The organism is Pseudomonas sp. B611 (assembly GCF_055407965.1).
The window spans coordinates 1-56,879 of the sequence record NZ_JBUZST010000004.1; the positions used below are offsets into that span (position 1 = coordinate 1).

The 56,879-nt window shown below is 62.8% G+C and carries 50 protein-coding genes and 1 pseudogene (1 of these 51 running past the window's edge); 29 read left to right on the forward strand and 22 right to left on the reverse strand.

Features of this window, described 5'->3' with window-relative positions:
* Nucleotides 1-191: pseudogene (locus tag ACZRMO_RS10835) on the forward strand (hypothetical protein); the annotation flags it as partial.
* Nucleotides 192-384: 193 nt separating this feature from the next.
* Here the strand turns inward: ACZRMO_RS10835 and ACZRMO_RS10840 are convergent.
* Both ACZRMO_RS10840 and aptA read right to left on the reverse strand, forming a co-directional pair.
* Complete coding sequence (locus tag ACZRMO_RS10840; RefSeq protein ID WP_124528143.1) at nt 385-1,878, reverse strand: CoA-acylating methylmalonate-semialdehyde dehydrogenase; 1,494 nt, start codon at nt 1,876-1,878, stop codon at nt 385-387.
* A gap of 39 nt (nt 1,879-1,917) precedes the next feature.
* On the reverse strand, nt 1,918-3,267 hold the full coding sequence (gene aptA, locus ACZRMO_RS10845) for an omega-aminotransferase AptA (RefSeq protein WP_124528144.1): 1,350 nt from the start codon (nt 3,265-3,267) through the stop codon (nt 1,918-1,920).
* Nucleotides 3,268-3,392: 125 nt separating this feature from the next.
* Between aptA and ACZRMO_RS10850 the strand changes: the two genes are divergently transcribed.
* From ACZRMO_RS10850 to ACZRMO_RS10875, 6 genes are all read left to right on the forward strand, one after another.
* Entirely contained in the window at nt 3,393-4,313 is a 921-nt protein-coding gene (locus ACZRMO_RS10850) for a LysR family transcriptional regulator (RefSeq protein ID WP_124528145.1), read from the forward strand.
* 79 nt (nt 4,314-4,392) lie between these two features.
* Nucleotides 4,393-5,784, forward strand: coding sequence for a uracil-xanthine permease family protein (locus ACZRMO_RS10855; protein ID WP_124528146.1), 1,392 nt, complete (start codon nt 4,393-4,395; stop codon nt 5,782-5,784).
* A gap of 87 nt (nt 5,785-5,871) precedes the next feature.
* On the forward strand, nt 5,872-6,531 hold the full coding sequence (locus tag ACZRMO_RS10860) for a TetR/AcrR family transcriptional regulator (protein WP_463972849.1): 660 nt from the start codon (nt 5,872-5,874) through the stop codon (nt 6,529-6,531).
* Nucleotides 6,532-6,543: 12 nt separating this feature from the next.
* Nucleotides 6,544-7,125 carry an IMPACT family protein gene (locus ACZRMO_RS10865; RefSeq protein WP_463972850.1) on the forward strand — a complete coding sequence of 194 codons (582 nt, stop codon included), beginning with the start codon at nt 6,544-6,546 and terminating at the stop codon, nt 7,123-7,125.
* Between the two features lie 34 nt (nt 7,126-7,159).
* Nucleotides 7,160-7,846, forward strand: a complete 687-nt coding sequence (locus ACZRMO_RS10870; RefSeq protein ID WP_017735263.1) for an SDR family oxidoreductase — start codon at nt 7,160-7,162, stop codon at nt 7,844-7,846.
* Nucleotides 7,847-7,991: 145 nt separating this feature from the next.
* Nucleotides 7,992-9,350, forward strand: coding sequence for an 8-oxoguanine deaminase (locus ACZRMO_RS10875; RefSeq protein WP_463972851.1), 1,359 nt, complete (start codon nt 7,992-7,994; stop codon nt 9,348-9,350).
* A 137-nt stretch (nt 9,351-9,487) separates the two neighbouring features.
* Here ACZRMO_RS10875 and ACZRMO_RS10880 read toward each other — a convergent pair whose 3' ends face one another.
* Nucleotides 9,488-10,573 (reverse strand): calcium:cation antiporter, encoded by a 1,086-nt coding sequence (locus ACZRMO_RS10880; protein WP_463972852.1) that lies wholly within the window; start codon nt 10,571-10,573, stop codon nt 9,488-9,490.
* Between the two features lie 194 nt (nt 10,574-10,767).
* Between ACZRMO_RS10880 and ACZRMO_RS10885 the strand changes: the two genes are divergently transcribed.
* A complete protein-coding gene (locus ACZRMO_RS10885; protein WP_017735266.1) occupies nt 10,768-11,721 on the forward strand; it encodes an adenosine deaminase in 954 nt (317 codons plus the stop codon).
* A 169-nt stretch (nt 11,722-11,890) separates the two neighbouring features.
* Here ACZRMO_RS10885 and ACZRMO_RS10890 read toward each other — a convergent pair whose 3' ends face one another.
* From ACZRMO_RS10890 to ACZRMO_RS10900, 3 genes are all read right to left on the reverse strand, one after another.
* Nucleotides 11,891-13,261, reverse strand: a complete 1,371-nt coding sequence (locus ACZRMO_RS10890) for an MFS transporter (protein WP_463972853.1) — start codon at nt 13,259-13,261, stop codon at nt 11,891-11,893.
* Between the two features lie 105 nt (nt 13,262-13,366).
* Nucleotides 13,367-14,062 (reverse strand): ArsR/SmtB family transcription factor, encoded by a 696-nt coding sequence (locus tag ACZRMO_RS10895; protein WP_463972854.1) that lies wholly within the window; start codon nt 14,060-14,062, stop codon nt 13,367-13,369.
* A 134-nt stretch (nt 14,063-14,196) separates the two neighbouring features.
* Nucleotides 14,197-15,126, reverse strand: coding sequence for a LysR family transcriptional regulator (locus tag ACZRMO_RS10900; protein ID WP_463972855.1), 930 nt, complete (start codon nt 15,124-15,126; stop codon nt 14,197-14,199).
* A gap of 109 nt (nt 15,127-15,235) precedes the next feature.
* Between ACZRMO_RS10900 and ACZRMO_RS10905 the strand changes: the two genes are divergently transcribed.
* Nucleotides 15,236-16,249, forward strand: coding sequence for a zinc-binding alcohol dehydrogenase family protein (locus tag ACZRMO_RS10905; RefSeq protein WP_463972856.1), 1,014 nt, complete (start codon nt 15,236-15,238; stop codon nt 16,247-16,249).
* Nucleotides 16,250-16,394: 145 nt separating this feature from the next.
* Nucleotides 16,395-16,568 carry a hypothetical protein gene (locus ACZRMO_RS10910; RefSeq protein ID WP_177414118.1) on the forward strand — a complete coding sequence of 58 codons (174 nt, stop codon included), beginning with the start codon at nt 16,395-16,397 and terminating at the stop codon, nt 16,566-16,568.
* Nucleotides 16,569-16,576: 8 nt separating this feature from the next.
* Here ACZRMO_RS10910 and ACZRMO_RS10915 read toward each other — a convergent pair whose 3' ends face one another.
* Together ACZRMO_RS10915 and ACZRMO_RS10920 are read right to left on the reverse strand one after the other, a co-directional pair.
* Nucleotides 16,577-17,770, reverse strand: coding sequence for a multidrug effflux MFS transporter (locus tag ACZRMO_RS10915; protein ID WP_017735272.1), 1,194 nt, complete (start codon nt 17,768-17,770; stop codon nt 16,577-16,579).
* Nucleotides 17,771-17,857: 87 nt separating this feature from the next.
* Entirely contained in the window at nt 17,858-18,055 is a 198-nt protein-coding gene (locus ACZRMO_RS10920; protein ID WP_017735273.1) for a heavy-metal-associated domain-containing protein, read from the reverse strand.
* Nucleotides 18,056-18,202: 147 nt separating this feature from the next.
* Between ACZRMO_RS10920 and ACZRMO_RS10925 the strand changes: the two genes are divergently transcribed.
* The 3 genes from ACZRMO_RS10925 (at nt 18,203) to cueR (ending at nt 21,312) form a co-directional block, all read left to right on the forward strand.
* Nucleotides 18,203-18,583 carry a hypothetical protein gene (locus tag ACZRMO_RS10925; protein ID WP_463972857.1) on the forward strand — a complete coding sequence of 127 codons (381 nt, stop codon included), beginning with the start codon at nt 18,203-18,205 and terminating at the stop codon, nt 18,581-18,583.
* 126 nt (nt 18,584-18,709) lie between these two features.
* Entirely contained in the window at nt 18,710-20,911 is a 2,202-nt protein-coding gene (locus tag ACZRMO_RS10930; protein ID WP_463972858.1) for a heavy metal translocating P-type ATPase, read from the forward strand.
* Nucleotides 20,908-21,312 (forward strand): Cu(I)-responsive transcriptional regulator, encoded by a 405-nt coding sequence (gene cueR / locus ACZRMO_RS10935; RefSeq protein WP_463972859.1) that lies wholly within the window; start codon nt 20,908-20,910, stop codon nt 21,310-21,312. The genes ACZRMO_RS10930 and cueR overlap by 4 nt, the downstream gene beginning before the upstream one ends.
* Before the next feature lie 112 nt (nt 21,313-21,424).
* On the opposite strand, the gene ACZRMO_RS10940 is transcribed toward cueR, so the two are convergent.
* Together ACZRMO_RS10940 and ACZRMO_RS10945 are read right to left on the reverse strand one after the other, a co-directional pair.
* Nucleotides 21,425-22,324, reverse strand: coding sequence for a PA4780 family RIO1-like protein kinase (locus tag ACZRMO_RS10940; protein ID WP_017735277.1), 900 nt, complete (start codon nt 22,322-22,324; stop codon nt 21,425-21,427).
* Nucleotides 22,325-22,448: 124 nt separating this feature from the next.
* Entirely contained in the window at nt 22,449-23,726 is a 1,278-nt protein-coding gene (locus ACZRMO_RS10945) for an acetyl-CoA C-acetyltransferase (protein ID WP_463972860.1), read from the reverse strand.
* Nucleotides 23,727-23,839: 113 nt separating this feature from the next.
* Between ACZRMO_RS10945 and ACZRMO_RS10950 the strand changes: the two genes are divergently transcribed.
* The 4 genes from ACZRMO_RS10950 to ACZRMO_RS10965 all read left to right on the forward strand — a co-directional run bounded on the left by ACZRMO_RS10950 (nt 23,840) and on the right by ACZRMO_RS10965 (nt 29,893).
* Entirely contained in the window at nt 23,840-25,183 is a 1,344-nt protein-coding gene (locus ACZRMO_RS10950) for a 3-oxoacyl-ACP reductase (RefSeq protein WP_463972861.1), read from the forward strand.
* Nucleotides 25,184-25,185: 2 nt separating this feature from the next.
* On the forward strand, nt 25,186-26,034 hold the full coding sequence (locus ACZRMO_RS10955) for a MaoC family dehydratase (protein ID WP_463972862.1): 849 nt from the start codon (nt 25,186-25,188) through the stop codon (nt 26,032-26,034).
* A 301-nt stretch (nt 26,035-26,335) separates the two neighbouring features.
* On the forward strand, nt 26,336-28,033 hold the full coding sequence (locus tag ACZRMO_RS10960; RefSeq protein ID WP_463972863.1) for a collagen-like triple helix repeat-containing protein: 1,698 nt from the start codon (nt 26,336-26,338) through the stop codon (nt 28,031-28,033).
* A gap of 174 nt (nt 28,034-28,207) precedes the next feature.
* Nucleotides 28,208-29,893, forward strand: coding sequence for a ShlB/FhaC/HecB family hemolysin secretion/activation protein (locus ACZRMO_RS10965; protein WP_463972864.1), 1,686 nt, complete (start codon nt 28,208-28,210; stop codon nt 29,891-29,893).
* A 483-nt stretch (nt 29,894-30,376) separates the two neighbouring features.
* On the opposite strand, the gene ACZRMO_RS10970 is transcribed toward ACZRMO_RS10965, so the two are convergent.
* The 3 genes from ACZRMO_RS10970 to ACZRMO_RS10980 are packed head-to-tail and all read right to left on the reverse strand — an operon-like array spanning nt 30,377 to nt 31,271.
* Nucleotides 30,377-30,784: a response regulator gene (locus tag ACZRMO_RS10970; protein ID WP_207043724.1), complete on the reverse strand. Its 408-nt coding sequence runs from the start codon at nt 30,782-30,784 to the stop codon at nt 30,377-30,379.
* 55 nt (nt 30,785-30,839) lie between these two features.
* Nucleotides 30,840-31,037, reverse strand: a complete 198-nt coding sequence (locus ACZRMO_RS10975; RefSeq protein WP_463972865.1) for a Flp family type IVb pilin — start codon at nt 31,035-31,037, stop codon at nt 30,840-30,842.
* Between the two features lie 42 nt (nt 31,038-31,079).
* Complete coding sequence (locus ACZRMO_RS10980) at nt 31,080-31,271, reverse strand: Flp family type IVb pilin (protein ID WP_257781327.1); 192 nt, start codon at nt 31,269-31,271, stop codon at nt 31,080-31,082.
* 315 nt (nt 31,272-31,586) lie between these two features.
* On the opposite strand from ACZRMO_RS10980, the gene cpaB reads away from it, so the two are divergent.
* The 8 genes from cpaB to ACZRMO_RS11020 are packed head-to-tail and all read left to right on the forward strand — an operon-like array spanning nt 31,587 to nt 39,003.
* Complete coding sequence (cpaB, locus tag ACZRMO_RS10985; protein ID WP_463972866.1) at nt 31,587-32,531, forward strand: Flp pilus assembly protein CpaB; 945 nt, start codon at nt 31,587-31,589, stop codon at nt 32,529-32,531.
* Nucleotides 32,532-32,551: 20 nt separating this feature from the next.
* The gene (locus tag ACZRMO_RS10990; protein WP_463972867.1) at nt 32,552-33,769 is read left to right on the forward strand and encodes a type II and III secretion system protein family protein; all 1,218 of its coding nucleotides are present in this window, start codon (nt 32,552-32,554) and stop codon (nt 33,767-33,769) included.
* Nucleotides 33,766-34,956 carry a pilus assembly protein gene (locus ACZRMO_RS10995; RefSeq protein ID WP_463972868.1) on the forward strand — a complete coding sequence of 397 codons (1,191 nt, stop codon included), beginning with the start codon at nt 33,766-33,768 and terminating at the stop codon, nt 34,954-34,956. Before ACZRMO_RS10990 ends, ACZRMO_RS10995 begins: the two co-directional genes overlap by 4 nt.
* A complete protein-coding gene (locus ACZRMO_RS11000; RefSeq protein WP_463972869.1) occupies nt 34,953-36,233 on the forward strand; it encodes a CpaF family protein in 1,281 nt (426 codons plus the stop codon). The genes ACZRMO_RS10995 and ACZRMO_RS11000 overlap by 4 nt, the downstream gene beginning before the upstream one ends.
* A 12-nt stretch (nt 36,234-36,245) precedes the next feature.
* On the forward strand, nt 36,246-37,130 hold the full coding sequence (locus ACZRMO_RS11005) for a type II secretion system F family protein (RefSeq protein WP_463972870.1): 885 nt from the start codon (nt 36,246-36,248) through the stop codon (nt 37,128-37,130).
* Nucleotide 37,131: 1 nt separating this feature from the next.
* Nucleotides 37,132-38,016, forward strand: a complete 885-nt coding sequence (locus ACZRMO_RS11010; protein WP_463972871.1) for a type II secretion system F family protein — start codon at nt 37,132-37,134, stop codon at nt 38,014-38,016.
* An 11-nt stretch (nt 38,017-38,027) separates the two neighbouring features.
* Nucleotides 38,028-38,717, forward strand: coding sequence for a tetratricopeptide repeat protein (locus ACZRMO_RS11015; protein ID WP_463972872.1), 690 nt, complete (start codon nt 38,028-38,030; stop codon nt 38,715-38,717).
* Nucleotides 38,718-38,730: 13 nt separating this feature from the next.
* On the forward strand, nt 38,731-39,003 hold the full coding sequence (locus ACZRMO_RS11020; RefSeq protein WP_463972873.1) for a DUF3613 domain-containing protein: 273 nt from the start codon (nt 38,731-38,733) through the stop codon (nt 39,001-39,003).
* Here the strand turns inward: ACZRMO_RS11020 and ACZRMO_RS11025 are convergent.
* Both ACZRMO_RS11025 and ACZRMO_RS11030 read right to left on the reverse strand, forming a co-directional pair.
* Entirely contained in the window at nt 39,000-39,785 is a 786-nt protein-coding gene (locus ACZRMO_RS11025) for a response regulator (protein ID WP_463972874.1), read from the reverse strand. The two genes, ACZRMO_RS11020 and ACZRMO_RS11025, sit on opposite strands and share 4 nt — an antisense overlap.
* 116 nt (nt 39,786-39,901) lie before the next feature.
* Nucleotides 39,902-40,387, reverse strand: a complete 486-nt coding sequence (locus ACZRMO_RS11030; RefSeq protein WP_463972875.1) for a prepilin peptidase — start codon at nt 40,385-40,387, stop codon at nt 39,902-39,904.
* Nucleotides 40,388-40,459: 72 nt separating this feature from the next.
* Between ACZRMO_RS11030 and ACZRMO_RS11035 the strand changes: the two genes are divergently transcribed.
* A complete protein-coding gene (locus tag ACZRMO_RS11035; protein ID WP_124525643.1) occupies nt 40,460-40,897 on the forward strand; it encodes a TadE/TadG family type IV pilus assembly protein in 438 nt (145 codons plus the stop codon).
* Nucleotides 40,894-43,626 (forward strand): PAS domain-containing sensor histidine kinase, encoded by a 2,733-nt coding sequence (locus ACZRMO_RS11040; RefSeq protein WP_463972876.1) that lies wholly within the window; start codon nt 40,894-40,896, stop codon nt 43,624-43,626. Before ACZRMO_RS11035 ends, ACZRMO_RS11040 begins: the two co-directional genes overlap by 4 nt.
* Here the strand turns inward: ACZRMO_RS11040 and ACZRMO_RS11045 are convergent.
* The 6 genes from ACZRMO_RS11045 to pbpC all read right to left on the reverse strand — a co-directional run bounded on the left by ACZRMO_RS11045 (nt 43,623) and on the right by pbpC (nt 50,542).
* Entirely contained in the window at nt 43,623-45,632 is a 2,010-nt protein-coding gene (locus ACZRMO_RS11045; protein WP_463972877.1) for a pilus assembly protein TadG-related protein, read from the reverse strand. The two genes, ACZRMO_RS11040 and ACZRMO_RS11045, sit on opposite strands and share 4 nt — an antisense overlap.
* A 154-nt stretch (nt 45,633-45,786) precedes the next feature.
* Nucleotides 45,787-46,344, reverse strand: coding sequence for a DUF4136 domain-containing protein (locus ACZRMO_RS11050; RefSeq protein ID WP_305432522.1), 558 nt, complete (start codon nt 46,342-46,344; stop codon nt 45,787-45,789).
* 45 nt (nt 46,345-46,389) lie between these two features.
* Nucleotides 46,390-46,992, reverse strand: a complete 603-nt coding sequence (locus ACZRMO_RS11055; RefSeq protein ID WP_463972878.1) for a DUF4136 domain-containing protein — start codon at nt 46,990-46,992, stop codon at nt 46,390-46,392.
* Between the two features lie 24 nt (nt 46,993-47,016).
* Entirely contained in the window at nt 47,017-47,766 is a 750-nt protein-coding gene (locus ACZRMO_RS11060; protein ID WP_124525638.1) for a methyltransferase, read from the reverse strand.
* Nucleotides 47,759-48,067, reverse strand: coding sequence for a MazG-like family protein (locus ACZRMO_RS11065; RefSeq protein ID WP_105695251.1), 309 nt, complete (start codon nt 48,065-48,067; stop codon nt 47,759-47,761). Before ACZRMO_RS11065 ends, ACZRMO_RS11060 begins: the two co-directional genes overlap by 8 nt.
* Nucleotides 48,068-48,229: 162 nt before the next feature.
* Complete coding sequence (gene pbpC / locus ACZRMO_RS11070) at nt 48,230-50,542, reverse strand: peptidoglycan glycosyltransferase PbpC (RefSeq protein ID WP_463973080.1); 2,313 nt, start codon at nt 50,540-50,542, stop codon at nt 48,230-48,232.
* 224 nt (nt 50,543-50,766) lie between these two features.
* Here pbpC and ACZRMO_RS11075 point away from each other — a divergent pair, with 224 nt between their 5' ends.
* Nucleotides 50,767-51,060: a hypothetical protein gene (locus tag ACZRMO_RS11075; protein ID WP_448186989.1), complete on the forward strand. Its 294-nt coding sequence runs from the start codon at nt 50,767-50,769 to the stop codon at nt 51,058-51,060.
* A gap of 154 nt (nt 51,061-51,214) precedes the next feature.
* On the opposite strand, the gene ACZRMO_RS11080 is transcribed toward ACZRMO_RS11075, so the two are convergent.
* The gene (locus tag ACZRMO_RS11080; RefSeq protein ID WP_463972879.1) at nt 51,215-56,113 is read right to left on the reverse strand and encodes an alpha-2-macroglobulin family protein; all 4,899 of its coding nucleotides are present in this window, start codon (nt 56,111-56,113) and stop codon (nt 51,215-51,217) included.
* A gap of 227 nt (nt 56,114-56,340) precedes the next feature.
* On the opposite strand from ACZRMO_RS11080, the gene ACZRMO_RS11085 reads away from it, so the two are divergent.
* Nucleotides 56,341-56,879 carry the 5' end (the start) of an MATE family efflux transporter gene (locus ACZRMO_RS11085; protein WP_463972880.1) on the forward strand. The gene runs 799 nt beyond the window's last position, so the window shows 539 of its 1,338 coding nt (coding positions 1-539); its start codon is at nt 56,341-56,343; its stop codon lies beyond the right edge, outside the window.

Sequence of the window (56,879 nt, forward strand, 5' to 3'; positions counted from 1 at the left end):
CAACCGAGGCGCGCATTCTACAGCAGCCTCATTTGCTGTCAAGTGATTATTTTCAGAAGCTTTCGAAGAATTCTTCAACAACTTCAACCACTTGCGCTTACGATCTCTCGTTAGCGGGAGGCGAATTCTACAGCGTTACACGCTGCTGTCAACACCTCTTTTTCAACTTCCTTCGCGCTTCGATGAACTGAAGCAACCTGCTGCCGAAACTTACATAACTCATTGTTTACCAAGGAGTTTTCCGTTTCGACTGCGCCGGAAGTGGGGCGAATTATAGACATCCAGAATCTGCCGTCAATGCCTTTCTTCATATTTCTGTCATATAAGTCAGAAAAGCCCCAAAAACGCGAAAGCCGGCCCCAAGGGGCCGGCTTTCAGCCGTCGTTACAAGCTAGGGAAAGCAAACTGCGACGCTTCATGGCTGGCCCGTTGCGGCCAACGCTGAGTAATTGCCTTGCGACGGGTATAGAAACGCACGCCATCCGGCCCATAGGCATGCAAGTCGCCAAACAGTGAGCGCTTCCAGCCACCAAAGCTGTGATACGCCACTGGCACCGGCAGAGGAACGTTAACCCCCACCATACCCACTTCAATCTCATCACAGAACAGGCGCGCCGCTTCGCCATCACGGGTAAAGATGCAGGTGCCGTTGCCATATTCGTGATCGTTGATCAGCTGCATCGCCGCTTCCAGGCTATTCACCCGCACCACGCACAGCACTGGCCCGAAGATCTCTTCCTTATAGATGCGCATTTCAGGCGTCACGCGATCAAACAGGCTCCCCCCCAGGAAGAAGCCTTCTTCATGCCCGGCAATGCTCAAACCACGGCCATCGACCACCAGTTCAGCACCCGCCGCAACACCGTCTTCTATATAGCCACTGACCTTGTCCCGCGCCTGCCCCGTCACCAGCGGCCCCATATCCAGGCCGCACGACGTGCCCGCGCCAATCTTCAGCGCCTTGACCTGCGGCACCAGCTTGGCGATCAACGCATCGGCCACCTGGTCGCCCACGCACACGGCCACCGAGATCGCCATGCAACGCTCACCGCACGAACCGTACGCCGCGCCCATCAAGGCACTGACCGCGTTATCCAGATCGGCATCCGGCATCAGCACCGCATGGTTCTTCGCCCCGCCCAGCGCCTGCACGCGTTTACCGCGCTTGGTCGCTTCGGAATAGATGTATTCGGCAATCGGCGTCGAGCCCACAAAACTCAGCGCCTTCACTTCCGGCGCTTCGATCAGCGCATCCACCGCGCCTTTGTCACCGTGCACCACGCTCAGCACACCTTTAGGCAGGCCGGCTTCCTGCAACAGTTGGGCAATCAGCAGCGTCGAACTTGGATCGCGCTCCGAAGGCTTCAGGATGAAACAGTTACCGCAAACGATCGCCAGCGGATACATCCACAGCGGCACCATCGCCGGGAAGTTGAACGGCGTAATACCGGCCACCACACCCAACGGCTGGAAATCCGACCAGGCATCAATGTTCGGTCCTACGTTACGGCTGTACTCGCCCTTCAGAATTTCCGGCGCCGAGCACGCGTACTCCACGTTCTCAATCCCACGCTTCAATTCACCCGCCGCGTCTTCCAGCGTCTTGCCATGCTCTTCGCTGATCAACTGCGAGATACGCGCTTCGTTCTGCTCCAGCAATTGCTTGAAACGAAACATCACCTGGGCACGCTTGGCTGGCGGCGTATTGCGCCAGGCCGGGAATGCGGCCTTGGCCGAGTCGATCGCCTGTTGAATGGTTTCACGACTGGCCAACGGCACCTGGTGGATCACCTGGCCAGTGGACGGGTTATACACGTCGGCACTACGGCCGCTGTCATTGACCAACTCACCGTTGATCAAATGCTGGATAAGGCTCATGCGGGGCTCCTGAAAAATTGTTCTATATAGAAGGAGAAATCAGTCGATCTTGTTCAGCACTTCGCCGACCGCATCGAACAGGCGATCCAGGTCCTGCGGCTTGCTGTTGAAGGTTGGCCCGAACTGCAGGGTGTCACCGCCAAAGCGCACGTAGAAACCGGCTTTCCACAAAGCCATGCCGGCCTCGAATGGACGCACGATGGCATCACCGTCACGCGGGGCAATCTGGATCGCGCCGGCCAGGCCGTAGTTGCGGATGTCGATCACGTTCTTGCTGCCCTTCAGACCATGCAGCGCATTCTCAAAGTGCGGCGCGACTTCGGCTACGCTCTGCACCAGGTTTTCCTTCTGCAGCAGGTCCAACGCCGCCAGGCCAGCGGCGCATGCGACCGGGTGAGCCGAGTAGGTGTAGCCGTGGGGGAATTCCACCGCGTACTCCGGCGTCGCCTGGTTCATGAAGGTCTGGTAGATCTCGCTGCTGGCAATCACCGCGCCCATCGGGATCGCGCCGTTGGTGACTTGCTTGGCGATGCACATCAGGTCCGGGGTCACGCCGAAGCTGTCGGCACCAAACATCGAGCCGGTGCGGCCGAAACCGGTGATCACTTCATCGAACACCAGCAGGATATTGTGTTGGTCGCAGATCTCACGCAGACGCTTGAGATAACCCTGTGGCGGCACCAGCACACCCGCAGAACCGGCCATCGGCTCGACGAACACCGCGGCGATGTTCGACGCATCGTGCAACTCGATCAACTTGAGCAACTCATCGGCCAGCGCAATGCCACCCAGCTCCGGCATACCACGGGAGAAGGCATTGCTCGCCAGCAAGGTGTGCGGCAGATGGTCAACATCCATCATTGCCTGACCAAAAATCTTACGGTTGCCGTTCACACCGCCCAAGCTGGTACCGGCGATGTTCACACCGTGATAACCACGGGCGCGGCCAATCATCTTGGTCTTGGTGGCCTGGCCCTTCAGGCGCCAGTACCCACGCACCATCTTCACCGCGGTATCGGCGCACTCGGAGCCGGAGTCAGTAAAGAACACGTGGTTCAGGTTGCCTGGGGTCAGGTCGGTAATCTTTTCTGCCAACTGGAAGGACAACGGATGACCGTATTGGAAGCCCGGCGAGTAGTCCAAGGTGCCCAGTTGCTTGGCCACCGCTTCCTGGATTTCCTTGCGCGTATGCCCAGCGCCACAGGTCCACAGGCCCGACAACGAGTCGTAGACCTTTCGCCCCTTGTCATCGATCAGCCAGCTACCTTCCGCGCCCACGATCAAGCGCGGATCACGCTGGAAATTACGGTTGGCGGTGTACGGCATCCAGTGCGCGTCCAGCTTCAATTGGCTGGCCAGGGACGATGGGGCGTTTTCGGGCATGTTCATCAGCAAAACCTCGCAGGGCAAAAGGCAGCGTCGGGATTGAAAAGCGTTGTTGCAGCTAAATTGCCACGGCGATAAAGTCGGTGAAATCCAACTCTTCTAACCTTCAGTCAGGCCTTCACTAAACTATGAGCAGCCGTCGCCCCGATCCCCTGGCCCAAGTCAGCGACTTCGATATCCGCCTGTTGCGCATCTTTCGCAGCGTGGTCGAATGCGGCGGCTTCTCGGCGGCAGAGACCGTGCTAGGTATCGGCCGCTCCGCCATCAGCCAGCAAATGAGCGATCTTGAGCAACGCCTCGGGTTAAGACTGTGCCAACGCGGCCGCGCCGGTTTCTCCCTGACTGAAGAAGGCCGCGAGGTCTACCAATCGGCGCTGCAACTCTTGAGCGCCCTGGAAAGTTTCCGCACCGAGGTCAACGGCCTGCACCAGCATCTGCGCGGCGAGTTGATCATCGGCCTCACCGACAACCTCGTCACCCTGCCCCATATGCGCATCACCCACGCCCTGGCGCAGTTGAAGGAACGTGGCCCAGATGTGCAGATCCAGATCCGCATGATCGCCCCCAACGAAGTCGAGCAAGGCGTACTCGACGGCCGCCTGCACGTCGGCGTGGTGCCCCAGGCCAGTGCCTTGTCGGGGCTGGAATACCAGCCGCTGTACAGCGAACGCTCGCTGCTTTATTGCGCCGTCGGCCACCCACTGTTCTATGCCGACAACAAACAACTGGATGACGCACGCATCGACAGCCAGGACGCCATCGCCCCGACCTTCCGCTTGCCCGCCGATATCCAGGCCCACTACCAGGCACTCAACTGCACCGCCAGCGCCTCGGACCGCGAAGGCATGGCCTTCCTGATCCTCACCGGCCGCTACATCGGCTACTTGCCCGACCACTACGCCAGCCTGTGGGTGCAACAAGGCCGACTACGTGCGCTGAAACCGGCTACACGTTTTTACGATTTAAGCCTGGCATCGGTCACGCGCAAAGGTCGTCGCCCTCATTTGGTGCTGGAAAGCTTCCTGGAAAGCCTGGCCGCCACCCGTTAACTCGGGCAAAAACGAAAAGCTGAGCAGTTGGACAGCTTTTTGCAAGAACCAGAGGACATAGACCCTGAGCTTGCCCGCCATGCCACCAGAATCCTCCAGCAGCGACCTGATCTACGGCCTCAACGACCGCCCGAAACCCGCTCCGGCCTTCCTCGCCGCACTGCAACATGTGCTGGCCGCGTTCGTCGGCATCATTACCCCGCCACTGATCATCGGCTCCACCCTGGGCCTGACCGCGCATTTGCCCTACCTGATCAGCATGGCGTTGATGGTCTCGGGCGTCGGCACCTTCATCCAGGCACGTCGGCCGTTTGGCATCGGCGCAGGGATGATCTGCCTGCAAGGCACCAGCTTTGCGTTTCTCGGTGCGGTGCTGTCGGCGGGCTTTTTGGTGAAACAACGCGGCGGCAGCCCGGAAGACATCATGGCGATGATCTTCGGCGTGTGCTTTTTCGGTGCCGTGGTGCAGATCGTGCTGAGCCGTTTTATCGGCCAACTGCGCCGAGTGATCACGCCCTTGGTAACGGGGATTGTCATCACCCTGATCGGCATCAGCTTGATCAAGGTCGGCATCACCGACCTGGGCGGCGGTTTCAACGCCGCCGACTTCGGCGCCCCCACCAACCTGGCACTGGGCGTGTTCGTCGTGTTGACGATCATCCTGCTCAACCGCTCCAACACGCCATGGGTGCGACTCTCGGCCATCATCATCGGCCTCGCCCTCGGCAGTCTCGCGGCCTGGTTCAGTGGCAAGCTTGTACCCCAAGCGCTGCCCGATTTGCCTCTGGTCAGCCTGCCGATCCCATTTCGCTTCGGATTCAACTTCGACTGGAGCGCGTTCCTACCCATCGCGCTGATTTACCTGATCAGCAGCATCGAAACCGTCGGCGACCTCACCGCCAACTGCATGATTGCCCGCCAGCCCATCAGCGGCCCTTCTTATATAAGCCGGCTCAAGGGCGGCGTCCTTGGTGATGGCGTCAGCTGCATGATCGCCGCCACCTTCAGCGCCTTCCCCAACACCACGTTCGCGCAGAACAACGGCGTGATCCAACTCACCGGCGTGGCCAGTCGTTACGTCGGCTTATACATCGGCGTGGTGCTGTTTTGCCTCGGCTTGTTTCCGCTGATCGGCGCGGTACTCCAGCAAATCCCCAAACCGGTGCTGGGCGGCGCAACCCTGGTGATGTTCGGCAGCGTGGCCGCCGCCGGTGTGCGCATCCTTGCGCAGGCGCCGCTGGACCGGCGCAGCATGCTGATCATCGCCACCTCGTTCGGCGTCGGCCTGGGTATCGCTGCCCAACCGAACCTGCTGCACCTGATGCCGACCCTGGTGCAGAACCTGTTCGACTCGGCCATCACCAGCGGCGGCCTGACCGCCATTGTGTTGTGCCTGTTATTACCGGAGGCCAAGGCCGGCAACCGTGCCGCAAACCACGCGCCGGAAAGCGACACTGTGGAATCGCACTGACGGTTTTATTGCATCAGGACTTGTCTGAGGCTTGAGGGTGGGTTATCTGTGCACACGTCGTCTCTATCGATCTGCACGGAAACCTCCATGAGCCTCGAAGTTCCTGCCCACAGCAACCCCGCCGGAAAACCCGCCAGCCGCATTCGGCAAAAGAACGAACAAGCAATTCTGCAGGCAGCTGAAGACGAATTCGCGCGCCATGGCTACAAAGGCACCAGCATGAACACCATTGCTGCCAGTGCCGGGCTGCCCAAGGCCAACTTGCACTACTACTTCACCAACAAGCTGGGCCTGTATATCGCGGTGCTCAGCAATATCCTCGAACTGTGGGACAGCACCTTCAATACGCTGACCGCCGAGGATGACCCGGCCGTGGCCCTGAGCCACTACATCCGCACCAAGATGGAGTTCTCGCGCCGCCAACCCCAGGCCTCGCGGATCTTCGCCATGGAGATCATCAGCGGTGGCGAATGCCTCACCGAATATTTCAGCCAGGACTACCGCGCCTGGTTCAGCGGCCGCGCCGCCGTATTCCAGGCCTGGATCGACGCCGGCAAGATGGACCCGGTAGACCCCGTTCACCTGATCTTCCTGCTGTGGGGCAGCACCCAGCACTACGCCGACTTCGCCACGCAGATCTGCCGCGTCACCGGTCGCACCAAGCTGACCAAGCAAGACATGGAAGACGCCGGCACCAACCTGATCCACATCATTCTCAAAGGCTGTGGCGTCAAGCCCGCCCTATAAACGAAGCGACTTATGCCTTTCACGCTCACCGGCTTTTGCGAATTTCATGAAGAAATCCGCAAAAGCCGCTTTATCACCCTCGCCGCGCCGATCACCAGCCCGCAGGACGCCCAGGCGTTTTTCGCGCAACACAGCGACTTGAACGCCACGCACAACTGCTGGGCCTGGAAGCTTGGCGATCAATACCGCAGCAATGACGATGGCGAACCCGGTGGCACCGCTGGCCGGCCGATCCTGGCCGCTATCGAAGCACAGGGTTTCGATCAGGTCGCGGTGTTGGTGATCCGCTGGTACGGCGGCATCCAGCTGGGCACCGGTGGCCTCGCCCGCGCGTATGGCGGCGGGGCGAACAAATGCCTGCAAAGCGCCGAGCGCATTGAACTGATCAGCCGCGTGCCGCTGAGCTGCGCCTGCGGGTTCGCGGAATTAAACCTGGTGAAACTGCGCGTCGCCGAACTGGGCGGGCTGGTCGTGGAAGAATCCTTCACCGCCAACGGCGTCGAACTACAACTCGCCGTGGGCGAAGCCCATATCGATACCCTGCAAATTCAACTCGCCGACCTCAGCCGTGGGCGTATCCTGCTCCAACGCTGAACTCCCTGAACCGCGACTCCAAAGGAAGCTTTTCATGTCTACGCCAAAAACCGCACTGATCATCGGCGCCTCGCGCGGGCTGGGCCTTGGCCTGGTCAAGCAACTGCTCCAGGACGGCTGGGACGTGACCGCCACCGTGCGTGATCCAAGCAAGGCCGACGCACTCAAGGCCGTGGGCCCGGTGCAGATCGAGAAACTCGACATGGACGATCAGCAAGCCGTGATCGCCCTGAGCCAGCGCCTCAAGGACCGCACCTTTGACCTGCTGTTCGTCAACGCCGGTGTCAAAGGCCCCGCCAACCAGGAGCCTGGCCACGCCACCCTGGCGGAAGTCGGCCAGTTGTTCTTCACCAATGCCGTGGCACCGATCAACCTGGCCCAGCGCTTTGTCGGGCAGATCCGCAAAGACAGCGGCGTGCTGGCCTTCATGAGTTCGGTGCTGGGCAGCGTTACCATCCCCGACGGCTCCGACCTGGCGCTGTATAAGGCCAGCAAGGCCGCGCTCAATTCCATGACCAACAGCTTCGTCACCCAACTGGGCGGGCAAAAACTCACCGTGCTGTCACTGCACCCGGGCTGGGTGAAGACCGACATGGGCGGCGAAAACGCCCACATCGATGTCGACACCAGCGTGCGCGGCCTGGTGGATCAGGTAAATGCCTACACCGGGAAAGGCGGCCATCACTTCATCGACTACAAAGGCGACACCATCGCCTGGTAAGCGACAAAGGGTCGTTATCGACCGATTGCCGTCGATAACGATCCACGGGTAGACTGCCCCCTCGCCTTCACCGGCGACCCTGGATCAGCAGACAGGGCAACACTGAGCTGGCAAACCTGAACCCATCATTCAGAGGAGCCGGCCAATGCCTGCGACCCGTATCTGGTTAAAAAACCCCCTCGCGATTTTCACTGCCAATGGCCTCGACGCCCGTGGCGGCCTGGTGCTGCAAGACGGTGTGATCAGCGAGGTGCTGGCCCTGGGCCAAACACCCGCCCAGCCCTGCACACAAACCTTCGATGCCCGTGAACATGTGATCCTGCCGGGCCTGATCAACACCCACCACCATTTCTATCAAACCCTGACCCGCGCCTGGGCGCCGGTGGTCAACCAGCCATTGTTCCCGTGGCTGAAAACCCTGTACCCGGTCTGGGCCCGGCTCACCCCGGAAAAACTCGCCCTCGCCACCAAAGTTGCGCTGGCCGAACTGCTGCTGTCGGGCTGCACCACGGCGGCCGACCACCACTACCTGTTCCCCGACGGCCTGGAAAACGCCATCGACGTGCAAGTGCAAAGCGTGCGCGAACTGGGCATGCGCGCCATGCTCACCCGCGGTTCCATGAGTTTGGGCGAAGCCGATGGCGGCCTGCCGCCGCAGCAAACAGTGCAACAAGGCCAAGTGATCCTCGACGACAGCCAGCGCCTGATCCGCGAGTACCACCAGCGCGACGACGGCGCGCAAATCCAGATCGCCCTGGCACCGTGCTCGCCGTTTTCCGTCACCCCGGAAATCATGCGCGCCAGCGCCGAATTGGCTGACAGCCTCGACGTGCGCCTACATACGCACCTGGCGGAAACCCTCGACGAAGAAGACTTCTGCCTACAACGTTTTGGCCTGCGCACCGTGGACTACCTCGACAGCGTCGGCTGGCTCGGCCCGCGTACCTGGCTGGCCCACGGCATTCACTTCAACCCGGATGAAATCGAACGCCTCGGCGCTGCCGGCACCGGCATCTGCCATTGCCCAAGCTCGAACATGCGCCTGGCGTCCGGCATCTGCCCGACCCTCGACCTGCTCGCCGCCGGCGCACCGATCGGCCTGGGCGTGGACGGCTCGGCCTCCAACGATGCGTCCAACATGATCCTCGAAGCGCGCCAGGCCCTGTACATCCAGCGCCTGCGCTACGGTGCGGAAAAGATCACCCCTGAAGGCGTGCTGGGTTGGGCGACCAAAGGGTCGGCGCAGTTGCTGGGGCGTACGGATATTGGTGAGTTGGCCGTAGGCAAACAGGCCGACCTGGCGCTGTTCAAGCTCGATGAGCTGCGTTTCTCCGGCAGCCATGATCCGATTTCGGCGCTGTTGTTGTGCGGCGCGGATCGGGCGGACCGGGTGATGGTGGCGGGTAAGTGGCGAGTGATTGATGGTCAAGTGGAAGGCCTGGATCTGAAGGGCTTGATCGCCGATCACAGCCAAGCTGCTCGCCAGCTAATCGCCGGAACCTGATCCAGACGCCGAACCAAATGTGGGAGCTGGCTTGCCTGCGATAGCGGTCCAACAGTCAACACTGGAGTGACTGGACCACCGCTATCGCGGGCAAGCCCGCTCCCACATAAGCTAACTCCCACAGAAGTTTGCGGTGTTTAAAGGCCCAACAGCGACAACATGATAAACGTCGCAAACAACACAAAATGCGTCATCCCCTCAATGGCATTGGTCTCACCATCGTTGAGGTTGATCGCACTGACAATCAACGTGATAAACACCATTACCGTCTGCACCGGCGTCATCGCCATCTGGAAAGGCTGCCCGGTGTAAAGGGCCATCGCCTCCATCACCGGCACCGTCAGGATCACCGTCGACAGGGAGGCGCCCAACGCGATGTTGACCACCGACTGCATACGGTTGGCCAAGGCTGCGCGCAACGCCGTCAAGATCTCCGGCGCCGCCGAAATCGCCGCCACCACAATCGCCGTGATCACCGGCGGCGCGCCCGTGCCTTCCAGGCCCAGGTCCAGGGTTTTCGACATCACTTCGGCCAACGCGCCAATCACAATCACGCCAAACACCAAGGTGCCGATGGAAAACGCCAGGTTGATCGACGGCGCTTCTTCCGACGGTTTCTTACCGCGTTTCTCCGGGTAGTTGTAGCTGAAGAAATAACTGTGCGGCCCCACCTGCATGCGCAGGAACAGGGTGTAGAGCACCACCATCGCGCCAATGGTGAAGGCCGAGTAAATTTTCCAGTCGGCCTCGGGGATAAATTCCGGCACCACCATCGACACGCCCATGGCAGTGAGGATCATCACGCTGTAGCTGCGTGCCGAGTCGTCGTTGTAGGACTGTTCGCCATGCTTGATGCCGCCCATCAGCGCGGCCAGGCCGAGGATGCCGTTGATGTCGAGCATCACGGCGGAATAAATCGTGTCACGCACCAAGGTTGGCGACGGCTCGTTACTCATCATGATCGCCAGGATCACCACTTCCACCAGCACGGCGGCGAGGGTCAGGATCATGGTGCCGTAAGGGTCGCCGACCTTTTCCGCGAGCTGTTCGGCGTGGTGCGCCACGCGCATCGAGGCGATCACGATAAACACGATCAGCACCACCCCGCCGAGCAACGCCACGCCCTGGCCGCTGTTGAGCATCCAGTGCTCCAACGGGTAGGCGGCGATGGCGGCAAACAGCGCCAGCAGCATGAATTTTTCTTGCTTGAGGGATGTGAACATTGCGGGCCTTTTTGTACGGCAAATCAGTCATTGATGGGGTACAGACTACGGCAGGCTGCTAACGTTTCGTTACACCTTAGTTCACGCGGCCCTTGCGCGAATGCAACAAAAACAATCCTGCTGGTCAGGTTTTGCCAATTATTTCAGCCATGGCCTGTAGAATGCCGCCATTGCACCTGATGAGAATTTAGAAAATGTACGATTGGCTCAACGCCCTGCCCAAGGCTGAACTGCACCTGCACCTGGAGGGTTCGCTGGAGCCTGAGCTGCTGTTTGCCCTGGCCGAGCGCAACAAGATTGCGCTGCCGTGGAACGACGTCGAAACCCTGCGCAAGGCCTACGCCTTCAACAACCTGCAAGAGTTTCTCGACCTGTACTACAAGGGCGCCGATGTGCTGCGCACGTCCCAGGATTTCTACGACCTGACCTGGGCCTACCTGCTGCGCTGCAAAGAACAGAACGTGATCCACACCGAACCGTTCTTCGACCCGCAAACCCACACCGACCGTGGCATCCCGTTCGAAGTGGTGCTCAATGGCATCGCCGCTGCACTCAAAGATGGCGAACAGCAACTGGGTATCACCAGCGGTTTGATCCTCAGCTTCCTGCGCCACCTGAGCGAAGCCGAAGCCGAGAAAACCCTCGACATGGCCCTGCCGTTCCGTGACGCGTTCGTGGCCGTGGGCCTGGACAGCTCGGAAATGGGTCACCCGCCAAGCAAGTTCCAGCGCGTGTTCGACCGGGCCCGTCACGAAGGCTTCCTCACCGTCGCTCACGCTGGCGAAGAAGGCCCGCCCGAGTACATCTGGGAAGCCCTCGACCTGCTGAAAATCCAGCGTATCGACCATGGCGTGCGTGCCATCGAAGACGAGCGCCTGATGCAGCGCATCATCGACGAGCAGATCCCGTTGACCGTGTGCCCACTGTCCAACACCAAGCTGTGTGTGTTCGACGACATGGCCCAGCACAACATCCTCGACATGCTTGAGCGTGGCGTGAAGGTCACGGTGAACTCCGATGACCCGGCGTACTTCGGTGGTTATGTCACCGAGAACTTCCACGCGCTGCACACCTCGCTGGGCATGACCCAGGACCAGGCCAAACGCCTGGCGCAGAACAGCCTGGATGCGCGGTTGGTCAAGCCGTAACCCGCATTCACTGGATGAATGCAGGCTAAATGTGGGAGCGGGCTTGTGTGGGAGCGGGCTTGCTCGCGAAGGCAGTGTGTCAGCAACGAATGAGTTGCCTGATACACCCTCTTCGCGAGCAAGCCCGCTCCCACACAAGCCCACTCCCACATGGGTTTTGTGTTGCTGGTTAGATTTCGCTCAGCTCTTCAAGAGTCTTCCCCTTCGTCTCCATCCCAAACACCCACACCACCAGCGCCGCCACCGCAAAACATAGTGCGCCCAAGGCAAACACACCGCCCTGCCCCGTAATCGGAAACACCAACCCGGTCACCATCGGCCCCAGCAACGAACCCACCCGGCCAATCGCCGAGGCAAACCCGGACCCGGTCGCCCGCGCCGACGTGGGATACAGCTCCGGCGTGTAGGTGTACAGCACCGCCCACATGCCAAACAAAAAGAACTGCATCAACAAGCCCGATGTAATCAGCAAGCCCACATTGCCGCCAAACACCGCGCTTTGCCCATACAGAAACGCCATCACCCCGCCGCCCAGCAGTGTCACCACGCACACCGGTTTACGCCCCCAGCGCTCCACCAGCCAGGCCGCCATCAGGAAGCCGGGAATCCCGCCGAGGGAAATGATCACCGTGTAGTACACCGACTGGGTCACCGCAAAACCCGACTGCTGCAACAGCGCACTCAACCACGACGTCAGCCCGTAAAAGCCGAGCAAGGCAAAGAACCACACGCTCCAGATCATCATCGTGCGCTGGCGATACTGCGCCGACCACAGCTGCTGAAACGCCGAGAAGAACGTGCCCGGCGTGCTCTCTACCCGTGGCAGGCGGATCGGCTCCGGCAGTTGCGCGCTGCCCAGGGAGTCGCGCACTTTCTGCTCGATGCCCAGCAGCACCTTGTCCGCCGCATCATGCCGGCCGGCTTGTTCCAGCCAGCGTGGCGACTCCGGAATAAAGAACCGGATCGCCAGCACAAACACCGCCGGCACCGCCAACACCAGGAAGATGTCGCGCCAGCCAATCACCGGCAGCAAGAAGTACGACAGCACACCGGCCGCCACAAAACCCAGCGGCCAGAAACCGTCCATCAAGGCGATGTAACGCCCACGCCGCTTGGCCGGAATCAACTCCGAGAGCATCGATTGCGCGATGGGAAACTCCATGCCCATGCCAATGCCCAGCAGGATGCGAAACAGCGTCAGCGTCTCCACCGTCTGCGCCGTGGAGCATAAGTAACTGGCGACGCCCCACAACACGATGCTCCACTGGAACACCGGCTTGCGCCCGAAGCGGTCGGCGAGCATCCCGGACAACGACGCCCCCACCACCATGCCGAAAAAACTCGAACTGGCCAGCAGCCCTGCCTGGGCCGTGCTCAGGCCAAACTCGGCTTTGATCGAGCCTAAAAGGAAGGTCATCATCGCCAGGTCCATGGAGTCGAAGAAAAACGCCAGGGCGATGATGATGAAAATAACTCGGTGGTAGCCACTGATGGGCAACCGTTCCAGCCGTTCCGCTGCGCTATAGCCTTGAATACCCATGCCGCACCCCCTGTGTGAAAGTCCCCGCGGTGAGTGTGCGGCATGGTTTTGCGGGGTTATTGCTGGATGCGACCTGACTGAAACTCTGAACGACGCCACCCGTGGCTAAGGGTGTTCGGGGGCGGCCAATCGGTTGATTTCTGCCGTCCCACTGGCGTTGACCTGCAGCGCCTGCGACTCTTTGACCAGGCTGACCCAGTTCGATTGCAAGAACAATTGCAGCAACCCCGCGCCCAACGCCCCGCCCAAATGCGGCAGCTGCTGGCTCCAATCGAAGCAGTCGCACACCACTGGCGATGCCAGCGCCTGAATATAAATGCCCAGGCCCGCCAAGTGCTGCGCGCCCTTTAGCGTGACATCGGTGCGTTGTTCATGGCGCTCAATCCAGCCTGCGGCCAACATCCGCTGATACAACCCCGCCGCCAGCTCGCCGCCGAGGTGGCCATTGCACAACCGTGCATGGCGTAACGGCAGGGGCGCGATCAATACCGACGGCGAGGCATCCGGCCGACAGCGCGTGGCGCTGGCCATGGTGGTGTTGGCCAACGCATCAATGGCAACGCTGACATCAGCAGCCGCCACGCGAAACAAGCGCTGGCCGCGACGGTTCTCGCAGCGCAACAGGCCACCACCGGTCAGCCGCGCCAGGTGCGCAACGGCCGAGGCGGTCGACAGCCCGGCCAGCGCCGCCAACTCCTGCGAAGACTTCGCCGAACCGTCCATCAACGCCCAGAGCATAGCGGTGCGTTTGGGCTCGGCGAGCAGGCTGGCAATGTGACTGATGCAAGGTGCTGCTTCCATGAATTCACTCCCTGTTGAACCACTTTTGTGCTGTGCTGGGCATGAAAGTATAGGGGCGCAGGCAGTCAGCTCCGCGCCGTCTGACAGCGCGAATAGGGACAGGATTTGAGTGAAGCTTCCTCGCTTTCTGGAGGTTATTGCCTAGAGACCAATCGCTCCGGCCATTGCGCGGTCAACGTCGCACAGCGCGCCACGAGCATTTCGCGCAGCAGGTTGACGGGTTTGCTCAGTTGGGCGCGGTGGGCACAGAGCAGATTCAGCGGCGTTCGCTCGCCACGCAGCTCCGGCAGGATGACCCGCAGGCGGCCGGCCAACACGTCGGTGCTTACATCCAGCCAGGACTTGTAGGCAATCCCCACACCCGCCACCGCCCAGCGCCGCACCACATCGGCATCGTCACTGAAACGGTCACCGCTCACCGTCAGGCTGATGTCGCGCTTGCCGTCGTGAAAACTCCAATGGTCATGCACGCGACTGCCCAGCATATACAGCAGGCAATTGTGCTGGGCCAACTGCTCCAGGTGCCGGGGTTCACCGTGCTGCGCGAGGTAGCTGGGCGAGGCGCACAGCACACGCACATTCTGCGGCGCTACCGGCAGCGCAATCAGGCTGGAGTCTTCGGGCTCGCCGTAGCGCAGGGCGATGTCCACCGGTTGGCGAAACAGGTCGGCAATGCGGTCGCCCAGCAACAGGCGCACGGTCAATTGCGGGTGCTCACGCTGGAATTCATCCAGCCACGCCAACAGATGGTTGCGGCCGAAGTCCGACGGCGCCGACAGTTGCAGCACGCCGCTGACATGATCCTGGCCACTGGCCAATAGCCGGCGCCCCTCGTCCAGAGAACCCAAGGCGGCGCGGGCATATTCCAGGAAGCCCTCGCCTTCAGCGGTCAGGCGCAGGCTGCGGGTGGAACGGGCCAGCAAGCGCGCGCCCAGTTGTTGCTCGATACGTTTCAACGCGGCGCTGGCAACCGCAGGTGACAGGTCCATCACCCGCGCCGCCGCCGACAGGCTGCCCAAGTCCGCCGCGCGCACAAACAACTGCAAATCATCAAAACGCAGCATGAGCCCCGCCAATTATCAAAATTATATTGAAACAGACCTCTGTTTTAGCCGCTTTTATCTCGTTGGGAAATAGCCAATCATCTGCCCATCCCATCTACCGGAGCTTCCCATGAAAGCCATTGCCTACTACGCCTCGCTGCCGATCAACGATCCCCTGTCCCTGCAAGACATCGAACTGCCCGAGCCCGTCGTCGGCCCGCGTGACCTGCTGGTGGAAGTCAAAGCCATCTCGGTCAACCCGGTGGACACCAAGGTGCGCCAGAACGTCGCCCCGGAAAACGGCGCCGCCAAGGTGCTGGGTTGGGACGTGGCCGGTGTGGTCAAGGCCGTGGGCAGTGACGTCACGCTGTTCAAGGCCGGCGACAAGGTGTTCTACGCCGGCTCCCTGGTACGCCCGGGCGGCAACAGCGAGTTGCACACGGTGGATGAGCGCATCGTCGGCCATATGCCAAAAAGCCTGGGTTTCGCCGACGCCGCCGCGCTGCCGCTGACCGCCATCACCGCGTGGGAATTGCTTTTCGAGCGCCTGCAAGTGCGTGAAGGCAAAGAGGATCAGGGCCAGAGCCTGCTGATCGTCGGCGCAGCCGGTGGCGTGGGTTCGATCCTGACCCAACTGGCCAGCCAGCTCACCGCGTTGCAGGTCATCGGCACTGCTTCGCGCCCGGAAACCCAGGCCTGGGCCAAGGCACTGGGGGCCGACCTGGTGATTGACCACAGCCAACCGCTGAGCGAAGCGTTGAAACGCGCCGGTGTCACCCACGTGACCCACGTCGCCAGCCTGACCCAGACCGACCAGCACCTGGACCAATTGGTCGAAGCCCTGCAACCCCAAGGCAAGCTGGCGCTGATCGACGATCCGAAGGCGCTGGACGTCAGCAAGCTCAAGCGCAAGAGCCTGTCGCTGCACTGGGAGTTCATGTACACCCGTTCAATGTTCGAGACCCCGGACATGATCGAGCAACACCACCTGCTCAACCGCGTGGCCGAACTGATCGACGCCGGCACCCTGAAAACCACAGTGGGCGAACACTTCGGCGTGATCAATGCGGCCAATCTGCGCCGCGCCCATGCGCTACTGGAAAGCGGCAAGGCCAAGGGCAAGATCGTATTGGAAGGGTTCTGACAAAAGTCTGTAGGTGTCGTCCATTACTGCTGTGAGTGATGGACGACACCATTAGTCCGAGAGTTGACCTTTGTCATATTTGCGCGGGTATTCGGGTTTATATTGGCCGCCTTTGCCACGATTCTTTTACGTGAGGAAGTCAGCAATGAAGATCCTGATAAAAGCGTTAGCAAAATCCCAATGGGAAGTGCGCCTCGACCAGAAGGCCATCACCTTCCACAGTGAGGCCGAGGCCCGCGCCTTTGCCGAGACCCTGCAAGCCCGTATCCAGGCGCCCCACACCATCCCCCTCAACCAGCAACGTTCCGCCGCTGGCTGACCCGCATCTCAGACCTGCGCTTGCGCGGCCCGAGCCCGTTGCAAGCGCTGGGTCGAAACGGCTACCGTCACCGCCAATACACCGCACAAGCTGATGACCATGGCCATCGGCATCGCCGTGCCGTCATGCAACAGGCCGACCAACGACGCCGCGCCCGCCGCCACACCAAACTGAATGCAACCGAGCAAGGCCGACGCACTGCCCGCCCGCGCCCCTTGCCCGCTCATGGCGCAGGCCGAGGTGTTGGGCAAAATGCAGCCCAGGCTGGCGATGCAGATAAACAGCGGCACCAGCAGAGGCCACAGCGCATCGGTGTGCAAGGCACTGATCGCCAGCAACGAGAGGGCCGCCGCCAGGTACACCCACACGCTGCGCGACAGCAGAAACGCCGGGCCGCGCTTCGCCAGCAGCCGGGCGTTGACCTGGGCGATCAGGATAAAACCAGCCGCATTGGAGCCAAAGACCCAGCCGTAATGCTCGGCGGGCACGCCATACAGTTTGATAAATACGAAAGGTGAACCGGCGATGTAGGCAAACATCCCGCCAATCGCAATACCGCCGGTGAGGGCGTAACCGAGGTACACCCGGTCCGACAGCAGCGACAGGTAGCGACGCAGCGAGCCAGACAACGGCTGGCGCGGCTGATGGGCCGGGAAGGTTTCCGGCAAACCGACGGCAACGGCCACCGCCGCCATCACGCTGAACAGCGTCAGCGCGAGGAAGATCGACTGCCAGCCCCACACCCCAACCATCACCCCACCCGCCAGTGGCGCGAGGATCGGCGCCAGCCCGGTGACCAGCATCAGTTGGGAAAACACTTTGGCCGAGCCCACCGCGTCACATTTGTCGCTGACCACGGCGCGGGAAATCACCATGCCCGCACAACCGCCCAGGGCCTGGACGAAACGAGCGGCGATCAGCCAATCCAGGGACGGCGCATAGGCGCAGGCGAAGGACGCCAAGGTAAACAGGGTGACGCCACTGAGCAGCGGCACACGCCGGCCAAAGCGGTCGGCCAGCGGGCCGTAGATCAATTGGCCAATGGCCAGGCCGATGAAATACACCGCCAGGGTTTGCTGGACATGTTTTTCGTCGGTGCCAAAAGCGATCGCCATGGCGGGGAAGCCCGGCAGGTAAAAATCGATCGCCAACGGCGCGAAGGCGCTCAAGGCGCCCAGGATCAGGATAATGCGCAGGTTCATGAAGGCACCCAAGTGAGTCGGCAGCCCGACAGTCTAGCCGCGCTTGGGTGCCTTGAACATTACGATAGCTCGCTAACTATTGAAAAATCAGGCGAGCTTGGCGCTGTAGCCTTCTTCGGTGATCGCACTGATGATTTGCTCGGCCGACAAACGACTCTCGACCCCGACTTCCTTGGCCGCCAGATCGACCTTCACACTGGCCGCCGGGTCCTGGCTCTGCACCGCCTGGGTGACCGACTTGACGCAATGGCCGCAGGTCATTCCTTCAACACTGAATACTTGCATGACATGACTCCTTGATTGAGGGTGGACGCAGTCTCGACCTTGCCATCATGGCAAGGTCAAGCGCCTAAAACATCGGCCGGGCTGGTATTCCCTCGCGCGGTCGGCCAAGCTTGAACCCTCTTAGATTTGAATCACGGAGCATTCGCCATGCGCTGGTCGCTTTTTGCCCTTGCCGGCCTGATGAGCTTATCTGCCGCCGCACCGATGGCCAGTGCCGCAGAAGACTACGCGGTGCTGATCATTTCCCGGGAACGCCTGGAAGTGCCGACCAACTGCGAGATCGGCCTGTACCTCAACGATCAACTGGCCGGGCGGCTGTTCCAGGAGCAAGCCACCTCGTTCAACTTGCCGGCGGGTAACCTGTCGCTGCGCCTCAAGTTGCTGCCGGGCCAGGCGCCAGGCTGCCTGCCCGGGCTGCTGGCGCCACCGGCGCAGAACATCACCTTGAAGGCCGGTGACGTGCGCAAGTTGCGCATTGCCCAGGGCCCGGACGGCATTTACCTCAAGCCCGCCGCATTGGAATACTGACCGCCGCCACCGATCGTTCCCACGCTCCGCGTGGGAATGCCTCTTGGGACGCTCCGCGTCCAGCACTTGACCTTCCCCACAGGTCAAGGTTGATCCTAGGGGCAACTTCTCCTGGAGGACTGCCCCATGAATGGATCGACCACCTTTGACCTGCCCATCAGCGGCATGACCTGTGCCAGCTGTGCCGGCCGCGTCGAGCGCGCGCTGGGCAAAGTGCCGGGGGTGCAAAGCGTCAGCGTCAACCTGGCCAACGAACGCGCCCATGTCGAAGTCGCGGGCCAGATGGACCCCAGCGTATTGATCGCCGCCGTCGACAAAGCCGGCTACACCGCCAGCCTGCCGCAAAGCGAAACCGCCACCGAGGTCGATCAGGCCAAGCGCCTGCACCGCGAGCGCTGGTCGCTGGTGTTTGCGATTGCCTTGGCGCTGCCACTGGTGCTGCCGATGCTGGTGGAACCCTTCGGCCTGCACTGGATGCTGCCCGCCTGGGTGCAATTCGCCCTGGCCACGCCGGTGCAGTTCATTTTTGGTGCGCGCTTCTATATAGCCGCCTGGAAAGCCGTCCGCGCCGGCGCCGGCAACATGGACCTGCTGGTGGCTATCGGCACCAGCGCCGGTTATGGCCTGAGCATCTATGAATGGCTCACCGCCCACCCCGGCATGGCGCCGCACCTGTACTTCGAAGCCTCGGCCGTGGTGATCGCCCTGGTGCTGCTGGGCAAATACCTCGAAAGCCGCGCCAAGCGCCAGACCGCCAGCGCCATCCGCGCCCTGGAAGCCCTGCGCCCGGAGCGCGCGATTCGGGTAAGCGGCGGGCGTGAAGAAGACGTCGCCATCAGCGCCCTGACCCTCGACGACCTGGTGCTGGTCAAACCCGGCGAACGCTTCCCGGTGGACGGTGAAGTGGTCGAAGGCCAAAGCCACGCCGACGAAGCGCTGATCAGCGGCGAAAGCCTGCCGGTGCCCAAACAGCCGGGGGACAAGGTCACCGGCGGCGCCATCAACGGCGAAGGCCGCCTGCTGGTGCGCACCACCGCCCTGGGTGCCGAAAGCGTACTGGCGCGGATCATCCGCTTGGTGGAAGACGCCCAGGCCGCCAAGGCGCCGATCCAGAAACTGGTGGATAAAGTCAGCCAAGTGTTCGTGCCTGCCGTGCTGGTGCTGGCGTTGGTCACGTTGGTGGGGTGGTGGCTGTACGGCGCGTCGCTGGAAACCGCGATCATCAATGCGGTGGCCGTGCTGGTGATTGCCTGCCCGTGCGCCCTGGGCCTGGCCACACCGACCGCGATCATGGCCGGCACCGGCGTGGCCGCGCGCCATGGCATCTTGATCAAGGACGCCGAAGCCCTGGAACGCGCCCATGAAGTGAGCGCGGTGGTCTTTGACAAGACCGGCACACTCACCTCTGGCGCGCCGAAAATCGCCCACCTCGCCGCCGTGGATGGCAACGAAGCCCTGCTGTTGCAACAGGCCGGTGCGCTGCAACGCGGCAGCGAACACCCGCTGGCCAAGGCCGTGCTGGATACGTGCAATGAGCAGGGTCTGCCAGTGGCGGACGTGACCGCCAGCCAATCCCTGACCGGACGCGGCATCGCCGGCACCCTCGATGGCCGGCAACTGGCCCTGGGCAATCGCCGCCTGCTCGAAGAAAGCGGCTTGAACGCCGGCGATCTCGCCGACTCCGCCAAGGCCTGGGAGGCCGAAGGCCGCACCTTGTCCTGGCTGATCGAGCAAGGCGCGCAACCCCGTGTGCTCGGGCTGTTTGCCTTTGGCGACACCCTCAAGCCCGGCGCGCTGGAAGCGGTGAACCGCCTCAAGGCGCAGCACATCAGCAGCCACCTGCTCACCGGCGACAACCGTGGCAGTGCCCGTGTGGTGGCCGAAGCGCTGGGCATCGACGACGTACACGCCGAAGTGCTGCCCGCCGACAAAGCCGCCACCGTCGCCGAGTTGAAAAAAACCGGCGTGGTGGCCATGGTCGGCGACGGCATCAACGACGCCCCGGCCCTGGCGGCCGCCGACATCGGCATCGCCATGGGCGGCGGCACCGACGTGGCCATGCACGCGGCCGGCATCACCCTGATGCGCGGCGATCCGCGCCTGGTGCCGGCGGCGCTGGAGATCAGCCGCAAGACCTACGCAAAAATCCGCCAGAACCTGTTCTGGGCCTTTGTGTATAACTTGATCGGCATCCCCCTGGCGGCGTTCGGCCTGCTCAACCCGGTGCTGGCCGGCGCGGCGATGGCGCTGTCGAGCGTCAGCGTGGTGAGCAATGCCCTGCTGCTGAAAACCTGGAAACCCAAGGACCTGGAGGACCATCGCCCATGAACATCGGCCAAGCCGCACGCCAGAGCGGGCTCAGCGCGAAGATGATTCGCTACTACGAATCCATCGGCCTGCTCAAAGCCGCCCACCGCACCGACAGCGGCTACCGCGTGTACGGTGCCGACGACCTGCACACCCTGGCGTTTATCAAACGCTCGCGGGACCTGGGGTTTTCATTGGAAGAGGTCGGCAAGCTGCTGACCCTGTGGCAGGACCGGCAACGGGCCAGCGCCGATGTGAAAGCCTTGGCGCGCCAGCATATCGATGAGTTGAATCAGAAGATTCTGGAGTTGGGGCAGTTGCGCGATACGTTGCAGGACCTGGTGGAGCACTGCCAGGGCGATCATCGGCCGGATTGTCCGATTCTCAAGGAGTTGGCGTCGGGGAGTTGCTGCTCGGCCTGATGATCGTTCCCACGCTCCGCGTGGGAACGCAGCCAGGGACGCTCCGCATCCCCAAGAGCGGACGCAGAGCGTCCAGTGAGACATTCCCACGCGGAGCGTGGGAACGATCACATCACTGCATCCAAGGTGGCGGCGGTGGCTCGTCCGGCACTTTGCTCTGCGGTGCATCATCCGCCGCCCGAATCGCCTGCCGGCGCTCTTCATCCAGCCGCGCCGCTTCAATCTCACGGATCACACCGCCGACATCCGCCAACTCTTCCGGCTCATCGAACTCGCCGGTCAAGACGCTGGCCGGGTGCAAGGTACCGGCTTCGTACAACGCCCACATTTCCTTGGCGTACTTGGTCTTCTTCAACTCCGGGGCAAAGCGCCCGAAGTACGAGGCCATGTTGCCCACATCCCGCTCCAGCATGCTGAACGCGTGGTTGTTGCCCGCCGCATCCACCGCCTGGGGCAGGTCGATAATCACCGGGCCTGTCGGCGTCAGCAGTACGTTGAACTCGGACAAGTCACCGTGCACCAGGCCGGTACACAGCATCAGCACAATTTGCGAGATCAGGAAGGCGTGGTACTCACGCGCCTGGTCCGGCTCCAGCACCACGTCGTTCAGACGCGGCGCCGCATCGCCGTACTCGTCGGCCACCAGTTCCATCAACAGCACGCCTTCCAGGAAGTCGAACGGCTGGGGCACGCGAACGCCCGCGCCGGCCAGGCGGAACAACGCCGCCACTTCAGCGTTCTGCCAGGCGTCTTCGGTTTCTTTCTTGCCGAACTTGGAGCCCTTGGCCATGGCCCGGGCCTGACGACTGTTACGGACCTTGCGGCCCTCCTGGTATTCGGACGCTTGACGAAAACTTCGTTTATTCGCCTCCTTGTAAACCTTGGCGCAACGCAATTCATTGCCGCAGCGCACCACATAAACAGCTGCTTCTTTACCACTCATGAGTGGGCGCAGCACTTCGTCGACCAGACCGTCTTCGATCAGGGGTTCAATGCGTTTAGGAGTCTTCATCAGCTTTTATTGTGGGTCCTTTATTACCAAATACGCGTATGGCACTCGTTATACGGCAATCGGCTCGCCGGTGGGAGGGGCTACCGACCGTTGATCACTTAAGAATGCATTCAATAGGCCAGTTTCACCGTTCAATGATCGCGGTGACCCCCTGCCCGCCCGCCGCGCAGATGGAAATCAGCCCGCGCCCCTTGCCTGCCGCATCCAGCAACTTGGCCAGGTTGGCGACGATACGCCCACCCGTGGCCGCAAACGGATGCCCCGCCGCCAGGGAACTGCCTTTCACATTCAAGCGGCTGCGGTCGATGCTCCCCAGGGGTGCATCCAGCCCCAGGCGCGTCTTGCAATAGTCCGCATCCTCCCATGCCTTGAGCGTGCACAACACCTGAGCCGCGAAGGCTTCGTGGATCTCGTAGTAATCGAAGTCTTGCAGCGTCAGAACATTCCTCGCCAACAAGCGCGGCACCGCATACACCGGTGCCATCAGCAGGCCTTCGGCACCGTTGACGAAATCCACCGCCGCCGCTTCACCATCGCGCAAATAAGCAAGGATCGGCAAACCGCGCTCCTTCGCCCAGGCCTCGCTGCCCAACAGCACCAACGACGCACCATCGGTGAGCGGTGTGGAGTTACCGGCGGTGAGCGTGCCCTTTTCGCTGCGTTCGAATGCCGGCTTGAGCGCGGCGAGTTTCTCCAGGGTCAGGTCGGGGCGCAGGTTGTTGTCACGGGTCAGGCCCAGGAACGGCGTGAGCAAATCGTTGTGCCAGCCCTCCGCGTAAGCCGCCGCCATTTTCTGATGGCTTTCCAGGGCCAACTGATCCTGCTCGGCGCGGGGAATCTGCCAGGTCTGTGCCATCAGTTCGCAGTGTTGGCCCATGGACAACCCTGTACGTGGTTCGCCATTGCGCGGCAGTTCCGGCTTGAGGTGATGGGGGCGAAGTTGTAACAAGACTTTCAGCTTGTCGGCCATGGATTTGCTGCGGTTGGCTTGCAGCAGAATCTTGCGCAGCCCTTCATTCACGCCAATCGGCGCGTCGGACGTGGTGTCCACACCGCCGGCAATCCCACACTCGATCTGGCCCAAGGCGATCTTGTTGGCTACCAGCAAAGCGGCTTCGAGCCCGGTGCCGCAAGCCTGCTGTATATCGTAGGCCGGGGTTTGCGGCGACAGGCGCGAGCCGAGCACGCATTCGCGGGTCAGGTTGAAGTCACGGGAATGCTTGAGCACCGCGCCCGCCGCCACCTCGCCCAGGCGCAGGCCATGCAGGTTGTAGCGTTCGATCAGGCCTTCCAGCGCCGCCGTCAGCATCGCCTGGTTGCTCGCCGTGGCGTACGGACCATTGGAGCGGGCGAAGGGAATGCGGTTACCGCCAATGATCGCTACGCGGCGCAATTGAGTCATGGAAAGCTCCCTGAAGGTTGTGGGTGGAATCATTCAGCCTAGCCTAGGCTGATCGAACGACTACCGCCCCGGGGTGGTCAACCCTTTGAACCCCAGCTTTCGGAGAGCGTTCCATGTCTGACCGTTATATCGACTTCGCCAACTCAAGCCTCGGCCATCGCCTGGTCGCCGCCCTTGGCCTGCCGTCACCGGTACGCCTGGAACGCTGGCAAGCCGGTCGCCTGCGCCCGGTGGAAGGGGCGCTGCTGCTGGGCGGCGGTGCGCTGGTGGGCAAGGTGCAGGCCTTTGCCCACAAACTCACCGACGCTATCTACACCTACGGCGACGAGACCTCGACCTGGATTCCCGGCCACGGTCCCAAGCTCAAGGCGGTGGTGTTCGACGCCAGCGAGTTGCAGCACACCGACCAACTCAAGCAACTGCGCGAATTCTTCCAGCCGCTGCTGAAAAACCTCGATAACAGCGCGCACCTGGTGATCCTCGGCCGGGCGCCGGAAAGCCTCGACGACCCCTTCGCCGCCAGTGCCCAACGTGCCCTCGACGGTTTCAGCCGCTCCCTGGCCAAGGAGCTGCGCAATGGCGGCGTCCTGCAATTGCTCTACGTCGGCGACGGTGCCGAGGACCAGTTGGAGGGCGCGCTGCGCTTCTTCCTCTCGCCCAAAAGCGCCTACATCTCCGGGCAGGTGATTCGCCTGGAGACGTGCGCAACCCAGGTCGAGGACTGGACTCGCCCGCTAGCCGGGCGCAAGGCGCTGGTCACCGGTGCCGCCCGTGGCATCGGCGCGGCCATCGCCGAAACCCTGGCCCGCGACGGTGCAGATGTGATCCTGCTCGACGTGCCCCAGGCCAAAGCCGACCTCGACGCCCTCGCCGCCCGCCTGGGTGCGCGCAGCGTGGCGCTGGATATCTGCGCCGCAGACGCCGCCCAGCAGTTGATCGACCACCTGCCCGATGGCCTCGACATTCTCATACACAACGCCGGCATCACCCGCGATAAAACCCTGGCCAACATGACCCCGGAATACTGGGACGCGGTGCTGGCAGTAAACCTCAATGCCCCGCAAGTACTGACCCAGGCGCTGATCGACAGCGCCACCCTGCACGACAACGCCCGCGTGGTGCTGCTGGCGTCCATCAGCGGCATCGCCGGCAATCGCGGGCAAACCAACTACGCCGCGAGCAAGGCCGGTTTGATCGGCCTCGCACAAGCCTGGGCACCGTTGCTCAAAGGCCGGGGCATCAGCATCAACGCCGTGGCGCCGGGGTTTATCGAAACCCAGATGACCGCGCATATCCCTTTCGCCCTGCGTGAAGCCGGGCGCCGCATGAGCTCGCTGGGCCAGGGTGGTTTGCCCCATGACGTGGCCGAAGCCGTGGCCTGGCTCGGCCAGCCGGGCAGCGGTGCCGTCAGCGGGCAGGCGCTGCGGGTGTGTGGGCAAAGTCTCTTGGGAGCGTAGGCATGGACTGGCAAACGTTGCACAGCACACCGTCGCTGCTGCCGCTGTATTGGCGCGCGGCACTCAAACGCAAAATCACCGGCAACACGTTGCCCGAGCGCGGGCTGCGCTGCCGGGTGACCGTCAACCCTGACGCTGTCGCCAAATACCGCAAAGTCTGCGGGTTTGCCGACAGCGCTATGCTGCCGGCGACTTATCCCCATGTCCTCGCGTTCGGCTTGCAGATGCAGTTGCTCACCGACAACAGCTTCCCTTTCCCGCTGCTGGGGCTGATTCACCTGAGTAATACCATCCGTATCCACCGGCCCCTGGGCGGTGTCAGCGAGCTGACCCTCAGCGTGCGCACGCGCAACCTCAAGCCGCACCCCAAGGGCGCGACCTTCGAGCTGGTAACCACCGTCGAAGATGCCCTCGGCCTGCTGTGGGAAGCCGAAAGCCGCATGCTTTGCCGAGGCGTAAAGCTCGACGGCGAACCCGAGGACGCGGCGCAACCGAGCCCCACCGACGTCAGCGAGCTGATGCGCTGGCAAGCCCCCGCCGATATCGGCCGGCGTTATGCCCGGGTCAGCGGCGACTACAACCCGATCCACCTCAGCGCCCTGACCGCCAAGCTGTTCGGTTTTCCCCAGGCCATCGCCCACGGGCTGTGGAACAAGGCGTACACCCTCGCCGCCTTGGGTGAACACTTGCCCGCCGCCAATGTTGAGATCAGCGTCGAGTTCAGGAAACCCGTGCGTCTGCCCAGTGAAGTGACGTTGTTTGCCAGCGCCGCCGGTTCAGCGGGTGAATGTCGCTTGAGCGGCGCGGGCGATATTGAACATATGGTAGGCAAATGGCAGCCGATCGCCTGAAACACACTGCTTAATTGTATATATACACCCTAAGTTATAGCGGACTTTATAAAGTCCGCTATTTCATTCAAGCCATTGATTAAAAACAAATATACATCTTGATACATCCACATCTTATATCCTTGGCATTAGTCCCTAAGCAGAGACTTTACGACCGTATATAAATCGTTAATACCAAGTTGAGCATTGTCAGAAATAGCCCCCTGGCCTGTTATAGCCACACGGACAAACGCATCGCCTTCCATAGAAATGGCGAGCGTTTGAAGACAACCAAGGTTGTACAGGTGCAGGGAACTCAATCATGAAAACTCAAGTAGTGTTTTGGAAAGCAAGTACCGCGCTGGCACTGGCGGTAGCATTGACGCTCGGCGGTTGCAGCAGCGGTGGTGGCGGGCATCACAGTGGTGGTTCGTCCTCCACTGACGATACAACGGCCGGCACCGGTGGCACAGATGGTGGTACCGGTGGCGGCACGGGCGGTGGCACTGGCGGCGGAACCGGTGGTGGCACGGGCGGCGGCACTGGCGGCACTGGCGGCGGAACCGGCGGTGGCACGGGCGGCGGCACTGGCGGCACTGGCGGCGGAACCGGCGGTGGCACGGGCGGCGGAACCGGCGGTGGCACGGGCGGCGGCACTGGCGGCACTGGCGGCGGTACGGGCGGTGGCACCGGTGGCGGTACCACCACCCCTCTGGTCACCGCGACTGTCGTGGACACCGTAGGCGACACCGTCACCGGCGTAGGCACCGCTGTCGGCAGCCTCGGCACTACCCTGGGCAGCTTGCCGATTGTCGGCGCCACCACGGGCGGCCTGGTCACCGCGACCGGCAACGCCGTCGGCAGCATCGGCACTGGCCTGTCAGACGGGCTGGGCACTATCGGCACCAACAGTAATGCCGTGGGCACCACCCTGGCCGGTGTGGGCAACGCGGTCTCCGACCTGGGTGATGGCGTGAGCACCACCGGCGGCAACGTCGCCACCTTGCTCGGCCAAGTGCCGGTGGTGAGTGGCGCCGCGCCAGTGGTTGGCGGTGTGGTCGATAAAGTCGGCAACGTCGTGACCATGCTCGGCGACACCCTGAGCACCGCCAGCACCACCGGCCCATTGGGTTCGCTCACCAATACCGTGGGCGCCAAAGTGCTGGTGCCAGTGGTTTCCCTGGTAGAAAAAACCACCGGCCAAGTCGGCAGCGCAACTGGCCTGGGCAGCCCGGTTGGCGGCCTGCTGAACAAAGTCGGCAGTACCGTCGACGGCCTCGGCGATAAAGTCGCCGGCGCGGGCGGCACCGGCAACCCTGTAACGGGCGCCGTGGGCGGCGTGCTGAATGGCGTGGGCACCGTGGTCGGCAGCGCCGGCGGCTATGTCAACCCAACCACTGGCACTGGCAGCGGTTCCGGCGGCGGCATTGGCACTGGCAACCTCGGCCTGCCGGAACTCGTCGGCGGCGTGATTGCTGGCGCCGGCAACGGCCTGAATGCAGGCAACACCAATGGTGTGGTCAGCGCAGCAGGCGTCACCGGTGGCAGCGTCGGCGGCACGGTTGCATCCCTGGGCACTCTGCTGGGCGGCAGCGGCGTACCGAACACCGCCGCAGGTGCTCCGGTCGCAGCACTCACCACCAGCCTGGGCAGCGCACTCAACCCAGTCACCAGTGGCGTCACCAGCCTCACCCAAAACGTCGGCAACACTACTGGCCTGGGAGCTCCGGTCAATGGCCTGGTGACCAACGTCGGCAGCGCTGTCAGCGGCCTGGGCGGCAAAATCACCGGCACCAATGCCAACCCGGTCACCAATGCCCTGGGCGGCACCGTCAGCGCAGTCGGCAACACCGTCACCTCGGTGGGCGGCCTGGTCACCGGTGGTACCAGCGGTAGCGGTGGCGGTTTGCTCGGCGGCGGCCTGAGCCTGGGCGGCAGCGCATCTGCCGGCGCCAGTGCAGGGGCCAGCACCAGCGGCGGCCTGGGCGGTTTGCTCGGTGGCCTGACCGGCACAAAATAGAATTGCACCTGGCCGATTAGACGGCCTCCCCTACAGCGCCTACGCTTGGTTGAGACGAGAGACCCAATAAGTCTCTCGTCTTTTTTATGCGCCAATGAAAGGCACCCGAACCGCGCCCCAGAGCCCGGCGGGAATCTGCGAAACGCTGCTGCAGTTTTGACCATGGAGTGTCCTATGCGCGCTTTGACGCCGCTGTTGTTGCTTACCCTCAGTGCTTACGCCCACGCCGAAACCCTACCCAGTTTCCTCAATAGCAACGACACCATCCGCAACCTGCCCGTGCCCAACCTGCCCGCCGACGCCTACCGGCCAAACACCCCGCAAACCCAGCTGCCAACGCCTGCGGCCGGCGAAGCCCAGCCGCTGCTGATGGACACCAAAGTGACCATCAGCAAACTGCAGATCGACGGCGGCACGGTCTACCCGCTCAAGGACCTGGCGCTGGCCTTCGAACCGCTGATTGGCCATGAAACCAATATCGCCCAGCTGATCGAGGCCACCCGCAGCATCACAAAGCGCTACCAGGCGGACGGCTACCTGCTGTCCTATGCCTTCCTGCCGGAACAAAGTTTCGAGGGTGGCCTGGTCCACGTGGTGCTGGTGGAGGGCTATGTGCGCGATTACCAGGTGCAAGGCGATATCGGCTCGGTGTCGGCCTACGTGGAGAAACTCGCCGACAAGCTCAAGGCCGAACGCCCACTCACCCGCAAGACCTTCGAGCGCTACACCACGCTGATGGGCGCGATTCCCGGCGTGACCTTGCAGGCGCAAGTGCCGCCGCCGCGCACCACCGATGGCGGCACCCACATGCAGATCACCGCCAGCCGCAAGCCCTTCACCACCAGCATGAGCCTCAACCAGGCCAGCCGTGGCGGCCTGCAAGCGCTGCTCAGCGCCACCAGCAACTCGCAGACGTCGATGGGTGAACAGTTGAGCGTCAGCACCCTGGCGCCGCCGGGCAACGACAAGGAACACTACTACCGCGCCGCCTACAGCCAGTTCGTCAACGCCGAGGGCACCCAGCTGGCACTGTCGGGGGAACGCTACCGCGCGGACCCTGGCACCAACGTGCAACTGGACGGCGGTTTCCAGCTCAAGCCGCACCAGGCCATCGACCGCTTCTCCATTGGTGTAAGCCACCCCGTGATTGCCTCGCCAACCGAATCCCTGAGCCTCGGCACACGCATTTATGGCGTCGACCAGAAAACCCGCTATCAACTGGTGGGTTTCCCCAACCGCTTCGATCTCGAAACCAACCTGCGCGCCCTGGCCTTCGAAGGCGACTGGCGCAAGGCCGACACCGACCAACTTCGCATCCTCAGCGCCGGCCTCTACCAAGGCATCAATGGCCTGGGCGCCAAGACCCACAGCGACTTCGACGGGGTAAAACCCGACCTGGATTTCTTCCGCCTGCGCCTGTCCGGCGTGCAAAGCAACAAGCTGTTCGGCAGCAACTTCCAGGGCGTGCTTTCCGCGGCGTTCTACTGGAGTGACGACACCCTGCCCGACAGCGAGCGCGCCACCTTCGGCGGGCAGAATTTCGCCCGCGGCTACCCCGATGATCAGGGCTCGGGCGACAAGGGCTGGGGCTTGGCGTACGAGATCAACTACAGCTACAACCGTGCCGGCGACTGGGTGCGCATCCTGCAACCGTACGTGGTGCTCGACCGCGCCAAGACCTGGTTCAACGTGCTGCCGATCAGGGGCAACGACCTGTCGTCCGCCGCCGTGGGCCTGCGCTTTGGCGACAGCCAGTACTACAACATTGCGCTGGAGGCGGCCAAGCCACTGTCGGACGTCGCGCTGGACAGCTTTGACCGGCGGCCGCGGTATACGCTGAGTTTCAGCTACCAACTCTGATCAGGCCGATGTGTGTAGGAGGACCTCTGCGGGAGCTGGCTTGCCTGCGATAGCCATATGTATCTACACAACGACTGGACCTGACAAACCCCGAAGCTCTGGCTTTTCAGCTTTTGATCTTGATCTTAGGCGCCCCGTTAACCACGCTGGCCGAACGCAGGCTTGAATCCGTGGGTAACCCGGCAGGACGCCGGGTTAGCCGTCCTGGGCCAGGGATGGCCCATGACGGCGGCCCACGGATTCAAGCCGGAGTGAGGGAACACCGAGCCTAGGCGAGGTGCCGAGTGGTGGGGCAAGAGCCCTTTTGGTTACTTTTGGGACTCTTTTCCAAAAGTGACCCGCCGTAAGGGCGGAACCAATGTCAGCCGTTACCTAAATAACGGATATGTACTCCGACCAAAAAGCCTCAGCGCCCAGCACATAGCTATCGCAGGCAAGCCAGCTCCCACAAAAGCCTGCTCCCACAGTGAGCCCAACTAGCTGCTAGAACTGGCGTTTTTGCAGGGGAAACAAACTGTTGAGGGTATCGATCAACCGCACCAGGTAGATGGGCTTGCGAAACAGGTCCAGCACCTGCAAGCGCAGCATGTCGCTGACGTCATCCATCTCGGCGTGGCCCGACATCACGATCACCGGCAAGTGCTGGCGAGAGGTGTGTTCGCGCAGGCGCTTGATCAGGGAGATACCACTTTCCTCGGGCATGCGCAGGTCAGTGATGATCAGCGCGATGTCCGGGTTGAGGGTCAATTCCTGCAACGCGTCGGTCACGGAGGTGGCGGTAAAACACACAAATCCCTCGTTGGAGAGGGATTCAGCAAGTTCAATCAGGGCGTCCTCTTCGTCGTCCACCAGGAGAAGTTGTTGCCGCGAAGCAGGCGCAGAGGGGCTCATGGCGAAAGATCCTGACACTAAGAATGCACTCAGGTTAGTCGTGTCGCGGGATTGATCAAGTCGATGCGATGCTCGTCTGGACCAGCTCGAACAGCGCCTTCACACGGTCACTTATCGGAGTCATGAAGATCCCGATCACCGCCGCGCACATCGCCGCCACAATGGCGTATTCAATGCCGGAGGCGCCGTCCCTGGCGCTCACCATGACCCACGCTTTCACATAGATAAAACGAATGCGTTCTTCGAGTTGCATGTAGAGCTCCGTCAAAAGAGGAGAAAGCGCTTCGCTAAAACATCACGTGCCGATACCGGTTTGAATCGAGGTGAAAATGGCTTTTACCTTAGTGCTGATCGGCGTCATGAAAAGCCCGATCACCGCCGCACACATGGCCGCGACAATCGCATATTCAATACCTGAGGCCCCCTCTCTTCCATAAGACAGAATCTGGATTTTGATAAACACTTTGCGAATGGCATCAAGGAACATATGACTTCTCCTTTGCGCTGAGAGCGCCGATGTAGCGGGCTTGCAACATGATCTCGCTATGCCACTAGAGCATTGTCGGCAAATTCACTCCCCACAAGTGTAATAACCGACTAATCACAAAGTATTAGTCAGAAGTCTGACGTCAAAGCGCCAATGTTTGCGCGCCGATACACAATATTTCCATGCAGTAATGGCATTTTGTCCTAGCTCAACTACCTTCAAATAGCGAAATAGTTGAATACCCAGAACGAACTGATTGCGTAGTCGCTGGATGGACCCGTTGAAAGGTCTGGCAGTAGGAAAGGGAGAGCCTTCATGAGCAGTCGTATCAGCATGATTCTGGCCGGGGTACTGTTACTGGGGGCGTTGATTGCCGGGTACTGGGGCCTCGTTCTCAGCCGTCCGGAACCGGTTGTCGCCGTTGCACCACCTGTCATTAATAACGGCCCTGTCGCTGCCATCGAAGACCCGACCCGCCAACCCGTGGTCGTGCTGGCCCATGACGTGCCGCCCTTTGTCGCCCTCACCGCCGCCGACCTGACGGTGGAGAAACTCAAGACCGTCCCCGCCGGCAGCCTCACCTCACTGGAGCAGGCGGTCGGCCGCACGCCATGGCGCGCCCTGCAAGCCGGCACCTGGCTGACCGAAGAAAGCTTCAACGCCGGCGGCAACCTGTCGCGCATGATCCGCGCCGACGAGCGCGCACTGGCGGTCGCGGTGGATGAAGTGACCGGCGCCGGCGGCCAATTGAACCCCGGCGACTATGTGGATGTGATGCTGTACCTGCGCTCGGAAAACGGCAACCCGCAGCCCTCCGCGCAAACTGTCGTGCCGGCCCTGCGCCTGCTGGGCGTGGGCGATCAACTGGGGCTGACCAACGACGGCACGCCTGGCTCAGCGGTGGCCGTCACCGCCGAGGACAAAGCCCGGCAACAACAAGGCCGTGCCAGTGCGCGCACGGTGTTGCTGGCCGTGCCCGAGCAATTGATGAGCCGCCTGGTCCTCGCGGTGCAGGCCGGCAGCCTGCGCCTGGCCGTGCGCAGCGCCGACGAACAGCGCCTGAGCCGCTACTGGGCCGGCGACAGCGACTCGGCGCAGAACCTCGACACCGCCAAGCGCGACCTCTACCAGTTCAATCAACTGGCGCAAACCGCGCCACCCATCAGCAACTTCAACCCGACAGCCACCAAAAATGCCGCCCCGCGTCGTTCGGGTGTCGAGGTGATACGCGGTAACCAGGTCACTCAACAAACGCCCTGATAGCGCTAAGGATGCCTTGAATGAGCAGTCGTTCCATGCCGAAGTTTTCGCGAGTGTTCTGCGCCCTGGTCACCCTTGCCCTGCCCGTCGGCGCGGCACAGGCGGCACCGGGCAATTGCGCCAGCCTGGGGCAGTTGCCGGCGACGCTTGAGGTCGGTGAAGGCCTGCAACAGGCCATCCAGTCCCCGGTCGCCATTACCCGGCTGGCGGTCGGCGACCCGAAAATCGCCGATGTGCACGTCAACGGCACCCAGGCCTTCCTGCTTACCGGCGTCTCGTCCGGCGCCACCAGCCTGATGATCTGGACCGCCTGCTCGCCCAGCCCGCGCCAGACCATGGTGTTCGTCAAGGGCAAGGCCACGTCGGCGCTGACCAGCCTGTCGCTGTCGCCTTCGGAAGACCCGTCGCTGCCCAGCCAGGTGCAGACCGATATCCGTTTTGTCGAAGTCAGCCGCACCAAGCTCAAGGAGGCGAGCACCAAATTTCTCGGGATCGGCACGAACTTTTTCGTCAGCAGCCCGAGCATCGTCTCCCCCTCAGAGAGCGTGTTCAAACTGCCGGTGAGCACCGATAACTTCAACGTCGGTTTTGGCGGCGGCCGCGTCAAGGCGATGATCAACGCCTTGGAAAGCAGCGGCTTCGCCTACACCCTGGCGCGTCCCAGCCTGGTGGCCCTGAGCGGCCAGAGCGCGACCTTCCTGGCCGGCGGCGAAGTGCCGATTCCGGTGCCCAGCGCCGGCAGCGACACCATTTCCATTGAGTACAAGGAGTTCGGCATTCGCTTGACCCTCACCCCCACGGTGATCGACCGCAACCGCATCACCCTCAAGGTCGCGCCGGAAGTCAGCGAGCTGGACTACAGCAACGCCATCGCGATCCAGGGCATCCAGGTGCCCGCGCTCACCGTGCGCCGCACCGACACCAGCGTGTCCCTGGCCGATGGCGAGAGCTTCGTGATCAGCGGCCTGATCAGCACCAACAACCGTTCCACCATCGCCAAGTTTCCAGGCCTGGGGGACATCCCGATCCTCGGTGCGTTCTTCCGTGACTCCAACATCAGCCGTGAAGAAAAAGAGCTGCTGATGATCGTCACCCCGCACCTCGTCCAACCCCTCGCCGCCAATGCGCAACTGCCCTCGCTGCCAGGGGAAAACCTGCGCAGCTACGACCCGAACTGGTACCGCCTGTTCTTCCTCGAAAACGGCAATTTCGACCGACGCACAGGACTCTCCCAATGAGCGAAAGCCTGAGCCAGACGTTCCTGGCAATCACCCGCAACAGCACCGACCTGGAATGGCTGCAAGGCGCCCTCGCGCCTCTGGGCCAAGTGGTCAGCGCCGGCAGCGGCAGCCTCGACGAGCTGCTCGCACTGGTGGACGTGACCTTCGCCAACCTGGTGTTCATCGGCCTCGACCGTGAAAACGTCACCAACCAATGCGCCCTGATCGAAGGCGCCCTGGAGGCCAAGCCGATGCTGGCTATCGTGGCCCTGGGCGACGGCATGGACAATCAGCTGGTGCTGAACGCCATGCGCGCCGGCGCCCGGGATTTTGTCGCCTACGGCTCGCGCTCCAGCGAAGTCGCGGGGCTGGTGCGGCGCCTGAGCAAACGCCTGCCGGCCGTCGCCCACACCAGCCACCTGGGCGGCCTCACCGTGTTGTATGGCACCCAGTGCGGTACCGACGGTGCCATGGTCGCCGGGCACCTGGCGCATGTGGTGCAGAAAAGCGGCCAGCAAACCCTGGTCCTCGACCTCGGCCTGCCCCGGGGCGACAGCCTGGCGCTGCTGGGCCTGGAAAGCTCGTTTCACTTTGGCGATGCCTTGCGCCACCTGCGCCGCCTCGACGCCACCCTGATCAACAGCGCCTTCACCGCCACCGAGGCGGGCCTGCGCATCCTCGCCTACACCGACAGCGACGAGCCCCTGGAACACACCAGCGCCGCCGAGCTGTACATGTTGCTCAGCGCCCTGCGCCAACACTTCCAGCACATCGTGGTGAACCTCACCGGCCAACCGGACAGCGAAGCCCTGCGCACCTTCGTCAGCCACTGCGACAAGCTGTTGTGGTGCACCGACCAAAGCGTGCTGGACTGCCGGCGCAACCTGGCGGTGCTCAATCGCTGGCGCGAAAAAGGCATGAAACTGGAACACGGCCGGTTGCTGATCGACCGCTACATCAAAGGCGCCGCGCCCGAGGCCGACGCCCTGGGCAAAACCTTTGGCCTGGAAGTCGCCGCCGTGTTGCCCCTGGCCGCAGAACTGCGCCTGAACGCGAAGAACCAGGGCCAGAGCCTGTTTACCCTGGCCCCGCGCGAACCCCTGAGCCAAGGCTTGCGGATGCTTGGCGAGCGCTTGGCCAAACGTTCCGAAGGCCTTGAGAAACCCTCGGCCAACTGGCTTACCCGCCTGTGGGGCACCAAGTGAGCGGCGAAAAGCTGTTCGGCGTGCCCGGCGCAGGCGGGCGCGGTGCGGTCGGCAATACCGATCACGACGGCCTCAAGCTGGTGCTGCACCGCTACATCATCGACGCCATCGAAGAGTCGGGGAAAAACCTGCTGGAAGGCACACGCCAGTCCCTCGCGCAGTTCGTGATCGACAAGGTCAACGAATACATCACCCGTATGCACCTGGCGATTTCCCGCTATGAGATGGAGCGCCTGGCCGAAGAGATCGTCGACGAGCTCACCGGTTTCGGCCCGCTGGAAGTGCTGCTGCGCGATGCCTCCGTGACGGAAATCCTGGTCAACGGCCCGCACCGGGTATTCGTCGAACGCGATGGTTTGCTGCACCAGAGTGACCTGCGCTTTATCGATGACCACCATGTGGAGCGCGTCATGCAACGCATCCTCGCGCCCTTGGGACGGCGCCTGGACGAGTCCTCGCCGATGGTCGATGCGCGCTTGCCCGATGGCAGCCGGGTCAACGCGATCATCCCGCCGATTGCCCTCGACGGCCCGTGCCTGTCGATCAGGAAGTTCCGCAAGGACATGCTCAAGAGCAGCGACCTGGTGGCCATGCAGACCATCGACCAGCCGATCTTCGAGTTCTTCCAGGAGGCCGTGGGCAAGCGCTGCAACATCCTGATCAGCGGCGGTACCGGCACCGGTAAAACCACGCTGCTGAACATTCTCAGCCAACTGATCAACCCCCACGAACGCCTGGTCACCATCGAAGACGTGGCCGAGTTGCAACTGGGCCATCCCCACGTGGTGCGCCTGGAAACCCGCCCGCCGAATGCCGAGGGGCACGGTGAAGTGAAGGCCAGCGACCTGATCCGCAACGCCCTGCGGATGCGCCCCGACCGCATCATCCTCGGCGAGATTCGCGGCGTGGAAGTGCTCGACGTGCTCACCGCGATGAACACCGGTCACGATGGCTCCATGAGTACCGTGCATGCCAACAACGCCCAGGATGCGCTGCTGCGGCTGGAAACCCTGGTGGGGCTGACCGGGCGCACCGTCGCAGAGAAAACCCTGCGCCAGATGATCTGCGCGGCGCTCGACGTGATCATCCAGTTGTCCCGTATGCCCGACGGCCGCCGCTGCGTCACCGAGGTGGTGGAAGTGGTGGGCGTGCGCGATGACGTGTATGTCACCAACACCCTGTTCCGTCTCGACAAACGCACCGGCTACGGTTTTTTGCGCGAAGCCATCAACCCCGCCGGCGACAAACTGCGCCGCGAAAGCCACCTGCCGCAGTAGGAGGCGCCGCCCATGTTTGCTCCGATTCTGCTCGCGCTGATGTCCCTGGCCATGCTGTTGCTCGGCCTGCACCTGATGCGCCGTGGCGTGCGCCAGGCGCAGACCGACCGCGTGCTGGAGCGCCTGGCCCACGGGCAACCCGACAGCCCGGAGCACAACCCGGTACTGACCAGCCTGGAACGCACCTTCATGCGCGCAGGCCTGGGCAAGCCGACCGAGCGCCTGGGTCTGTGGCTGACCCTGTGGGCGCTCGGCGCGCTGCTGGGTTTGCTCGCCTTCGAATGGCTGGGGTTGCTGGTGATGCTGTTGACGCCGCCGCTGGCGCTGCGTTTCTACATCTCGCTGCGTTATCAACGGCGGTTGCGGCGCATGATCGAGCAACTGCCGCAATTGCTCGACCACGCCGTGCGCAGCCTCAAGTCCGGGCGCACCTTGGCCGATGCGGTGCTCGGCGCCATCGATGCCAGCGAAGACCCGTTGCAGACCGCCATGGGCCGCATCAAGCGCAACGTGTTGCTGGGGGTCAGCCTGCCGGAAGCGGCGCACGATTTCGCCGAGCTGTATGAACAGGATGAACTGCGCCTGTTTGCCCTCGGCTTGAAGGTCAACCATCGCTATGGCGGCAACGCCAGCGATCTGCTGGAAAACCTGATCAAGATGATCCGCGAGCGCGACCAGGGCGCGCGCCAATTGCGCGCCATGACCGGCGAAACCCGCGTTACCGCCGTGGTGCTGGCACTGCTACCGGTCAGCGTGGCCGGCTATTTTTTGCTGACCAACCCGACTTACCTGGTGGGCATGTGGGCCGATGGCAGCGGCCAGTTGCTGCTGATCGGCGCCTTCAGCATGCAGATCATCGGTTGTGTGGCGCTGTGGCGCATGCTGAGGAGTATTTGAGATGGCCGTGCTGATCAGTATCGCGCTGTTTCTCGCCGCACTCGCCCTGGTGGCCGTCAACCTGATCGGCCAGCGCCGCCAGCAACGCCTGGTGACCCAACGGCTGCAAGGCGACACGGTGCGCAACGACAAGGTCGGGCACCTGCTGCGCCAACTGGGCAACACGCGGATCGGCCAGCGCACCATCAGCCTGGACAACGAAACCCAGGTCCTGCTCAACCGCATCGGCTGGAGAAAAGCCAGCCAACGCTCGCTGTTTGCCGCCTGCCAGGTGGGCACGCCGTTCCTGTTCCTCGGCTTGACCATCCTCTTGCAAAGCCTGTTTTTCCCGGATGTCACCCATGCCTGGCTCGCGCCGTTACTGGGTTTTGCCACCGGCTATCTGCTGCCCAAGCGCGTGCTGGCGTCCGTGGCCAAGCGGCGCCAGGAGCAAATTTCCCAGGAGGTTTCGACCTTTATCCCGCTGCTGCGCATCCTGTTCGAGTCGGGCATGGCCGTGGAGCAAACCCTGCGGGTCATGTCCAACGAAGCCCAGCAGTTGCTGCCGGTGCTGACCTCGGAGCTGCGCCTGGTGCTGGCACGTGTGGACTCGGGCCTGGAGCTGGGCGAAGAGCTGAGCAAGACCAGCCTGATGCTCAGCGTGGATGAGTTCAGCGACACCTGCGCAATCCTGCAACAGCTGCTGCATCAGGGCGGCGGCGCGATGAAGTCATTGCAGGCGCTCAAGCAATTGCTGGATGACCGGCGCCTGACCCGCATGCAGGAATTCATTTCGAAGATGTCGGCCAAGATGTCGGTCGTGATGATGGTCTTTCTGTTTCCCGCGCTGCTGATTGTGTTGGCCGGCCCTGGGTTTATCGCCATTTCCAAGGCCATGGGGCCTTGAGAGGACGCACCATGAAATTACTGATTGCCGCCTGCAGCGTGTTGTTGATGAGCGGTTGCGCGAACATGGGCCAGACACCCTGGTCCGGTTTTGCCGGCGCCAGCAGTTGCTCCAAGCCCAGTTCGGACCAGGAGTTGTCACTGAACCTCGCCGATGACCTGGCCAATGACGGCAAGCTGCACGCCAGCCTGGCCAACCTGCAGAACCTGGCGGACAACCTGCCTCAGGTGCGCCTGCGCAAGGCCAAGGTGTACCGGCTGCTCGGCCGCAGCGAGGCCGAGCCGATGTACCGCAGCCTGCTGGGCACGTGCCTGGCGGCCGAGGGCGAACATGGCCTGGGCCAATTGGCGGTGGCCAAGGGCGATAACGGCCAGGCCCTGGAACATTTGCAACGGGCCGCCAAACTGTCGCCCATCGATGAAAAAATCCGCAACGACCTGGGGGTGGTCTACCTCAACCAGCTACGCATGGACGACGCCCGCTTCGAATTCCTCACGGCGATGGAACTCAATCAGAGCAACTCACTGGCGGCGACGAACATGGTCACCTTGCTGATCTACCAGAACAACTGGAAGCAGGCGTCGCAGTTCGTCAGCCGCTTCAACTTGAGCCCCGAGCAGTTCAATCAGGCCCAGACCCGCGCCGAGCAGCTCAAGGGCTTGGCAACCCGCGCCAAAGGCCAAGTGGCGACCGTCAAATAAGGGAGTGCCCGCGATGAAACTCAAACCCCTCGCCCACCTGCTGTTGGCCACCCTGCCCCTGACCGCGCTGGCGATCGAGCCCGGGCCGTCATCGGTGTACCAGAGGCAGACCGAAGGCTGGCTGCAAATGCAGATCAAAGGGCAGTTGGCGACATCAACGCCGCAAAAGGCCTCGCCGGCTGAGCGCGAGCAGGCCCTGCAACGTTTGATCGAAAGTTACAAACACCCCATTCCCGAATACTTCGACCAGAAACAGGGCGGCGCCGCGAAGAGCAGCGGTGACTAGTGGGCGGTGACGCGCTGGCGTATCGACGAACTGCTCGGTGACAGCGCCAGCGCCAGTTGCGTGCGGTTGTGCATATGGGTCAGGCGCAGCACCTGGGACACGTAGAGTTTGACCGTGTTCTCGGTGATGCCCAGCTCACAGGCGATCTGATAGTTGGTCTGGCCTTTGCCGACCAAGCGCGCCACGTCCAATTGGCGGGGGGACAACTGCTTGAAGATGGCCGGCATTTCACTGCTGTCGGCGTCTGCCAGATCGTCCGGCGCAGCGTGGCCGGCGGATTGCGGGCTGCTGCGCACTTTGTCGAGGTCGTGGTACAGGTCATCGATCGAGGCCGATAGAAACTGCAGCTTCTGATTCAGCTGCCCCAGCTCCACGCCTTTTTGCCGCTCACGCAACGCCGTCTCCTGGCGTTGCAGGCCTTCGAGCAGTTCATCGAGATTGATCGGTTTTTGATAGTAATCGGCAATCCCGGCACGCAACGCCTTGATCACATCCTGTTTGTCAGCGCGACCGGTCAGCATGATCGCCTCAAAGGCGCGCTGTTTGCCGGCGATGCGTTGCAGCTCCTGGACCAGTTCGATGCCGTCCATGTCCGGCATGTGCAGATCGCACAGCACCAGGCCGATCTCGGTGTCTTCACGAAACCGCGCAACGGCTTGCGGGCTGGAATGGCAGGGCACGCAACGGTAACCACTGCTTTCGAGAAATTCGCACAACTCTTCCACGATCAACGGCTGATCGTCGACCACGAGCACTTTCATTTGCGGGGTAAGCTTGTTCACGCGCTACTCCATGCCTGGGCAAGCCAAAGTCAGATCAATCCGTGCCAACAGCGTCTATTTCGCACACCATAGCTATAAACGTAGACGCACTTTCCTACTATGTACATAGCGATAGCCTACGTCGCGACTAAAGGGATCCAAAACCAGGTGAGGGTAAACCCGACCAGTAAAAACGGGGCGAATGGTTGTTTTTTTGACTGCTCTGGCCCCAGGTAGTGAAGGGTGTTTCTAACCCCTTGATTCATCAGCGGCCACAATTTTGGCGCCAGCAGCAACCAGGCTGCACTGGCCAATCCAGCGCCGATAAAAGTGCCCAGCAAATACTCGCAATTGGTCGCCAGCGCGAGGGCCGCCAGCAGTTTTACGTCCGCAGCACCGAGGCGCCCCAACGCGTAACCGGGCAAGGTGAACAGCACGGCCAGGGCAAACGCCCAGCCGCCCTCGGCCGGCGTGGCGCCCAGCCAGGTGGTGCCGCTCCACAGCAGGTAGACCAGGGCCAGCAGGAACGCACCGAGTGTCAGGGGATTGGCGATCTGGCGTTGGCGGATATCTTGCGCGGCGCACAGCGCCAGCCAGGCGAACAGAAAGAGGCTCTGAATCACGTAAAAAAAATCCCTTTTTGCTGAATGATTCTATGCTGATATCAGGTAGTGGTAGTCAGGGTAGACGCAGTCATGAGAAAGGGCCTCCCTAGAAAACAGAAAGGTGCCGCCGCGATTGAATTCGCGCTGGTGTTCATGCTTTTTTTCGCCGTGTTCTACGGCCTGGTCAGCTATAGCCTGCCGTTACTGCTGTTGCAGTCGTTCAACCAGGCAACGGCCGAAGGCGTGCGGCGCAGCGTCGCGCTGGACCCCACCACCCCCGGCTACGCCGCCGCCGTGCAAGCACGCGCCGTGGCGGGCGCCCAGGCCCAATTGCAGTGGCTGCCGCCCGCGTTCAAATTCGTGCCGGCCTACATCACCACGAGCTTCTCGGCGAACCTGCTGACCGTGCAGATCAACTACCCCTCCAGTAACCTCAAAAACGTGCTGCCGTTCCTCGTGCTGCCGGGCTTTGGCACCGTGCCCAACCTGCCAACGACGCTCTCGGCCCAAGCGAGCCTGCAATTTTGACCTCGGGGGAAAAGTTCTTCGACCGCCTCCTCGGCCGCCCGCCCGAGGTCCCAATACAACCGACCCAGGTGCCCGCCTACGCGGGGTTGCAAATCGACCTGGACGCCCTTGGCCGCGTCCTGCACGTCCACGGTGCCCTGCGCCATCGCCTGGTCAAGCACACTACCGCGCAACAACCCGTCCCATTGCTGGACTACCTGTGTGCCCACAGTGCCGTGGTGATCGAAGGCAGCCCCGCCGACTGGCAGGGGCAGGTCCTTGACCTGGACTTCCACGGGTTTGCCGGCAGCGCCCTGCACACCCGTGGCTGGCTACAACCCCAAGGCGATGGCTGGCGCTTGCAGTTGTTGGATATCGGCGACTTGCTCGCCCATCGCCAGCACGCTGACACCCGCGAGCGCCACCAGTTGCTCAGCGCGCAGATCAGCGAACGCCTGCGCGTGTGCAGCCTGACCCGCCTGCCGGAGGTCGTGCAGGACAACCTGCACAGCATCGCCCAGCACTTCCAGGTGCCCTGCGTTGCCATCGCCCTGCTCGACGAACAGGACCAGGGCTGGCAAGTCCACAGCCAGTACCGCGCCTTTGACGCCCCGCTGCTGTGGCGCGATGGCCAACTCCTCGGCGGCGCCCTGGATAGCCTCGGTGGCACCGCCCCTGTGCACCTGACCCACAACCACGGCCACAGCGAGCATCCACGCCTGCAGGGGATTTTCGGCAATGCCGAAGGTTTCCTGGTGCCCTATCGCGATGACCATGGCGTCGCCGCGTGGCTGTTGTGCGGCTTCTTCCACGCTGAAGACACCTTTGCGCGGGACTGGCTGCAACTGGCCGCCGCCCTCGCCGCGCCGCTGCTCAGTCGGCTGCGCGAACAGCGTCACCAGCAACAACTGGATCGCCTGGAAGCCCTGCAAGGCTTGCTCGGCACCGGTTGGTGGGAGTTGCCCAACCACAGCGAAGACATCCAACTGGCGCCGCAACTACAGCAACACCTCAACCCAGACACCCCGGCCACACGCCTGGCCGTGACCGACTGGCTGCTGCTGTTCCACCCCGCCGACCGCCAGGAACTCGCCAGCCGCCTGCAAGACTTGCAGACCCTGAGCAAACCGCTGTCCACCAGCGTGCGCCTGCACCGCCTCGACGCGGCACACAACCCGGTGTGGTATCGCGTGCAGGGCCAGGCGCTGGGCGTGGGCAATAACCGCCGGCTGATCGGCTTCATGCTGGACATCAGCGACATCAAGAACCAGCAGCAACAAGCCGCCGCCGCCCATGCGCGCCTGGACAACCTGATCGCCAGCGCGCCAGCGATCATCTACGTGCAACGCTATGTCGAAGGCACCCTGCAACCCCTGTTTTTCAGCGACAGCCTGCTGCCCTTGCTCGGTCGCACCCTGGCCGAATGCACCCCGGCCAGCCTGATCGAATGGCTGCACCCCGACGACCGCGACCTGTATTTCGAACGCACCCGCCAATTGCTGCGCGAAGGCAGTGTACGCAGCCGCTACCGGGTCCTGGACAAACTCGGCAACTATCACTGGCTGCTCGACGAAGCCAAATTGCTGCGCGACGACCTCGGCCTGCCGGTGGAAGCCGTGGGCCTATGGCTGGACGTCACCGAGGCGACCCTGGCCGCCGAGCAGGTCAAGCAAAGCGAAGAGCGCTACCGCATCCTGGTGGAGGACTCGCCGGCGATGATTTGCCGCTACCGCCCCGACTTGACCCTGACCTTCGGCAATACCCCGCTGGCCAATTACCTGGAGTGCCAGCCCGAACAACTGCCCGGGCTGAACCTGGCGGACTGGCTGTCGGATGAGCAACGCGCAAGCTTCGTGCAGCGCATCGGCCAGCTGACCCCGGAGTTCCCGGTCAGCACCGCCGAAATCAGCCTGCAACTGCCAGGACGTGCGCATGCCTGGTGGGTGTGGTCGGACCGTGGCGTCTTCGATGAGAACGGCGCGCTGGTGGAAGTGCAGGCCGTGGGCCGTGACAACACCGAAGTGCGCCGCTCCCAGCAGCAACTGACGCAAAGCGCGAAAATGGCCACCCTTGGCGAAATGGCCACGGGCCTGGCCCACGAGATCAACCAGCCGCTGAACGTGATGCGCATGGCCATCGCCAATGTGCTCAAGCGCCTGAGCAGCGGCGAGGTGCAGATCGACTATCTGAGCGAAAAACTCCAGCGTATCGACACCCAGGTGCAGCGTGCGGCGCGGGTGGTGGACCATATGCGGGTGTTCGGCCGGCGCTCGGAAATCGAGCAACAGCCTTTCGACCCGGCGCAGGCGGTGGAAGGCACCTTGTCGCTACTCAGCGAAGGCCTGCGCGGCAAGGGCGTGGATGTGCGCCTGACCCCGGCGGGCTTCACGGTGCAGGTCAAAGGTTACGTCGATCAGCTGGAGCAAGTGCTGATCAACCTGATGGTCAACGCCCGCGACGCGTTGCTCAGCCAACGGGAAAAACAGCCGGACCTGCGCCCCTGGATCGCCGTACACAGCGAGCATGACGCCAGCCATGTACGCATCTGGGTCGAAGACAACGGTGGCGGCATCGACCCGCGGTTGCTGGAGCGGATCTTCGAACCGTTCTTCACCACCAAGCCGATTGGCGTGGGCACCGGGCTCGGCTTGTCGGTGAGCTACGGCATTGTAGAAAACATGGGCGGACGCCTGAGCGTCAGCAACGGCGAGCACGGCGCGCAGTTCTGCGTGGAGTTGCCGCTGGCCTAGTTCACCAACGCTGCCTGGCCGTGGGGCTTGCAACTGAGGTTGGCGCCGACTTCAACCTGGTTCAGGTTGATGCCCAGGGTCGTCAGCAAACCATTCACCAGTGGATCGACAACCGGGCCGAGCACGTTGCCAATCACACCGCCCAGTGTGGACGTCAAGTTATTGAGCAACGTGCCGCTGGTGGCCAACAGCGAGCCCAACAGGTTGAACCCTGTGGGTTGGTAGACCTGGAACTTCAGCCCGGTTTTCAACGCGGTGCCGAGGGACGTCACCAGGTTGGTGGTCGATAGCGAATGATACAGCGGTGGCTGCTTGATCTCCGGTGGCTGGGGGAAGGTGTAGGCCGCGCCGGACGCGGTTTGTGTGCCCACGGCAGGGTCGATGGTCACGCCTATGCCGCCGCCATAAAACGGCTTGCGGGAGGCTGGATCACAGGTGGTTGGGCCGAGCCCGAGCAGCGGTTTGAGGCAGGTAATCGCACCGATGTCGATCACCGGCAGCGGCGGCACCGACGCCAAGGGCGGGCTCGCGCCTAGCGAATCGCTCAGCGTCGGGCTCTCGCCGACCTTGATGGTCACCACCGAGGCGTTGGTTTGGGTCGTAAGGGTTTTGGTCGCGTCGCTGGCGCAGGTGAAGCCGGTGACATAGCTTTCCGCGCTGCCCAGTTCGAGGATCACATCCACACTGGGCACCGACGGGTTGGTCGCGGATGACAGCAGCCTCAAGTCAGTGCTCTGGCAAGGGGTGCCGCCAATCGCGCAGAAGACTGAACTGAGCGTCCCAGCCAGGTTCAGGCTGAGCAAATTGTTCAGTACGTCGGAAAGCGGGCTGACCAAGCCGTTCAAAGCCGTGTTGACCAACGGGGTTGCGAGCAGCGGCAAGGACACCGTCAGGCCCACGCTGACCTGGGCGGTGCGCACGTAGATGCGCGTGGCCGCATCGGTTTTATTCTTGGCGTAAGTGGGGTCGCCAATCGACGACAACTGCGGCGGCTGAATGACTTTGACCTTGACGCTCACATTGACCCCCGGGATCGTCACCGGTATCTCGGCCACCACGCCGTTGGTCTTGTTGGCCAACTGCACAAAGGCTTGCGCCAGCTGCAAAGCATTCACCGTGGTGTTGAGCCCCGAAGACACCGCCCCGGCCTGCAATTGCACGAGGGTGCCCAAGGTCACGTCGGCGGGGCCCACCAATGCCTTGATCTGGCCCAGCGCCGTCGCCGCCGCCACCGAAGCCGTCCCGCCACCGGCCTGCAATACCGTGACGGCGGCGTCGATCAATTGGCCGATCTTGAGGTTCTTTGCCAGCAGCTCATCGTAATTGCCCGCCTGCACGTTCACGTTCAGCGCCAGCTGGTTCAGGTAGCTGAGCAGATTGATATCGCTGCCCGCCAGGCCTTGATAGCCCACCAGGCCCAGCGACAGGTTGCCGCCCAGCAGCTTGCCAAACAGCAGGTCCAGCGCATCCGACTTGGTGCTATCAACCGTCGCCAGTGTTGTTTTGATCGTCAACTGCGCCTGCGGCGGCAGGATCTTCGGCGCGGCAACCGCCTTGGCCGTCAACTGGGTCATCAGGTTGTAGGAATTGCCATTGAACAGCGACCACACGCCCCCGGCGACACTGGTCAGCACCGGGCGCGAGGCGATCACCTGGATGGCATCGGTCTTGGTCGCGTCGGCACTGAACACGCGCAGATTGCTGGCGTTGGTGGTCAGCGTGCCGCAATTCACGTTCAGGGCATTGCCGGGGGGGATGACATAGCCGTTGCGCGTAGCGCTGGCACCCGCATAGACCGGCGCGGTGTTGGTGGCGGGGATGCAGTTGCCATTGCGCTGCACCGCTTCCAGGGCGGCCATATCGGCAATGCCTTGCAACTTGCGCTTCTCCAGATACAGCCGCCCGCTGTCGATGACCAACAACAGGAAGACCAGCGCCAGCCCGAGGGTCAGGGCCGCCGTCAAGCCAATCGCACCACGCTGCCTGGAACGAAGTCGGGGAGACATCGAGCACTCCTTTAGCGCTTACTCTCCGTAGTTGCAGTGGAGTGTAGACAAGGCTTGGCGGGTGCGCTGGCCAGTCGCCATAAAGGCGACTGATGGAGATCTTTGTACACTGCAAAAGCCCGCTCCCACACAAGCCCGCTCCCACAGGGGAGACTCAGTGCGGCGGGTAGTTGGAAAGGATCTTGGTGACGGTGCTACGGATCGCACTGCTGCGATCCTGCGGGTTCGGCGTGCTGGCCATCATCTGTTCGTCACTGCCGCGCCACACCAGCTTGCCGTCCTTGCCGTCGAGCAGGTCGATCTGGATGGTCGCCACCTTGTAGGTGATGTTGCGCGTTTCGTTGTACATCGGCGCGCCCCAGTAGCCATTCCACGGCCCGCCCCAGGCGCCGCCGTAGTTGGTGGTGACTTGTTGCTGGCGGTCTTCGACGATCAGGTAGGCCTGCACGTTCAGGTCCGCCTTGGTGCCTGGCGCCGCCGGGCGCAGGCCGCGCTGGTCGAGCTGCTCGCCGACGGCCTGGCGGATGCGTTGTTCGGTGAGGTCGCTCTTGATCCGCGGGTCATCCGGGCGGTATTGCAGCGCCGGGTCTTTCCAGGCCCAGTTGCGGTAGGCGCCGAAGTCGCGGCTGGCATCAAAATCGTGGTTGACCTGATTGCTCTGGCAACCGCCCAGCAGCACTAAAAAAGCGAGCGTTGCGATACGACGAAACATGGGTTTTCTCCAAAGTACGACCTGAGCTGGGGATGAGAATAGCGCTTAACTCGGCGGATAGGCGCTCAGCGCCTTTTGTACGGCTTTGCGCAACGCGTCGGCGCGTTCGCTGAGGCTGCCCTGGCTGGCGGTTTCCGCGCTGGTGCTCCAGACCGGCTGGCCACTGCGCGCATCGAACAGGTTGACCCGCACCACCGCCACCGTCACTTCATACGTGCGCACGATCGGTGCCGAGTTGTACATGCCGTAGCCATTGCCATAGCGGTTGTAGCCGCCGTATCCGTAGCCGTAGTCATCCTGGACTTGCTTGAGGCGCTTCTCCAGGCGCACATCGGCGCTGACCAGCAGGTCGGCGGGCTGGTTCGCGCGCTGCGGGCGCAAACCGCGCTGGTCGAGGGCGCCGCCGACCGCTTCGGCAATCTGCGCCGAATCTGCCCAAGCGGTGCCGGGCGGGAGCTGGCCATTGCGCCAGGCCCAACTGCGATAGGCGCCGTAGTCACGCACCGGCGCAGGGTAAGCGCTGGCATCGAAGGTATTGGCCGCCTGCGCGGGCGCGGGCGGCATCGGCGCCGAGGCGGCCACGTAGGGGTTGGGGCTGGAACACGCGCCCAGACCGAGGGACAACAGGATCAAACAGAGACGACGCATTTCGACCTCCGCAGACTGGGCCGCTTAAACCGGACGGCAGATCCAGTGCAAATAACGCCCAAGTCCGGCAAAGCTTGGGTGACGACGGTGAGCGAGCTCCATCTCCAACAAGTCCTGTAGATTCGCGCGGGCCTGGAACTCCACCGGCATATAGTCGTGGAATACCCGCACGCCGCTTTGGCTTTCGACCTGCCAAAGGCCATCGAGTTGCGCCGCCAGCTCACGCGGGTCGAGCGGCTGTTGCGGGGTAAGGCTCTGCTTCTCGCCGGCCATGTCGTTCTTGCGCATCTTGCGGAAGTGACCTTTGAGCAGGTTGCGATAAATCAGCGCATCGCGGTTGTAGAACGCCAACGACAACCAACCGCCGGGCACCGTGAGTTGGTGCAGGACCGGCAGGATTGCGTGGGGTTCGGCCAGCCATTCCAGCACGGCGTGGCACAGCACCAGGTCGTAGGGCTCGGTAAGTTGACCAAGCAGGTCTTGCCAGGGCGCATGGATAAACGTCGCCGTCTGCCCGGCGTCGGCGAAGCGTTGGCGCGCGCCGTCGAGCATCGGTTCGGCGGGTTCGGCCAGGGTCACCTGATGGCCTTGCTCGGCCAGCCACAGTGACATATGGCCCAGGCCCGCGCCGATATCCAGCACGCGCAATGGGCGCTGGGGCAGCGCCTCGGTCAGGTCGGCCTGGAGCACGGCCAGGCGGATGGCGCCTTTGGCCCCGCCATAGATCTTCTCGGCGAAACGCGTGGCCAGTTGGTCGAAATGACGGTCACTCATGGGCAAACCGCCGTTCACTGTCGGCCAGTTTGGCGCGCACCACCTCGTTCATGTCCAGGCCCAATTCGCTGCACAGCAACAGCAGATACAAGACGATATCGCCGACTTCCTGCCCGGCGTGGGCGAGCTTTTCAGCCGGTAGCTGGCGGGACTGGTCTTCGGTGAGCCATTGGAAGATTTCCACCAGCTCGGCCATCTCGACGCTGGCGGCCATGGCCAGGTTTTTCGGGCTGTGGAACTGCTTCCAGTCGTTGTTATCGCGGATGCGGTGCAGGCGTTCGGTGAGGTGTTCGAGGTTCATGCGGGGGCTCCTGAAGGTGTGTAGCTTACCTGATCGTTCCCTCGTTCTGCGTGGGATGATCGTTCCCACGCTCTGCGTGGGAATGCATCCCCGGACGCTCTGCGTCCCAAAGGCTGACGCGGAGCGTCTAGGGCGGCGTTACCACGCGGAGCGTGGGAACGATCAGTCGACAACACTGAACTCAAGCCGGGCAGTTTGCCCCGCCTCATCCAGCACACTCAATTGATAGCGCCCCAGCCGCTCGAAACTGGCATTGATAAAGTCCTGATTGGCACTATCCCCCAACGGTTCGCCATTGAGAAACCACCAGCGCCGCCCACTGCCGCCCAACGCCGAGATTTTCAGGCGCAGCGCCTGTTGGCTGGCGGCGGGCAAGCGCAGTTGATCACCCTCGCGCACTCCCACGATCGACAGCGGCGAAGACGCCGCCAGCGCCGGTGGCGGGCAATCGGGATCGGCGGGCGGGATGCGTGCTTCGCGGCGTTCGACGCGCGGCAACCACGGCTCCAATGGCGCAGGCCACAGGGCGATGTTTTTCAGTTCTGCGCCCGCGCAACGGGCGTCCACCCGCAGGCCCTTGGCGTTCACCCATACGTTCTCCATCAAGCCCACGCTCAACGGTTGATCCAACGCCTGCAAGGTCGGCGGCGTGGTGTTGTCCAGCGTCCACGCGAAGCGCTGGCGGCGGCAATTGGGATCGCTGCGATTCATCGGCTGGCCCAAGGGCCAACAGATCGCCGCCACGCCCACATTCGCCGGCACCGCCCTGACGGGCGCGCTGATGCCGCGCTGGCTGTCACGGTTGGTCAGCACGTCATGCACCTGCAACATCAACGGCGCCGCCGAAGCCAGGCCGAACTGGCCGGGCACCGGCGTGCCGTCCGGGCGGCCGATCCACACACCGATCAAATAGCGCGGGCCCACGCCAATCGCCCAGGCATCGCGAAAACCGTAGCTGGTGCCGGTTTTCCAGGCCAGCACCGGGCGCTGGACCAGTTCGGCACGCGGGTCGCGGTCGGGTCGCGCCTGGCCACTGAGGATGCGCCGCACAATCCACGCGGCGCCTGGGGATAACAGTGGGCGCTCCCTGAGCACGTCATCTGGCTGCAAACGGATCGTCGCGCTCTTGCCGTCCCGGGCGAAGGCGCTGTAGCCGCTGACCAGGTCTTCCAGGCGACTGCCCGCGCCACCCAGGATCAAGGCCAGGTTCGGCTCAGCCAACGCGGGCAACGCCAGGGGCACGCCAGCGATGCGCATCTGCGCCGCGAAGCGCTTGGGCCCATACGCTTCCAGCAACTGCACCGCCGGCAGGTTCAGCGAGCTGGACAGCGCCGTGCTCGCCGGCACCGCGCCGGTAAAGCCCATGGAGAAGTTGCCCGGCCGATAATCGCCGTAGCGCCGGGGCACGTCTTGCAGCAGGGATTCGGAGTGGATCAGGCCGTCGTCCAGCGCCATGCCATAGAGAAAGGGTTTCAACGTCGAGCCCGGCGAACGCAACGCGCTGATCATGTCTACATGGCCAAAGCGCTTGGCGTCGTTGATATCCACCGAGCCGAGGTAGGCCCGTACGGCCATGCTTTCTTCGTCCACCACCAGGATGGCCGCCGAGGTGTGTTCCGGCAGGCGTGCGCGCCAACCCAGCAGCAGGTCTTCGAGACGCCGTTGCAAGGTCGCGTCCAGGGTGGTGCGGATCAACGGCGGGCTGTCGGGGCGGTTCAGGCGGCGCGCGAGCAAGGGCGCCAGGCTCGGCTCCAGGCGGGGAGCGAGCAGCAGCGGTTCTTCCAGGGCTTCATCGACGGCGGCTTGCGGCCACACCTGGAATTCGGCGAGGCGGCGCAGCACTTTGTCGCGGGCTTGCTGGGCGCGCTGCGGGTGGCGGTCGGGGCGCAGGCGGCTGGGGGCCTGGGGCAATACCGCGAGCAACGCGGCTTCGGCGTGGGTCAGTTGGGCCGGGGATTTCCCCAGGTACGCCCAACTGGCCGCCGCCACGCCTTGCAGGGTTCCGCCAAACGGTGCGCGGTTCAGGTAGAGGTTGAGAATTTCGTCCTTGGACAGGTGCCATTCCAACTGCGCTGTGCGCCACAACTGGCGCAGTTTGCCGTGGAAAGTGCGCGAGTGCGGGTCAAGCAAGCGCGCGACCTGCATCGACAAGGTGCTGCCACCGGACACCACCCGCGCGCCGGTGAGGTTTTGCCAGGTTGCGCGCGCCAGTGCCAGCGGGTTTACGCCGGGGTGCGAGTAGAACCAGCGGTCTTCGTAGGTGAGCAGCGCATCGAGGTAATAAGGCGAGACTTCGCTGGTTTGCACCGGGTAGCGCCAGACGCCGTTGGCGTCGGCGAAGCGCCATAAGGGCGTGCCGTCTTCGGCGAGGACGACGCGGGCCAGATCGTCCTGGGGGAGCGGCAACGGCCAGATGCGGTCGGCCAGCCACAACAGCGCCAACAGCAACACCACGATTCCCAATGCGCAGCGCAATAAATGTGGGAGCGGGCTTGCTCGCGAAGGCGGTGGGTCAGGTAATAAAGAGGTCACTGACCCACCGCCTTCGCGAGCAAGCCCGCTCCCACATTGGACCGAGTACACCTGTGATTAAGCAAACCCATTATTTAACCTGCAAACCTCTATGCTTATAGGGAACTAGCCTGGCGCAATCACAACCAAAGGCAAACACACGCCCACCTTCTTATCAGGACACACACATGCAGGTAGAAAGCTTTTTCGAATGGTTGGGCCAGGCGCTCGGTGCTGTCATCCGCTTTATCGTCGATGGACTCAGCGGTTTGTTCGGTGCCTTGACCAACGCGGGCGGCAATTTTGTCGAAGGCCTGTCACGCACCTTGGGCATGGACACGTCGATCATCAGCATTCTTACGCTGATCATTGGCCTGCTGTTCCTGTATTCGGCGGTGCGGGCATTTATGCGAGCGTCGATCATCTTCGGGATTATCTGGTTGATGTTGGGGCTGTGGCTGCTGAGCTGGGTCGTACACTAATCCCCCAAACACCCAAGATCCCCTGTGAAAGCGGGCTTGTGTGGGAGCGGGCTTGCTCGCGAAGGCGGTGTGTCAGTCAACACATTTGATACTGATACACCGTCTTCGCGAGCAAGCCCGCTCCCACATTTAGGCCTCATTTCAAGTTGAGGTTTCAGCGGCCTTTGATCACCAGGTCTGCTGGAGTTTCCCCGACGGCCTGCCAGTTCGGCCGGTACATCGACTCCACTTGCGGCGGCGGTACGCGGTACGTGCCCGGCGTCACCGCACGCGCCAGGTAGAGCAGGTGCGTGGTGCCGGAACCGTCCAGGTTCAGCGCCGCCACATAACGGTCATCACGGAACTCCTGGTGCTTGAGCGAGGCGTTCTGCATCGACTCACGCCATTCCTTCACCTGGCTGCTGGCGTTCTCCAGGCTGGCCGCACTTTGCGCCAGGTTCTGGTTTTCCAGTTCCAGGCCGGCCGGCAGCAGGTCCACCACCAGGGCATCCGGCACGCGCTGCTTGGCGCTGACGGCCAGATGCACCAGCACCAGGTCGCCGCTGTTGAGGTTGCGCAGGTTCAGCGGCTGGCCGTTCATGCCCAGGTATTCGCGGCGGATAGCCAGGTTGTCGCCACCCGGCGCAGGTGGCACCTGTGGATAACCGGAAATGGTCAGTTGCTGGTACACCGGCGCCTCACCCTGATTGCTCAGGCTCAGGTCGCTGGACAACAGCTTGCCCTCCAGTTCCAGCGTCGGTTGTTGGTTGTTCAACTCCTGCACACCGCCACTGCCGGTGAGCGTCACTTGCCAGTTCGCGTCAGGTTTGGCAAAGCCCAGGCGCCCGGCGAGGAACAGCGAGTTGCGCTCTTGGGTCGACAAGTACGGGCTCGCCGCCAACTGATCCGACAAGGTAAACAAGCGTTCCTCACGCTTGCCCTTGGCCAGGTCATTCTCTTCCAGCAGCGCCAGGATCATCGCCTGATCGCGCAGCGGGCTGCCGTAGTCGGCCAGCCATTCATTGGCATTGCGCTGCGCCGCCAGACCGGCCAGTAAAGCCTGGTCCGCACGCGGCTGGTCGCCCATCTTTTGCAAGGCGATGGCCAACTGCACCAGCGGCAACCCCGAGCGCGCATCGCTGCGCCGCTCGAACAGGCTGCGCAGCGCGCCCAACGGTGCCTGTTGGCTGCGCGCCAATACCATGCCGGCGTAGGCCTGCACGGCAAAGCGGGTGTGCTCGGCGTTGTCGCTGTAATCGACCTCGATCAGGTTGCGCTCCTGCACATAACGCAGCAGGCGTTCGCTGGCCTTCTTCAAGGCTTCAGGCGGCACGGCAAAGCCTTGATCGCGGGCGCGCAGCAGGAAGTCGGTGACGTAAGCCGTCAGCCAATATTCTTCTTCGCCATCGGCGCCCCACAAACCAAAGCTGCCGTTGTAGCGCTGCATGCCCAGCAGGCGCTCGATGCCCAGCTCGATCTTGCGTTTGCGCTCGGCATCCGGCTCGCCCTTGATTGCCAGGCGCTTGAGCAAGGCATCGTCGGCGTACAACGACGGGTACAGGCCGCTGGCGGTCTGCTCCAGGCAACCATACGGGTAGGCCTTGAGCGCGTTGATCTGCGCGCCGAGGTTCAACGGCGGCCGGCTCGACAGGCTCAACAGCGCTTCACGCCCCGACGCATCGAACTGATCCAGGGTGCCCGCTGGCAGGCTCCACGACTGATCCTTGAGCACCGCGCGGTAATGCTTGAGCAGTGCCGGATACGCCGGGCGCACGCCCAGGGTCCACTCGCGGCTGAACGGCGGCAGGTTCTCACCCGGCAGGTCGAGGCCGTTCACCGTGACCTTGACCTTGCCCTGCCCCAGGCCGCCCCAGGCTTTCACCGGGATGCGCAGCGTGGTGCGCTGGCCCTGTTTCAACTCGACGGTTTGCGCGCCCGCGCTGACCAACTCCAGTTGCCCTTCGGCGGTCAATTGCACATCGAGTGTCTGCGCCTTGCCCGACAGGTTGGACAAGTCCAGCGCCAACGTCGTCTGGTCGCCACCCGCGAGGAAGCGCGGAGCCGACAGCTCGGCAATCAGCGGCGCGGCAATCACCGTCTTGGCTTCGGCCATGCCGTAGCGATCATCGCTCCAGGCCTGGGCCATCAGACGCAGTTCGCCGTTGAAGTCGGGAATGTTGACGCTGACTTCGCCCTCGCCCTGGTCATTCAAAGTCACCGGCGCGCTTTGCAGGGCGACGATGGTCACGCTGGTGTCGGGGCGCTTACCGCCCTTGGCCAGCGCCGCATCACCACCAAACGCCAGGCTGGCCAGGCGGCCTTGGCCGGCTTCGATCAACTGGCCGTAGATGTCGAACTGGTCCACGCCATAGGCCTTGCGGCCGAACAGGCTGGAGTAAGGGTCGGGCGTCGGGTATTCGGTGATATTCAGGATGCCCACATCCACCGCCGCCACCAGCACATGCACCTGTTTCGGCACACTGCCGTCGGCATTCTTGGCCGCGACTTTCACCGTCAGCGGTTGTTTGGGGCGCATTTTTTCCGGCGCGGTGAGGGTCACGCCCAGTTTGCGCTGGGTGCGATCCAGCGGCAGGTGCAGCAAGCCCACCGCGCGTTTTGGGGTGATATTGGCTTTGCGCTCGCCGGGACGGATCACCAGGGCGCTCACGTACAGGTCATGGCGCGACCATTTCGGGTCGAGTTTCACGGCGAAGCTTTTGCCTTCGGCCGGCACCTCGATTTCCTGCCACCACAACGGGCCCTCGGCGGATTCCACCAACAGGTAGCCTTTACCGGCAGCGGGCGGAGTGACCGTGACGTTGGCGGTATCGCCGTCGCCATACGCCGGTTTATCCAGCGCCAGCTTGACCTGGTCGGGGCGCACGGCGCCGCCTTCGGTGTTGTCCTGGGCCTGGTAGCCGGCCCAGAAGCGCAGGCTGCTGACCAGCCCGGTCTGCGGGTCTTCGACCTCGACACGGTACGGGCCCCACTCGACCTGGAAGCTGACCTTGGCGGTGTCGCCGGCCTTGATGTTCAGGGTCTGCTCATCGAGGTTGAGGAATTTCTCGTTGAAGTGATAGCTCCAGCCATCGTTCTCGGAGTAGTTCCAGTAGTAGTCGCGGCGCTCGCGCACCAGGCGTACCTTGAGGTTTTGCGCGGCGAGTTTCTGCCCGTCCTGGTTGGCCAGCAGCACTTCGAATTCTGCCGGGCCGTCGCCATTGGTTTCCTTGCCGTCAAACAACCCGCGCAGGCCCGGCAACTGCTCGGCTGGCCAGATCGGCTGCACCAGGCGCCGGGTGATCGGCCGCCCACCGGACTCTTGCAGGCTGGCTTGCACGATCAATTGCAGCGGCGACTTGGCGTCGGCCCATTTGCTTTCCAGGGTCAGTTCTTCGTGGCCCTTGGCGTCGAGCACGCTTTCGTCCAGCTCGAAGTCCTGGCTCAGTTCTTCTTCGGTAACGGAGCCGAACTGGTAGCCCGGCAGCGATTTGACCGCCTCGCGCAACGGCCGCACATAGACTTGGCCGCTGACCCGATTGCCCGACGCCGGTGCACCGTAGAGGTAACGGCCGTTGACCTGGATCACCGGGTTATCCGCTGGGCTCAATGCTGTGTCGCTGCCCTTGAGTTCCAGCGCCAGGCGCTCGGGCAGGAAGTCTTCGACGAGGAATTCATACAGCTGCGGCTTGCCATCGCCGAGGTCGAACACCAGCTGCCAGCGCCCGGTCGGCGCTTCGCCAGCCAGTTGCAGTTGGTATTGATAGAGGCCGGAGGCGTCGGCATCCCAAACGAATTTGCGGCTGACCTGCTCGTCCGGGCGGCGCACTTCGACGCTCACCGGCTGCGGTTTGACCGCGTGGCCATCCTTGTCCCGCAGCAGCGCGTTGAGCAGCACGGTTTCGCCGGGGCGGTACAGGTCGCGCGGGCCGAACACAAAGAACTGCAATGGATGGGACGGCTGCCCGCCGATGTCGAACTCCGCCAGGTCCAGGGCGGCGCTGTCGAGGCGCAGCATACTGGTCTGCTCGCCTTGCTTGGCCAGCAGCACCTGGGCCTTTTTCGGCAACGGCAACTCGGCGTGGCCGCCCTTCTCGGTCTTGCCCTGGCCCAACACGCGGCCGTCGGCATCGAGCACTTCCAGATCGACGCCATCCAGCGCCTTGCCGCCTTCCAGTGCCTGGGTAAACACGTCCAGGCGATTGGCGTAGCGGTGCACCGACAGGCCGATATCACTCAGGGTGAACAGCGTGGCCGGCTGGGAATAGTTGTAGGTGCCCGACGCGCGCATCACTGCCAGGTACACACCCGGCTGTTGCAGTTGCTTGAGGCCGGCGATGGGCAGCAGCAGGGTTTCGCGGGTATTGCGCGCCGGGTTGAGGTCGAAGCGGCCGCCGTAGACCAGGTCGGCCAAGGGCAGCAGTTCACGGGATTCATAACTTTGCAGGCTGGTGTTGCGCCCCCACTGCGCGAGGAAGGTGGGCAGGGATTCGGGCTTGATGCGGAAGAATTCGACGTCGATCTTGTCGACGTTCAGCGCGATCACCGGCAGGCCTTCGGCCAGGCGCGTCGGCAGCAAAGTGCCGCGGCTGGCGAAGCCGACGGTGGCCTGCAGGTCGCGGGTTTCCAGGCGGGCGATGTATTCGGCGGCAAGCTTGTTGTCGTTGACCGCCTTCACGCCGGCATCGACCGTCAGCACGAGTTTGCGCTGCGGCTCCAGGTGGCGCAGGCGCAGTTCCATCAGGTTGTCGGAGATTTCCCAGGCGCCGTCGACCTTGCCGGACTTGCTGTCCACCAGGTGGAGTTTGTCGGCGAATTTCTGCTCGGGATCCAGGGGAATGGAAAAACTCACGGAGAGCGTGCTGGCCCCGTCGAGCTGCACCTCGGACACATCCACCACGCTCAGCTCACGCCCGGCATAACGCTGCTTCAGCGCTGCCACGTCCACGGCGGCTTTGGCAGGCTTGGGCACAACCGCCGCTGCTGCAGGAGCCGTCGGGACAGCCGGTTTATCGGAAGAATCGCAGGCGCTCAGCAGGGCCAGCGCGCAGGCCAGGAACAATCCTTTGTTAAGCATGGGGCACTCGTAGTGGGAGGGGCCGAGGGATGAACTATATATCAGCCTGTGTGGGGCCGATGAGGTGCTGGTCACATTGACCGACGGAGGGTGGTTTGGTTCTTGGTGGGGCGTGATGCCAAGAAAAATCCCACAAACACAGATGAACTCATGTGGAAGCCAGCTCCCACATTGGCCCTGCGGTGTCATGGAGGGACGGTTACAATGGCGCTCCCCGAGGAGCCCGCATGCCCACCCTACTCACCGACTGGCGCCACCGCCCCACCCACCACAAGGTCTGGGCCCTGGCCGCGCCGATGATCCTGTCGAACATCTCCGTACCGCTGGTAGCCCTGGTAGACAGCATGGTCATCGGCCACTTGCCCCACGCCCACCAGTTGGGCGCCGTGGCTGTTGGCGCCAGCCTGTACACCTTCCTGGCCTGGGCCATGGGTTTCCTGCGCATGGGTTCCACCGGTTTCGCTGCCCAGGCCGCCGGGCGTAATGATGGCGCGGCGCTGCGGCAAATCCTCCTGCAAGGGTTGCTGCTGGCGGTGGGGCTGGCGATGTTGCTGGGCACGGTAGGCATTCCCTTCAGCCATCTGGCCCTTGAATGGATGCAGCCCTCCCCCGAGCTCAATCAACTGACCCAGGACTTTTTCCACACCCGCCTGTTCGGCCTGCCTGCGGCGCTTGCAAGCTACGCGCTGGTCGGCTGGTTCCTCGGCACGCAAAACGCCCGCGCGCCGCTGGCGATTCTGCTGACCACCAACCTGGTGAATATCGC

Bases quoted from the DNA above. Each gene is read 5' to 3' on its own strand.
- ACZRMO_RS11060 (WP_124525638.1), bottom strand. From the start codon at position 47,766: ATGAGTGACCGTCATTTCGACCAACTGGCCACGCGTTTCGCCGAGAAG.
- ACZRMO_RS10880 (WP_463972852.1), bottom strand. From the start codon at position 10,573: ATGTTCACATCCCTCAAGCAAGAAAAATTCATGCTGCTGGCGCTGTTT.
- ACZRMO_RS10975 (WP_463972865.1), bottom strand. From the start codon at position 31,037: ATGCAACTCGAAGAACGCATTCGTTTTATCTATGTGAAAGCGTGGGTC.
- ACZRMO_RS10895 (WP_463972854.1), bottom strand. From the start codon at position 14,062: ATGGAAGCAGCACCTTGCATCAGTCACATTGCCAGCCTGCTCGCCGAG.
- ACZRMO_RS11050 (WP_305432522.1), bottom strand. From the start codon at position 46,344: ATGTTTCGTCGTATCGCAACGCTCGCTTTTTTAGTGCTGCTGGGCGGT.
- ACZRMO_RS10920 (WP_017735273.1), bottom strand. From the start codon at position 18,055: ATGCAAGTATTCAGTGTTGAAGGAATGACCTGCGGCCATTGCGTCAAG.
- ACZRMO_RS10945 (WP_463972860.1), bottom strand. From the start codon at position 23,726: ATGACTCAATTGCGCCGCGTAGCGATCATTGGCGGTAACCGCATTCCC.
- ACZRMO_RS10870 (WP_017735263.1), top strand. From the start codon at position 7,160: ATGTCTACGCCAAAAACCGCACTGATCATCGGCGCCTCGCGCGGGCTG.
- cueR (WP_463972859.1), top strand. From the start codon at position 20,908: ATGAACATCGGCCAAGCCGCACGCCAGAGCGGGCTCAGCGCGAAGATG.
- ACZRMO_RS10840 (WP_124528143.1), bottom strand. From the start codon at position 1,878: ATGAGCCTTATCCAGCATTTGATCAACGGTGAGTTGGTCAATGACAGC.
- ACZRMO_RS10910 (WP_177414118.1), top strand. From the start codon at position 16,395: ATGAAGATCCTGATAAAAGCGTTAGCAAAATCCCAATGGGAAGTGCGC.
- ACZRMO_RS11005 (WP_463972870.1), top strand. From the start codon at position 36,246: ATGTTTGCTCCGATTCTGCTCGCGCTGATGTCCCTGGCCATGCTGTTG.
- ACZRMO_RS11035 (WP_124525643.1), top strand. From the start codon at position 40,460: ATGAGAAAGGGCCTCCCTAGAAAACAGAAAGGTGCCGCCGCGATTGAA.
- ACZRMO_RS10970 (WP_207043724.1), bottom strand. From the start codon at position 30,784: ATGAGCCCCTCTGCGCCTGCTTCGCGGCAACAACTTCTCCTGGTGGAC.
- ACZRMO_RS10900 (WP_463972855.1), bottom strand. From the start codon at position 15,126: ATGCTGCGTTTTGATGATTTGCAGTTGTTTGTGCGCGCGGCGGACTTG.
- ACZRMO_RS11045 (WP_463972877.1), bottom strand. From the start codon at position 45,632: ATGTCTCCCCGACTTCGTTCCAGGCAGCGTGGTGCGATTGGCTTGACG.
- ACZRMO_RS10960 (WP_463972863.1), top strand. From the start codon at position 26,336: ATGAAAACTCAAGTAGTGTTTTGGAAAGCAAGTACCGCGCTGGCACTG.
- ACZRMO_RS10865 (WP_463972850.1), top strand. From the start codon at position 6,544: ATGCCTTTCACGCTCACCGGCTTTTGCGAATTTCATGAAGAAATCCGC.
- ACZRMO_RS10990 (WP_463972867.1), top strand. From the start codon at position 32,552: ATGAGCAGTCGTTCCATGCCGAAGTTTTCGCGAGTGTTCTGCGCCCTG.
- ACZRMO_RS10965 (WP_463972864.1), top strand. From the start codon at position 28,208: ATGCGCGCTTTGACGCCGCTGTTGTTGCTTACCCTCAGTGCTTACGCC.
- ACZRMO_RS10955 (WP_463972862.1), top strand. From the start codon at position 25,186: ATGGACTGGCAAACGTTGCACAGCACACCGTCGCTGCTGCCGCTGTAT.
- ACZRMO_RS10950 (WP_463972861.1), top strand. From the start codon at position 23,840: ATGTCTGACCGTTATATCGACTTCGCCAACTCAAGCCTCGGCCATCGC.
- ACZRMO_RS11020 (WP_463972873.1), top strand. From the start codon at position 38,731: ATGAAACTCAAACCCCTCGCCCACCTGCTGTTGGCCACCCTGCCCCTG.
- ACZRMO_RS10875 (WP_463972851.1), top strand. From the start codon at position 7,992: ATGCCTGCGACCCGTATCTGGTTAAAAAACCCCCTCGCGATTTTCACT.
- ACZRMO_RS10885 (WP_017735266.1), top strand. From the start codon at position 10,768: ATGTACGATTGGCTCAACGCCCTGCCCAAGGCTGAACTGCACCTGCAC.
- ACZRMO_RS10860 (WP_463972849.1), top strand. From the start codon at position 5,872: ATGAGCCTCGAAGTTCCTGCCCACAGCAACCCCGCCGGAAAACCCGCC.
- ACZRMO_RS10855 (WP_124528146.1), top strand. From the start codon at position 4,393: ATGCCACCAGAATCCTCCAGCAGCGACCTGATCTACGGCCTCAACGAC.
- ACZRMO_RS10995 (WP_463972868.1), top strand. From the start codon at position 33,766: ATGAGCGAAAGCCTGAGCCAGACGTTCCTGGCAATCACCCGCAACAGC.
- ACZRMO_RS10915 (WP_017735272.1), bottom strand. From the start codon at position 17,770: ATGAACCTGCGCATTATCCTGATCCTGGGCGCCTTGAGCGCCTTCGCG.
- ACZRMO_RS11055 (WP_463972878.1), bottom strand. From the start codon at position 46,992: ATGCGTCGTCTCTGTTTGATCCTGTTGTCCCTCGGTCTGGGCGCGTGT.
- ACZRMO_RS11010 (WP_463972871.1), top strand. From the start codon at position 37,132: ATGGCCGTGCTGATCAGTATCGCGCTGTTTCTCGCCGCACTCGCCCTG.
- ACZRMO_RS11015 (WP_463972872.1), top strand. From the start codon at position 38,028: ATGAAATTACTGATTGCCGCCTGCAGCGTGTTGTTGATGAGCGGTTGC.
- ACZRMO_RS10940 (WP_017735277.1), bottom strand. From the start codon at position 22,324: ATGAAGACTCCTAAACGCATTGAACCCCTGATCGAAGACGGTCTGGTC.
- ACZRMO_RS10925 (WP_463972857.1), top strand. From the start codon at position 18,203: ATGCGCTGGTCGCTTTTTGCCCTTGCCGGCCTGATGAGCTTATCTGCC.
- ACZRMO_RS10980 (WP_257781327.1), bottom strand. From the start codon at position 31,271: ATGTTCCTTGATGCCATTCGCAAAGTGTTTATCAAAATCCAGATTCTG.
- ACZRMO_RS10890 (WP_463972853.1), bottom strand. From the start codon at position 13,261: ATGGGTATTCAAGGCTATAGCGCAGCGGAACGGCTGGAACGGTTGCCC.
- ACZRMO_RS11065 (WP_105695251.1), bottom strand. From the start codon at position 48,067: ATGAACCTCGAACACCTCACCGAACGCCTGCACCGCATCCGCGATAAC.
- ACZRMO_RS10930 (WP_463972858.1), top strand. From the start codon at position 18,710: ATGAATGGATCGACCACCTTTGACCTGCCCATCAGCGGCATGACCTGT.
- ACZRMO_RS11080 (WP_463972879.1), bottom strand. From the start codon at position 56,113: ATGCTTAACAAAGGATTGTTCCTGGCCTGCGCGCTGGCCCTGCTGAGC.
- ACZRMO_RS10850 (WP_124528145.1), top strand. From the start codon at position 3,393: ATGAGCAGCCGTCGCCCCGATCCCCTGGCCCAAGTCAGCGACTTCGAT.
- ACZRMO_RS10905 (WP_463972856.1), top strand. From the start codon at position 15,236: ATGAAAGCCATTGCCTACTACGCCTCGCTGCCGATCAACGATCCCCTG.
- ACZRMO_RS11075 (WP_448186989.1), top strand. From the start codon at position 50,767: ATGCAGGTAGAAAGCTTTTTCGAATGGTTGGGCCAGGCGCTCGGTGCT.
- cpaB (WP_463972866.1), top strand. From the start codon at position 31,587: ATGAGCAGTCGTATCAGCATGATTCTGGCCGGGGTACTGTTACTGGGG.
- aptA (WP_124528144.1), bottom strand. From the start codon at position 3,267: ATGAACATGCCCGAAAACGCCCCATCGTCCCTGGCCAGCCAATTGAAG.